General features: G+C 64.8%; 56 protein-coding genes and 4 tRNA genes. 38 read left to right on the top strand and 22 right to left on the bottom strand.

Features of this window, described 5'->3' with window-relative positions:
* The first annotated feature begins 135 nt into the window (after positions 1-135).
* The 8 genes from MEICH_RS0110390 (at position 136) to MEICH_RS28615 (ending at position 8,385) form a co-directional block, all read left to right on the top strand.
* A complete protein-coding gene (locus tag MEICH_RS0110390; RefSeq protein ID WP_027892562.1) occupies positions 136-807 on the top strand; it encodes a CIS tube protein in 672 nt (223 codons plus the stop codon).
* Positions 808-817: 10 nt separating this feature from the next.
* The gene (locus MEICH_RS24570) at positions 818-2,515 is read left to right on the top strand and encodes a VgrG-related protein (protein ID WP_036218494.1); all 1,698 of its coding nucleotides are present in this window, start codon (positions 818-820) and stop codon (positions 2,513-2,515) included.
* 8 nt (positions 2,516-2,523) lie between these two features.
* Positions 2,524-2,799, top strand: a complete 276-nt coding sequence (locus MEICH_RS0110400) for a PAAR domain-containing protein (RefSeq protein WP_027892563.1) — start codon at positions 2,524-2,526, stop codon at positions 2,797-2,799.
* Between the two features lie 27 nt (positions 2,800-2,826).
* Entirely contained in the window at positions 2,827-6,180 is a 3,354-nt protein-coding gene (locus MEICH_RS0110405) for an eCIS core domain-containing protein (protein ID WP_027892564.1), read from the top strand.
* 14 nt (positions 6,181-6,194) lie between these two features.
* The gene (locus MEICH_RS28610; protein WP_157202711.1) at positions 6,195-6,701 is read left to right on the top strand and encodes a hypothetical protein; all 507 of its coding nucleotides are present in this window, start codon (positions 6,195-6,197) and stop codon (positions 6,699-6,701) included.
* 97 nt (positions 6,702-6,798) lie between these two features.
* Positions 6,799-7,128 carry a transposase gene (locus tag MEICH_RS30680; RefSeq protein WP_084542264.1) on the top strand — a complete coding sequence of 110 codons (330 nt, stop codon included), beginning with the start codon at positions 6,799-6,801 and terminating at the stop codon, positions 7,126-7,128.
* The gene (locus tag MEICH_RS30685) at positions 7,125-7,529 is read left to right on the top strand and encodes a transposase (protein ID WP_420804465.1); all 405 of its coding nucleotides are present in this window, start codon (positions 7,125-7,127) and stop codon (positions 7,527-7,529) included. The genes MEICH_RS30680 and MEICH_RS30685 overlap by 4 nt, the downstream gene beginning before the upstream one ends.
* A gap of 346 nt (positions 7,530-7,875) precedes the next feature.
* Positions 7,876-8,385 (top strand): hypothetical protein, encoded by a 510-nt coding sequence (locus tag MEICH_RS28615; RefSeq protein ID WP_157202712.1) that lies wholly within the window; start codon positions 7,876-7,878, stop codon positions 8,383-8,385.
* 83 nt (positions 8,386-8,468) lie between these two features.
* On the opposite strand, the gene MEICH_RS0110415 is transcribed toward MEICH_RS28615, so the two are convergent.
* From MEICH_RS0110415 to MEICH_RS0110435, 5 genes are all read right to left on the bottom strand, one after another.
* The gene (locus MEICH_RS0110415; RefSeq protein ID WP_027892565.1) at positions 8,469-9,632 is read right to left on the bottom strand and encodes an MFS transporter; all 1,164 of its coding nucleotides are present in this window, start codon (positions 9,630-9,632) and stop codon (positions 8,469-8,471) included.
* Between the two features lie 184 nt (positions 9,633-9,816).
* Complete coding sequence (gene kynA / locus MEICH_RS0110420; RefSeq protein WP_027892566.1) at positions 9,817-10,647, bottom strand: tryptophan 2,3-dioxygenase; 831 nt, start codon at positions 10,645-10,647, stop codon at positions 9,817-9,819.
* A complete protein-coding gene (locus MEICH_RS0110425; RefSeq protein ID WP_084542266.1) occupies positions 10,644-11,432 on the bottom strand; it encodes a phosphotransferase family protein in 789 nt (262 codons plus the stop codon). Before MEICH_RS0110425 ends, kynA begins: the two co-directional genes overlap by 4 nt.
* Complete coding sequence (gene kynU, locus MEICH_RS0110430; protein WP_027892568.1) at positions 11,410-12,645, bottom strand: kynureninase; 1,236 nt, start codon at positions 12,643-12,645, stop codon at positions 11,410-11,412. The genes MEICH_RS0110425 and kynU overlap by 23 nt, the downstream gene beginning before the upstream one ends.
* A gap of 10 nt (positions 12,646-12,655) precedes the next feature.
* Positions 12,656-14,950, bottom strand: coding sequence for a xanthine dehydrogenase family protein molybdopterin-binding subunit (locus tag MEICH_RS0110435; protein WP_036218495.1), 2,295 nt, complete (start codon positions 14,948-14,950; stop codon positions 12,656-12,658).
* Between the two features lie 78 nt (positions 14,951-15,028).
* Here MEICH_RS0110435 and MEICH_RS0110440 point away from each other — a divergent pair, with 78 nt between their 5' ends.
* The 6 genes from MEICH_RS0110440 (at position 15,029) to MEICH_RS28620 (ending at position 26,102) form a co-directional block, all read left to right on the top strand.
* The gene (locus tag MEICH_RS0110440) at positions 15,029-15,958 is read left to right on the top strand and encodes an acetamidase/formamidase family protein (protein WP_027892570.1); all 930 of its coding nucleotides are present in this window, start codon (positions 15,029-15,031) and stop codon (positions 15,956-15,958) included.
* A 429-nt stretch (positions 15,959-16,387) separates the two neighbouring features.
* Positions 16,388-16,912 (top strand): 50S ribosomal protein L10, encoded by a 525-nt coding sequence (rplJ, locus tag MEICH_RS0110445; RefSeq protein WP_027892571.1) that lies wholly within the window; start codon positions 16,388-16,390, stop codon positions 16,910-16,912.
* Between the two features lie 35 nt (positions 16,913-16,947).
* Positions 16,948-17,331: a 50S ribosomal protein L7/L12 gene (rplL, locus tag MEICH_RS0110450; RefSeq protein WP_018466622.1), complete on the top strand. Its 384-nt coding sequence runs from the start codon at positions 16,948-16,950 to the stop codon at positions 17,329-17,331.
* Positions 17,332-17,781: 450 nt separating this feature from the next.
* A complete protein-coding gene (gene rpoB, locus MEICH_RS0110455) occupies positions 17,782-21,159 on the top strand; it encodes a DNA-directed RNA polymerase subunit beta (protein ID WP_027892572.1) in 3,378 nt (1,125 codons plus the stop codon).
* 80 nt (positions 21,160-21,239) lie between these two features.
* Positions 21,240-25,814, top strand: coding sequence for a DNA-directed RNA polymerase subunit beta' (locus tag MEICH_RS0110460; protein WP_027892573.1), 4,575 nt, complete (start codon positions 21,240-21,242; stop codon positions 25,812-25,814).
* A gap of 30 nt (positions 25,815-25,844) precedes the next feature.
* Positions 25,845-26,102, top strand: coding sequence for a hypothetical protein (locus MEICH_RS28620; RefSeq protein ID WP_157202713.1), 258 nt, complete (start codon positions 25,845-25,847; stop codon positions 26,100-26,102).
* Positions 26,103-26,514: 412 nt separating this feature from the next.
* Here the strand turns inward: MEICH_RS28620 and MEICH_RS0110465 are convergent, their stop codons facing one another.
* The 13 genes from MEICH_RS0110465 to MEICH_RS28660 form a co-directional block, all read right to left on the bottom strand.
* Positions 26,515-27,087 (bottom strand): imm11 family protein, encoded by a 573-nt coding sequence (locus MEICH_RS0110465; protein ID WP_027892574.1) that lies wholly within the window; start codon positions 27,085-27,087, stop codon positions 26,515-26,517.
* Between the two features lie 15 nt (positions 27,088-27,102).
* The gene (locus MEICH_RS30690) at positions 27,103-27,429 is read right to left on the bottom strand and encodes an AHH domain-containing protein (RefSeq protein WP_084542267.1); all 327 of its coding nucleotides are present in this window, start codon (positions 27,427-27,429) and stop codon (positions 27,103-27,105) included.
* A gap of 292 nt (positions 27,430-27,721) precedes the next feature.
* Positions 27,722-27,928: a DUF4926 domain-containing protein gene (locus MEICH_RS27990; protein ID WP_084542268.1), complete on the bottom strand. Its 207-nt coding sequence runs from the start codon at positions 27,926-27,928 to the stop codon at positions 27,722-27,724.
* On the bottom strand, positions 27,925-28,326 hold the full coding sequence (locus MEICH_RS28625; RefSeq protein ID WP_157202714.1) for a DUF6883 domain-containing protein: 402 nt from the start codon (positions 28,324-28,326) through the stop codon (positions 27,925-27,927). Before MEICH_RS28625 ends, MEICH_RS27990 begins: the two co-directional genes overlap by 4 nt.
* Positions 28,327-28,515: 189 nt before the next feature.
* The gene (locus MEICH_RS28630; protein ID WP_157202715.1) at positions 28,516-28,845 is read right to left on the bottom strand and encodes a hypothetical protein; all 330 of its coding nucleotides are present in this window, start codon (positions 28,843-28,845) and stop codon (positions 28,516-28,518) included.
* On the bottom strand, positions 28,833-29,012 hold the full coding sequence (locus MEICH_RS0110470; RefSeq protein WP_157202716.1) for a hypothetical protein: 180 nt from the start codon (positions 29,010-29,012) through the stop codon (positions 28,833-28,835). Before MEICH_RS0110470 ends, MEICH_RS28630 begins: the two co-directional genes overlap by 13 nt.
* A gap of 43 nt (positions 29,013-29,055) precedes the next feature.
* A complete protein-coding gene (locus tag MEICH_RS28635; RefSeq protein WP_157202717.1) occupies positions 29,056-29,253 on the bottom strand; it encodes a hypothetical protein in 198 nt (65 codons plus the stop codon).
* 549 nt (positions 29,254-29,802) lie between these two features.
* Positions 29,803-30,318: a hypothetical protein gene (locus MEICH_RS28640; protein WP_157202718.1), complete on the bottom strand. Its 516-nt coding sequence runs from the start codon at positions 30,316-30,318 to the stop codon at positions 29,803-29,805.
* Between the two features lie 805 nt (positions 30,319-31,123).
* Positions 31,124-31,738 (bottom strand): hypothetical protein, encoded by a 615-nt coding sequence (locus MEICH_RS28645; RefSeq protein WP_157202719.1) that lies wholly within the window; start codon positions 31,736-31,738, stop codon positions 31,124-31,126.
* Positions 31,739-31,750: 12 nt separating this feature from the next.
* Positions 31,751-32,137, bottom strand: coding sequence for a hypothetical protein (locus MEICH_RS28650; RefSeq protein WP_157202720.1), 387 nt, complete (start codon positions 32,135-32,137; stop codon positions 31,751-31,753).
* Positions 32,138-32,356: 219 nt separating this feature from the next.
* Positions 32,357-32,851, bottom strand: a complete 495-nt coding sequence (locus MEICH_RS28655) for a hypothetical protein (RefSeq protein WP_157202721.1) — start codon at positions 32,849-32,851, stop codon at positions 32,357-32,359.
* Complete coding sequence (locus tag MEICH_RS30695) at positions 32,848-33,249, bottom strand: HNH endonuclease signature motif containing protein (RefSeq protein WP_084542269.1); 402 nt, start codon at positions 33,247-33,249, stop codon at positions 32,848-32,850. Before MEICH_RS30695 ends, MEICH_RS28655 begins: the two co-directional genes overlap by 4 nt.
* 484 nt (positions 33,250-33,733) lie before the next feature.
* Positions 33,734-33,931, bottom strand: coding sequence for a hypothetical protein (locus MEICH_RS28660; protein ID WP_157202722.1), 198 nt, complete (start codon positions 33,929-33,931; stop codon positions 33,734-33,736).
* A gap of 116 nt (positions 33,932-34,047) precedes the next feature.
* On the opposite strand from MEICH_RS28660, the gene MEICH_RS24580 reads away from it, so the two are divergent.
* The gene (locus MEICH_RS24580; RefSeq protein WP_157202566.1) at positions 34,048-34,497 is read left to right on the top strand and encodes a helix-turn-helix domain-containing protein; all 450 of its coding nucleotides are present in this window, start codon (positions 34,048-34,050) and stop codon (positions 34,495-34,497) included.
* Between the two features lie 38 nt (positions 34,498-34,535).
* The gene (locus MEICH_RS30700) at positions 34,536-35,000 is read left to right on the top strand and encodes an IS630 family transposase (protein WP_245587659.1); all 465 of its coding nucleotides are present in this window, start codon (positions 34,536-34,538) and stop codon (positions 34,998-35,000) included.
* Here the strand turns inward: MEICH_RS30700 and MEICH_RS28665 are convergent.
* Positions 34,942-35,619 (bottom strand): hypothetical protein, encoded by a 678-nt coding sequence (locus tag MEICH_RS28665; protein WP_157202723.1) that lies wholly within the window; start codon positions 35,617-35,619, stop codon positions 34,942-34,944. The two genes, MEICH_RS30700 and MEICH_RS28665, sit on opposite strands and share 59 nt — an antisense overlap.
* Here MEICH_RS28665 and MEICH_RS0110485 point away from each other — a divergent pair.
* From MEICH_RS0110485 to MEICH_RS0110545, 13 genes are all read left to right on the top strand, one after another.
* Positions 35,609-36,220 (top strand): pyridoxamine 5'-phosphate oxidase family protein, encoded by a 612-nt coding sequence (locus tag MEICH_RS0110485; protein ID WP_027892577.1) that lies wholly within the window; start codon positions 35,609-35,611, stop codon positions 36,218-36,220. The two genes, MEICH_RS28665 and MEICH_RS0110485, sit on opposite strands and share 11 nt — an antisense overlap.
* Positions 36,220-36,813: a class II aldolase/adducin family protein gene (locus MEICH_RS0110490; protein WP_027892578.1), complete on the top strand. Its 594-nt coding sequence runs from the start codon at positions 36,220-36,222 to the stop codon at positions 36,811-36,813. The genes MEICH_RS0110485 and MEICH_RS0110490 overlap by 1 nt, the downstream gene beginning before the upstream one ends.
* Positions 36,814-36,874: 61 nt before the next feature.
* Positions 36,875-37,105 (top strand): hypothetical protein, encoded by a 231-nt coding sequence (locus MEICH_RS0110495; RefSeq protein WP_027892579.1) that lies wholly within the window; start codon positions 36,875-36,877, stop codon positions 37,103-37,105.
* Positions 37,106-37,121: 16 nt separating this feature from the next.
* The gene (locus MEICH_RS0110500) at positions 37,122-37,991 is read left to right on the top strand and encodes an alpha/beta fold hydrolase (RefSeq protein WP_027892580.1); all 870 of its coding nucleotides are present in this window, start codon (positions 37,122-37,124) and stop codon (positions 37,989-37,991) included.
* A 141-nt stretch (positions 37,992-38,132) separates the two neighbouring features.
* Positions 38,133-38,762: a thiaminase II/PqqC family protein gene (locus MEICH_RS27125; RefSeq protein WP_027892581.1), complete on the top strand. Its 630-nt coding sequence runs from the start codon at positions 38,133-38,135 to the stop codon at positions 38,760-38,762.
* A complete protein-coding gene (locus MEICH_RS27130; RefSeq protein ID WP_051304094.1) occupies positions 38,759-39,361 on the top strand; it encodes a hypothetical protein in 603 nt (200 codons plus the stop codon). The genes MEICH_RS27125 and MEICH_RS27130 overlap by 4 nt, the downstream gene beginning before the upstream one ends.
* A 145-nt stretch (positions 39,362-39,506) precedes the next feature.
* The gene (rpsF, locus tag MEICH_RS0110515) at positions 39,507-39,809 is read left to right on the top strand and encodes a 30S ribosomal protein S6 (RefSeq protein WP_027892582.1); all 303 of its coding nucleotides are present in this window, start codon (positions 39,507-39,509) and stop codon (positions 39,807-39,809) included.
* A gap of 115 nt (positions 39,810-39,924) precedes the next feature.
* Positions 39,925-40,767 (top strand): single-stranded DNA-binding protein, encoded by an 843-nt coding sequence (locus MEICH_RS0110520; protein WP_027892583.1) that lies wholly within the window; start codon positions 39,925-39,927, stop codon positions 40,765-40,767.
* Positions 40,764-41,048 (top strand): 30S ribosomal protein S18, encoded by a 285-nt coding sequence (rpsR, locus tag MEICH_RS0110525; RefSeq protein ID WP_027892584.1) that lies wholly within the window; start codon positions 40,764-40,766, stop codon positions 41,046-41,048. Before MEICH_RS0110520 ends, rpsR begins: the two co-directional genes overlap by 4 nt.
* 10 nt (positions 41,049-41,058) lie before the next feature.
* The gene (gene rplI, locus MEICH_RS0110530; protein ID WP_027892585.1) at positions 41,059-41,508 is read left to right on the top strand and encodes a 50S ribosomal protein L9; all 450 of its coding nucleotides are present in this window, start codon (positions 41,059-41,061) and stop codon (positions 41,506-41,508) included.
* A gap of 146 nt (positions 41,509-41,654) precedes the next feature.
* Complete coding sequence (locus MEICH_RS0110535) at positions 41,655-42,764, top strand: aminotransferase class I/II-fold pyridoxal phosphate-dependent enzyme (RefSeq protein ID WP_027892586.1); 1,110 nt, start codon at positions 41,655-41,657, stop codon at positions 42,762-42,764.
* Positions 42,765-42,785: 21 nt separating this feature from the next.
* On the top strand, positions 42,786-43,931 hold the full coding sequence (locus MEICH_RS0110540) for an alpha/beta hydrolase family protein (protein ID WP_027892587.1): 1,146 nt from the start codon (positions 42,786-42,788) through the stop codon (positions 43,929-43,931).
* Complete coding sequence (locus MEICH_RS0110545; RefSeq protein WP_027892588.1) at positions 43,921-44,592, top strand: Dph6-related ATP pyrophosphatase; 672 nt, start codon at positions 43,921-43,923, stop codon at positions 44,590-44,592. The genes MEICH_RS0110540 and MEICH_RS0110545 overlap by 11 nt, the downstream gene beginning before the upstream one ends.
* Here MEICH_RS0110545 and MEICH_RS0110550 read toward each other — a convergent pair.
* Both MEICH_RS0110550 and MEICH_RS0110555 read right to left on the bottom strand, forming a co-directional pair.
* Positions 44,575-45,225 carry an MOSC domain-containing protein gene (locus MEICH_RS0110550; RefSeq protein ID WP_027892589.1) on the bottom strand — a complete coding sequence of 217 codons (651 nt, stop codon included), beginning with the start codon at positions 45,223-45,225 and terminating at the stop codon, positions 44,575-44,577. The genes MEICH_RS0110545 and MEICH_RS0110550 overlap by 18 nt on opposite strands.
* A gap of 75 nt (positions 45,226-45,300) precedes the next feature.
* On the bottom strand, positions 45,301-45,858 hold the full coding sequence (locus MEICH_RS0110555) for a YIP1 family protein (RefSeq protein ID WP_027892590.1): 558 nt from the start codon (positions 45,856-45,858) through the stop codon (positions 45,301-45,303).
* Between the two features lie 136 nt (positions 45,859-45,994).
* Between MEICH_RS0110555 and lipB the strand changes: the two genes are divergently transcribed.
* From lipB to MEICH_RS24595, 3 genes are all read left to right on the top strand, one after another.
* The gene (lipB, locus tag MEICH_RS0110560; protein ID WP_027892591.1) at positions 45,995-46,696 is read left to right on the top strand and encodes a lipoyl(octanoyl) transferase LipB; all 702 of its coding nucleotides are present in this window, start codon (positions 45,995-45,997) and stop codon (positions 46,694-46,696) included.
* A complete protein-coding gene (gene lipA, locus MEICH_RS0110565) occupies positions 46,693-47,670 on the top strand; it encodes a lipoyl synthase (protein ID WP_027892592.1) in 978 nt (325 codons plus the stop codon). The genes lipB and lipA overlap by 4 nt, the downstream gene beginning before the upstream one ends.
* Before the next feature lie 65 nt (positions 47,671-47,735).
* Complete coding sequence (locus MEICH_RS24595) at positions 47,736-48,164, top strand: DUF3054 domain-containing protein (protein ID WP_051304223.1); 429 nt, start codon at positions 47,736-47,738, stop codon at positions 48,162-48,164.
* Between the two features lie 213 nt (positions 48,165-48,377).
* Here the strand turns inward: MEICH_RS24595 and MEICH_RS0110575 are convergent, their stop codons facing one another.
* On the bottom strand, positions 48,378-49,721 hold the full coding sequence (locus MEICH_RS0110575; RefSeq protein ID WP_027892593.1) for an MBL fold metallo-hydrolase: 1,344 nt from the start codon (positions 49,719-49,721) through the stop codon (positions 48,378-48,380).
* 36 nt (positions 49,722-49,757) lie between these two features.
* Here MEICH_RS0110575 and MEICH_RS0110580 point away from each other — a divergent pair, with 36 nt between their 5' ends.
* The 6 genes from MEICH_RS0110580 to MEICH_RS24600 all read left to right on the top strand — a co-directional run.
* Entirely contained in the window at positions 49,758-50,525 is a 768-nt protein-coding gene (locus MEICH_RS0110580) for a GNAT family N-acetyltransferase (RefSeq protein WP_027892594.1), read from the top strand.
* A 135-nt stretch (positions 50,526-50,660) separates the two neighbouring features.
* A tRNA-Thr gene (locus tag MEICH_RS0110585) sits at positions 50,661-50,736 on the top strand.
* 13 nt (positions 50,737-50,749) lie between these two features.
* Positions 50,750-50,835: transfer RNA gene (locus tag MEICH_RS0110590), tRNA-Tyr, on the top strand.
* Between the two features lie 44 nt (positions 50,836-50,879).
* Positions 50,880-50,955, top strand: a tRNA-Gly gene (locus MEICH_RS0110595).
* 52 nt (positions 50,956-51,007) lie between these two features.
* Positions 51,008-51,083, top strand: a tRNA-Thr gene (locus tag MEICH_RS0110600).
* 97 nt (positions 51,084-51,180) lie between these two features.
* The coding region (locus MEICH_RS24600) for a GTP-binding protein (protein WP_036219160.1) at positions 51,181-51,719 on the top strand (539 nt) is incomplete at its 3' end.

Genomic DNA, 51,719 nt, shown 5'->3' on the forward strand with positions numbered 1-51,719 from the left:
CCCCGCAGCACCAGACCCCCACCCCGGCCCCCCAGCCCGCCCCCGACCTCGACGCCCTGGCCCAGCAGGTCTACCGCATCCTCAAGCGCCGCCTGGCCGCCGAGCGCCGCCGCGAGTCCTGAAGCGAGGTGATCCATGAGCCTGAGCAAAGCCTTCCTCATCCCCCTCGAGGGGGAACACGCCAACCAGCGCATCGAGTGCCTGTTCAACCCCAACGAACTCAGCCTCTCCAAGTCCAACCAGTGGTCGGCCGGCCCCAACGGCGCCAAGGACTCGCCCAACCGCGAGTTCGGCGGAGGCCAGCCCATCAGCCTGCGCGTCCAGCTCTTCTTCGACACCCAGGGCCTGCCGCCCGAGCGGCGCCGCAGCCTCGACGTGCGCGAGTACACCAACCCCATCTGGAAGCTCATGCTCGTCGACAAGACCCTCACCAACGACACCACCAAGAACGGCCGCCCGCCCAAGGTGCGCTTCCAGTGGGGCCTGATGACCTTCTTCGTCGGCGTCATCACCAACATCTCGCAGCAGTTCAGCCTCTTCCTGCCCAACGGCCTGCCGGTGCGGGCCACCCTCGACCTCACCCTCGAGCAGGCCACCAACGAGAACGAGCTGCCCATGCAGAACGCCAGCTCCGGGGGTTTGGGCGGGGAGCAGGTCTGGACGGTCAAGGACGGCGACACCCTGGCCTGGATCGCCCACAAGATCCTGGGGGACGCCGGCAAGTGGCGGCGCATCGCCGAGGCCAACGGGCTCACCAAGGTGCGCGACCTGGTCGCGGGCCAGCCGCTGGTCATCCCGGTGGATTGAGGGAGGCGCCTTGTCCAAGGTTCACGAACACCTCTCCGACCTGGCGGTGCGCCTGGGGGGCCGCGACGCCCCCCCCGAGCTGATGAACGCCCTCTGGGAGGTCACGGTCGAGAACACGGTGCACCTCCCCGACGTGGCGACCCTCGTCGTCCACGACCCCGCCCTCCGCTGGACCGACTCCGAGCTCTTCGAGCCCGGCACCGAGGTCGTGCTCACCTCCCAGACCGGCAACGTCAAGGCCACCATCTTCGAGGGCGAGGTCGTGGAGGTCGAGCCCGAGTACGCCGGGGCCAGCCCCCGCCTGATGGTGCGGGCCTTCGACCGGCTGCACCGCCTGACCCGGGGCCGCCACGTGCGGCGCTTCGCCAACGTCACCGACGGCGACATCGTGCGGCAGGTCGGGCAGCAGGCGGGCTTAGACCAGGTCGAGGTGGGCCCCCAGGCCGACGCCCAGGTGTACGAGTGGGTGTTCCAGGACAACGAGACCAACCTGGCCTTCCTGCAGCGCCGGGCCGCTGCGCTGGGCTACGTGGTCTACGTGCGGGGCAAGACCCTGCACTTCGGCCCGCCCCAGGGCGAGCAGGCTGCCCTCGAGCTCAAGTGGGGGGAGAGCCTGGCCGAATTCCGCCCCCGCCTCACCACCCTCGAGCAGCCCAGCGAGGTGGTCGTGCGGGGTTGGGACTTCGAGAAGAAGGAGGCCGTCATCGGCAAGGCCAAAGCCGGGCAGTTCAAGCCCAGGGTGGGGGAGAGCGGGGAGGGGGGCGAGAAGGCCTCCAAGGCCTTCGGCGAGGCCCCCCAGCTCGTGGAGTGCCGCCCGGTGCGCACCCAGAAGGAGGCCCAGCTCCTGGCCGAGGCCGCCGCCAACAAGCAGTCCGGGCGCTTCATCCAGGCCGAGGGGAGCTGTGGGGGCAACCCCGCCCTCGTGGCCGGGGCCAGGATCCGGGTTTCCAACGTGGGGCGGCGCTTCTCCGGGGAGTACGTCGTCACCACCGCGCAGCACGTCTACGCCCAGCACGGCGGCAAGAGCCGCTACACCACGCACTTCACGGTATCGGCCAACTACCCCCTCACCCTGCTGAGCCTGCTGCGGGGGGCCGAGGAGCCGCCCAGCCGGGTCGGGCTCGCCGTCGGGGTCGTGACCAACAACGACGACCCCAAGGGCTTAGGCAGGGTCAAGGTCAAGTACCCCGCGCTCTCCGACGAGGCCGAGAGCGACTGGGCCCGCGTGGTGAGCGTGGGAGGCGGCAAGGAGCGGGGCGTGGAGTTCCTTCCCGAGGTCAACGACGAGGTGCTGGTGGCCTTCGAGTTCGGCGACGCCAACCACCCCTACGTGCTGGGCGGCCTGTGGAACGGGGTGGACACCCCGCCCAAGAAAAGCTCGGAGGTCATCGCCAGCGGCAAGGTCAAGCAGCGCCTTATCCGCTCGCGCACCGGCCACCTCGTCATCCTCGACGACTCCGACGACGCGCCGGGCGTCACCATCAAGGACCGCAACGGCAACGTCATCCACCTCGACACCAAGAAGGACACCCTCACCGTCGAGGTCAAGGGCGACGTCAACGTGATCGCCAAGGGCAACGCCAGGGTGCAGGCCCAGCAGAACCTCGACATGGAAGGCACCAACGTCAAGGTCACGGCCAAGGCCAACCTCAAGCTCGAGGGCAGCGCCATGGTCGAGGTCAAGGGCGGGGTCATCAAGCTCAACTAGGAGTGCTCATGTCCAAACCCGCCGCCCGCATGACCGACAAGCACGTCTGCCCCCTGCCCTTCCACATGGCCGTGCCCAACCTCATCGTGGGCGGCAACCCCACGGTGCTTATCGGGGGCCAGCCCGCTGCCTGCGCCGGCGACCTCACCACCTGCGGCGCACCGATAGCCATGGGCTCGAGCACCGTGCTCATCGGGGGCAAGCCCGCCGCCCGCCTAGGCGACACCACGGCCCACGGCGGCAGCATCCTCTCGGGCTGCCCCACGGTGCTCATCGGCGGATAGCCCCGGCCCGCGAAGGAGTTGGCAAACATGCCTAAAGCCCGTGCCCCCCGCGAGCCCAAGCCCGAAGCCCAAGCGGAGCGGGCCGCGGTCCGGCCCAGGAAGCAGCCCACCTACGAACCGGAGCCCGACCACGATTACCCGGCCCCCCAACCCGTCCGGGCCGGGCCTCCCGTGCCCCCCCGCCGGGCCCGCCTGCAGCGGGAGTGGCTGCACCTAGAAATCCAGCGCTACCGGCGTCAGCTCGAGGAGGCTGGGGAGGCCCCTCCCGACCTTGGCGAAAGGATCCGGCAGCGGCAGGGCAAGGGCAGCCCCCTCCCCGCCGCCCTGCAGGCCCACCTCGAGCGCCACCTGGGCGCCCCCCTGCCCAAGATCGTGATCCACGCCGACGAGGAGGCCGACGCGCTGGCCGGGGCGCTGGGGGCCGAGGCCTTCACCGCCGGCCAGGACATCTTCTTCCGCCAGGGCGCCTACGACCCGGAAAGCGAGGCGGGGCAGAGGCTCATCGCCCACGAGGCCGCCCACGTGCTGCAGCAGGCCCGGGGGCCGGTGGACGGCACGCCCATCGAGGGCGGGGTTAAGCTCTCGAGCCCTTCCGACCCCTACGAGCAGGAGGCCGAATCCAGGGCCCGGACCCTTCCCAAGCTCGACTGGCGCGCCGCCACGCCTCAGCCCCCCGAGCCCTGGAGCAGGGCCAGGGAGCGCTGGCAGGACACCACCCAGCGCCTCATACGCGAGTACCGAGCCCGCCAGGACGGCCCAGCGATCGCCTCGGAGCTCCGGCGCCTCCACCCCGACGACCGCAGCGCCGTCGAACGCGCCCTGCAAACCTTCCTCAGCCGGGGCGAGTGGCGCAGCCTGCAAAAGGCCCTCGAGGCTCCTACCCCGGCTGCCTCACCCGCGGCTTCGGTCCCATCCGACAAGGACCCCAAAACTGCCCCCGTCGAGCCGCTCGAGCCGCGAGCCGCTACCCCCCGTATCGAGCCGCGAGCCGCTACCCCCCGTATCGAGCCGCGAGTAGCTACCCCCCGTATCGAGCCGCCAAACGCTACCCCTCGGCCCGAGCCCACGGTGGTCCAGCGTTTCGCCAACCGCGAGGTGGCGGTGCAGCATAACTGGCTCACCGATGGCCTGAAGAAGGTGGGCAACGCGGTGGGGAATGCCGCGGGCGCGGGCTTCGACCTCATCAAGGACAAAGTCGCCGACCTCGCCGCCAACCTCCCCGGCTATAAGGAGCTGACCCAGGCCCTGGGCCGCGATCCCATCAGCGGAAAGAACGTGCAGGTTCAGCCCGGCGCCTTCCTCAACAAGCTGCTCGGCCTGCCCGTGGTTCCCCCCTTCGCTCGCAACGTGCTCGAGGGACTGCAAAAGGCCGGTGAGGCGGTGAGCCGCGGATGGAACTGGTTCAAGGGCGAGTTGGGCAAGCTCAACCTGGGCCCGGCTTTCAAGAACATCGTGGATGGCCTGAGATCCCTGGGCCCCAGCGACCTGCTGAGCCCGGTCAAGGCCTTCAACGAGAAGGTCAAGGCCCCGGTCATGGCCCCCATCAACCGCTTCCTCGGGTTGGCCAAGAATAGCGTCTTGAAGCTGGGCGAGTTCGTGCTGGACGCCCTCGCCAAGAACCCTACCGCTAAGCGCGTGGTGGAGGGGGTCAAGGGGGCGGGCGGGGTGCTGCTGGGCATCCTCAAAAACCCCGGCGCCTTCGCCCGCAACATGATTAAGGCCGGCAAGGGCGGCTTCGAGGGGTTCAGCAAAAACGCCCGGACCCACCTCACCACCGGCCTGGGCGAGTGGCTCACCGGGGCCAGCGGCGGCATCGGCTTCCCCCGCCGCCTCGACGACGCCATGGCCTTGCTCCCCGTGGCGCTGGGCATCATGGGCTTTTCCTACCGCAACGTCCGCGCCAAGCTGGTCAAACAGATCGGACCGCAGGGAGAACACATCGTCTCGAGGGCCGAAACCGCCACCGACGGATCCCTCTCGGCCTTCCAGGCCCTCAAGAACAGCGGCCTGCACAAGGCCAAGGACATGGGCGAGGCCGCCAACCTGATCAAGACCGAGGCAATCGGGGGGATCAAAAACTACGTCATCGCCGAGGTCATCAAGAAGGCGGTCATCAAGGTGGCGAGCCTGCTGATCCCCGGCGGGGGCTTCGTGCAGGCCATCCTCTCGGTGTTCGACACCGCCATGTTCTTCGTCGAGCGGGCCAAGCAGATCGCCTCGCTGGGCAGCTCGATCCTCAACTCGGTCTCGGCCATCGCCGCCGGCAACCTGACCGCCGCGACTCAGCGGGTAGAACTCAGCCTCGCCAAAGCCATCCCGGTCACGCTGAGCTTCCTGTCGCGCTTCTTGGGGTTGGGGAAGATCGGGAACAAGTTGCGGGAGATCGTCAACAAGGTCAAGGGCAAGGTCGAGAACGTCCTGGACAAGATCGTCGCCAGGTTCACGCCGGTCATCAAGAAGTGGGCACAGGAGCCAGGGATCGGGAAACATGATGACCCCAAAGCCGCTCAGGGGGGGGATCATCGCACGAGGGCCCAGAAAGAGGCCGATGTCGGAAAAGCCGTAGCCGAAGCAGACAAGCTTCTGCTTGCGGATGAGGCTACTGAGCAAGGCATCAGGGGCGGCTTACCGGCTATAAAGCAACGGTACAAGCTTAGCTCGATCTCCTTAGTCAAAGAGCCGGATGGGGCGTATCACGTCACTGCGGTTATCAATCCGACCGCTCGGACTCCCTCGAGGAAACTCCACACCGATTTTTACCCGGTCAGCATGGACGCAGAGCCCAACGATAAGGGGATTCTGGTTAAGTACACGACCAGGGCGGGTAAAAGCTTCCAGGTTCAGGTCGGGCGAAGCGGGCACGTGACCCAGGCACAGGGGTTTAGCCTTGACCTCACCTCCTTAGGACGTGGCGTCACGCAAGATCCTGCCAACAAGCAAAAAAATGCTGGGCAAAACAGCGCCCACATTATCGCCAACTGGTTTGGCGGTTCAGGCTACAAAAAGTCGCTCAACTTAATAGCCACCAGTGATTACTTTAACAAAGTAGTGATGGGTAGGGTAGAAGACAACATTGCTAGATGGGTAAAGACCACGAGCATCACGGCGTTTGATCTCTCTGTTACGGTCGATTGGGGGACTGTGAGCGAAGAAAGCGTGATCACAGGGATTATGCAGAATCTGCAAACGGCATCTGGCTTATCACCGGACAAGGCGACGAAGGTCAAGCAGCGGAGCTTGGCTCTGTTAGCCCGCTTTAAACCGCTACTTAAGGCAGTAGAGGATGTGACCTATAAAGCGGATGGAACTACAGCCAACGGCCAACAGAAAATCTACGGCCCTGTTTCTACCGGAAGAGATAAATGGCTCAAGACAGTATGATGCAGGCGAACACTATGCACGACGTAGAGCAGTTTGTAAGGGACTTTTTATCGGATGAGTACAAGCTACGCGTGGCTTGTTACAAAGAGCCTGACAACCTCAAGTTTGAACAAATGAGAAGTGAGCACAACGCCAAGTTTTACGCTGAAGACTTGGAAACATTTATTAGAAGACCGGAGAAGCCAGATCCCTCCTGGTATGAGGACGGAGCTAAATATCTTAGCGCTTTGCAGGAACGCATTCTTTTCCAAATCAAGAAGTTATCTGATGAAAAATCCAATGTGATTTATTCTGTTTACCTAAGTAGTGAACACAAGGGGGACCAGTCTTACTTCGAGTTGTACTTCCTAAAGGAAACGTCTCAGGGTTTGCGCATTACCTCCATCTACGTCACAGACAACGAGGGAGGCTTCGAGTACCTAGACGGAGAAGAAGTAGGTGAGCCCTTGAAGCTTATAAAAACGGTCAAATATCAGCCTCCGAGTGATCCTGCTGACCTCGAGGAATATGAATCCAAGTAGTCCAAGAATGGGGAGTAGTTGTAAGTTAGGCGAGTGGACGACACTCGACCGAGCGACGAACAGTGGGCGGTGATCGCACCGCTGTTGCCGCCCCAACCTGGCGCCGCGCCGTGGCGCGGCGTGGGGGCGTAAGCGCAGCCAGGACCGCGAGGTGTTGAGCGGGATCGTGTACCGGCTGAAGACGGGGTGTCGTTGGCGGGACATCCCCAAGGTCGGGGGCTACGCAGCCGGGGGTACTTGCCATTATCGGCACGACCGCTGGGTGAGGGAAGGGTTATGGGACCGCCTGTGGCAGCAGATACTGGGCAAGCTGTGGGCGGCGGGGAAGCTGGACTCGAGCCAGGGGAGCCTGGACGGTAGTCAGGTCCAGGTCAAAAGGGGGGCGACTGCCGAGCTTGGGGGCACAAGGGTAAAGGCTGCACCGTGATGGCCCCCACCGAGGCGCGGGGCATACCTGTGTCTTTAGCGGTGTATCCGGCCAGTACCCATGAAAGCCAAACCGCCCTGGCGGTCTTACAACGAGTGCGTATCCCCCGAGCTAAAGGTAAACCGAGAAAGCGTATCCGGGTGTTGGCGATGGACAAAGCCTTCGACTCTACCCCTCTACGCCGCAGGCTCAGAGCCAAGGGCATTCGCGCCTCCGTCCCTGAGCACCAGTTCCAAAACCGACGACGACGGGGCCCTAAGCCTAAACCCCACCCCGCCAGCCACAGACACTATCAGGTCGAACGCCTCCACGCCTGGCTGGACAACTACCGCGCCCTGGTCGTGCGCTACGGATGGCAAAGCCCACATCTCGCCTCGCCGTGGCGAGGCGACGGGGACTGATGGTCTTCGCCGCCCTGCTCCACTGGTGAGCCCTATTCTTGGACTACTTGATCATTACCTTTAATCTCTGTGTGACCGTAGACTGGGGACAAGTAGCCGAGGAAGCTGTAGTTGCAGGGATGGTAGATCAGTTAAAAGTTTGGCTGGCTCAGGATTGCCAGATCATAAGCAGGTGAAGATTAAGCAGAAGATTCTACGTGATCTCGTAAAATTTAAGCCTTTATTAAAAGCTGTGGAGGACGTTGAATATAGCGGAAATGGCAAATCGGCTAACGGTAAGACTAAAGTCTTTAGTCCTATCAATACAGGGCCAGACAGGTGGCTTAAGCTTAAATAGAGGATGTTTATGGATGAAGTTGAGATGTTCATAGAAGAGTTTGTTCAAGAAGAGTATCTTTTGTGGAAAATGGCCTATGAAGAGCGAGATGATGAGCTTTTTTGGGATGCCAGGAGTGCGTTTAATGAAAAGTATTATGCCAACAAAGATATGGAAACAGATGTTCGTAGGCGGAGAAATCCCGATGATGAGTGGTTCAAAGAAGCTCATACCTTCCTTGAGGGCAAGCAAAAACGTAAGCTTTTTATGATTAAGAAATTTGCCTATGCAAAGCTTGGAGAATTATATGGTGTTTACCTGAACAGTAGCAGTAAAGGATCAAACTCATTTCATGAGCTGATTTACCTAGCGAGAATTAAAGGTAAACCGAAGATTATTTCTTCATACATCACTGATTTGGAGGGGGGCTTCGAGCACTTCTTTGGCGCCAGGTTAGATAAACTTCCTGATCCTATAAAAGTTGTTAAGTACTCACCCCCGAGCGATCTTGCCGACCTCGAGGAATATGAGTCAACCTGATCAGAGGAACTATGGGAGAAGCTGACTGATTCGTCAGAGAGTTTCTCGAGAACGTCTTGGACAGGTTAGCGCTGGAACGGGCCTCAATCTGAAGCCACAGCAGGCTTGGCCATCTTTTCAGGGACGAAGAGGGTTAGCACGAAGATGGCCAGGGGCATCAGGGTGATCAGGGTCATGGTCTGGGCCAGCCCGAAGTGATCGGCGAAAGCCCCCAGCGCGGCTACCCCCAGGCCGGTTGCGCCGTAGGAAGTGCCCAGCGACAGCCCCGAGGCCAGCCCCACGTTGCCGGGCATGGCCTCCTGCATCATCACCACGATCAGGGGCCAGATGGAGGAGAGGCTGGCGCCGGTTATTCCCAGGAAGACCAGGCGCAGCCAGCCTTCGCTGTGGCTGAAGCCCCAAAGGCACAGCAGGGCCAGCAGGATGGTGACGATCATGGTGGGCCTGCGACCCAGACGGTCGGCGAGGAGGCCCCCGGACAGGGTGCCCATCGCGCCGAAGATCAGCAGCACCGTGACCATCAAGGCGGTGGCCTCGTTGCCCAACTGCGGGCCGTAGTAGAGGGGAATGAAGGTTTGCAGGCCCCCGGTGACGACCATGCGCAGGGTGATCAGGCTCATCAGGAAGGTCACCAGGCCGAGAGCCAGGGGAGCTTTGTGCCCCGCCGGGCGTACTTTGCGCGGCAGGTCCCGGGTGATGAAGCGCCACTGGCTCGCCAGCAGGGCCAGGCCGATCGCGGTGGGCACCAGCATCAGGAAGATGCCGGGCTTACCGAGGCGCTCGAGCAGCAGCGTCGCCAGGATCGGCCCCACCGCGAAGCCGATGTTGCCCCCGGAGAAGAAGACCGAGGTGGCGCTGGCCGCCCGGCTGCCGCTCACCGCACGGACCCTCGAGAGCGCTTCGGGGTGGAAGGCCGCCGAGCCCAAGCCGCTCAGGATCACCGCCAGCACCACCAGCCCGTAGCTGGGCAGCCACAGCACCGAAGCCATCGCCACCCCCGTCAGCAGGCACCCGGCCCACACCAGCCACTTGTAGCTCTTGCGGTCGCCCAGCAGTCCGAAGAGCGGCTGGGCCACCGCGATCACGACCTGGTTGGCGGTCATGATGGCCGCTGCCCCCGCGTAGCTCAGCCCGAACCCGCTCAGCAGCAGCGGCAACAAAATAGGCAGGGCCCCGGTCTGCATGTCCACGGTGATGTGGCTGAGGGTGATGGCGGCAAGGCTTTTGCGGTGAATCTCCGAGGCCATGCCCAGCACTTTAGCACTCTCGAGGACGGCGATTAAGCCGTCAGCAGTCAGCGATCAGCGGTCAGCCGTCAGCTCGTGGCCCGTAGTTTGTCTACGGTCGAGGGTCTAGGGCCAGGGCGTCTTGCGTTTGGCGTTTGGCGTACGGCGTAGGACGTACGACGCACGACCCGCATCCGCCACCCCCTCAAAGCTCCGTCCTCACCTGCCACAGCTCGGGGAACAGCACGATCTCGAGCGCCTTCTTCAAGTACCCCACGCCCGAGGTGCCCCCGCTGCCGCGCTTGTAGCCGATCATGCGCTCGACGGTGGTGAGGTGGTTGAAGCGCCAGCGGCGGAAGTTGTCCTCCACGTCGATGAGTTTTTCGGCGAGGTAGTAGAGGTCCCAGTGCTCGAGGGTGTTGCGGTAGACGGTGAGCCAGGCCTCGAGCACCGCCCGGTTGGGCTCGTAGGGCTTGGAGAAGTCGCGCTCCAGAACCTCGGTGGGGATGGGGAAACCCCGCTGGGCCAAAAGGCGCAGGGCGAGGTCGTAGAGGCTGGGGGAGTGGAGGGCGCCGTGCAGCAGGGCGTGGTGCTCGGCGTGGTGCTCGTGGGGGCGCATCATGAAGGGGTTGCGGTTGCCCAGCAGGAACTCGATGAGGCGGTACTGGTGGGACTGGAAGCCCGAGGCCTGGCCGAAGGAGGAGCGGAACTCGAGGTAGTCGGCGGGGGTCATGGTCTTGAGCACTTCCCAGGCGTTGGTCATCTGCTCCTGGGCGCGGCAGACCCGCGTCAGCATCTTGAGCGAGGGGTCGATGACGCCCTGCTCCAAGAGCTTCATCGCGCTCGAGAGCTCGTGGATGATGAGCTTCATCCATAGCTCCGAGACCTGGTGGATGACGATGAACAGCACCTCGTCGTGGGCGGGGGTGAGGGGGCGCTGGAGGGAAAGCAACTCGTCGAGGGCCAGGTAATCCCCGTAGGAGAGGTTGTTCTTGAAGTCGGTGTAGGCGCCTTCAGCCGGGTTGGGTTTGTTCATGATCGAACCTCACGGACCTGCTGCATCATCCGGCGCACCTCGGCGAAGGGCAAGCGGCCGTAGCGGGCCATCAGCAGAAACAGGTCGAGCCTTATCTTCCAGAGTAGCTCGAGGTCGAGCCCCCTCCAGCGCTTTAAGGCCAGCTCGAGCGCTCGTGGCTCGAGGCGGCTGCACTCGTACTCGAGCGACTGCCAGCCCGCGCAGCCCCAGTCGATGAGCCCCACGTACCTGCCCTGCTCGTCCGCGACGATGTTCTCGCCGAAGGCGTCGCCGTGGACGTAGGCGGGCCGGACGGGGTGGGGCGTCTCGAGCGCGGCGCGGAGGAACTCGAGCTCCTCCGCGCTCCACCCGGCTTCGGCCCGGGTGGCCTCGACGTGGGAGCTGTCGCCGCTTTTCCAGAAGCGCGGGGGGATGGGGCCGGGCTCGAGCGGGTCGGCGTGGACCTTCTCGAGGTCGGCGAGCAGCTCGTCCCAGAGCTCAGCGTGAGCCTTCCCGACCTCCTTCAGGCTGCGCCCCGGCAGCCGCTCCCAGATGCTGTAGCCCTGCCCCCAGGCCAGGGGGCGGGCGGTGCGGACGCCGCGCCCCAGGGCCGCCAGGGCCAGCCGGGCCTCGCGGGCGTGGTCGGCGAGGGCGTTTTTGGCGATGCGGACCACGTAACGCTCGCCCAGGAAGACCCGGTTGACCAGCCCGTGCCGGGCCGGGACCAGGACGCAAGGCGAACCTTCGCGGCAGAGGCCGTGCCGGCGCAGCAACTCGGCGGGGTCAGGTGACCTTGGCCCGCTCACGGAAGCGCTCGGCCTTCCAAAGCTCCTGGCTCATCACCCGCTCGAGGCGCTCGACCGCCTCGGCCACGTCCTGGTAGCGCAGGTAGAGCGGGGTGAAGCCGAAGCGCAGGATGTCGGGGGCGCGGAAGTCGCCCACCACGCCGCTGGCGATGAGGGCCTGCACGATGGCGTAGCCCTCGGGGTGGGCGTAGGCCACCTGGCTGCCCCGGCGCTCGGGCTCGAGGGGCGTGACCCGCTCGAAGCCGTAGCGCCGGCACAGGGGCTCCATCCGCTCGATGAACACATCGGTCAGGCGCAGCGACTTGCGCCGCACCTCCTCCATGTCCACGTCGGCGAAGACATCCAGGGCCTTATCCAGCGCCGAGAGGCTGAGCACGGGCGGGGTGCCCACCTTCATGCGGTGGACGCCCTCGGCGGGGTCGTAGAAGGGGTCGAAGTCGAAGGGCGAGCGGTGCCCCATCCAGCCGGTGAGGAAGGGGAGGGCCGCGCCCTGGTGCCGCCGGGCCACGTAGAGGAAGGCCGGGGCGCCGGGCCCGCCGTTGAGGTACTTGTAGCCGCAGCCGACCGCGAAGTCGGCGTTGCAGGCGTTGAGGCGCACCGGGAAGGCCCCCGCGCTGTGGGCCAGGTCCCAGATCACCAGGGCGCCCTTCTGCTGGGCCAGCCGGGTCAGGGCGGCCATGTCGTAGCGCCAGCCGCTGCGGTAGTCCACCTCGGTGAGCATCAGCACCGCCGTGTGCTCGTCGAGGGCGGCCTCGACCTCGTCCTTCTTCACCAGCCGCAGCTCGTAGCTCTCGCCCAGGAGCTGTTTTACCCCCTGCGCGATGTAGAGGTCGGTGGGGAAGTTGTCGATGTCGGAGACGATCACCCGGCGCTCGGGGCGCAGCTTGAGCGCGGCCAGCAGCACCTTGAAGAGGTTGATGCTGGTGGAGTCGGCGGCGACCACCTCGTCGGGCTCGGCCCCGATCAGGCGGGCGATCTTGGCCCCCACCCGGCTGGCGAGGTCGATCCAGCCGTGCTTGTTCCAGCTTGTGATGAGGTCCTGGCCCCACTGCTCCCTCACCACGCCCTCGAGGTGCCCCGCCACCGCCTTGGGCAGCGCCCCCAGCGAGTTGCCGTCGAGGTAGATCAGGCCCTCGGGGAGGGCGAATTCCTCGCGCTTGCGGGCCAGGGGGTCGCTTTGGTCCAGCGCAACCAGGTCGGCTCGGGTTGTCATGGCTGACAGTCTACCCCTGCCCCTGCCGCAGGGCCCGCCAGACCTTCTCGGGGGTGAGCGGCATGTCGAGGTGCTTGATGCCCAGCGCGTCCATCACCGCGTTGACTACCGTGGGGGTGGCCCCGATGGTGCCCGCCTCGCCGATGCCCTTCACGCCCAGGGGGTTGGTGGGGGAGCGGGTGCCGCCGCGGTGAGCCTCCACCCGCACCATCTGGTCGGCGCGGGGGAGGTTGTACTCGAGGAAGCTGGTGCTCTGGTTCTGCCCGACCTCGTCGTAGCTGATGCCCTCGTAAAGCGCCTGCCCGAGCCCCTGCGCCACCCCGCCCTGCTGCTGCCCCTCGACCAGCAGGGGGTTGACCACCACCCCCACGTCGTCGAGGGCCACGTAGCGCAGCACCCGCACCTGCCCGGTCTCGCGGTCGATCTCGACCAGCGCCAGGTGGGCGCCGAAGGGGTAGTTGGCCTCCTTGAGGTTGAAGGTGGCTTGGCCCTCGAGCCCCGGCTCCAGGTCCGGGGGCAGCTTGCGGGGGCTATAGGCGGCCTGCGCGACCTGCTCGAGGCTCACCGCCTTGTCGGTTCCGCGCACCCCCCAGCCCCGCTCGCCCAGCTCGACGTCCTCGGGGGCGGCCTCGAGCAGGTGGGCGGCGATGCGCCGCACCTTCTCGGCCACCTTCTCCGCCGCGTTCAGGATGGCCGAGCCCCCCACCGACAGCGTGCGGCTGCCGGCGGTGCCCATGCCGAAGGGGATGGCCAGGGTGTCGCCCTGCACGATTTGGATGCGCTCGAGGGGGATGCCCAGCCGCTCGGCGACGATCTGGGCGAAGCCGGTGCCGGCGCCCTGCCCGTGGGGCGAGGTGCCGGTGAAGACCACCGCGCTGCCGTCGGGGTTGATCCGCACCGCGCCGGTGTCCCAGCCGTAGCCGGTGATCTCCACATAGCTACAAAGCCCGATCCCCAGCAGGCGGCCCTCCTGCCGCGCCCGGGCCTGCTCGGCCCGCAGCGCCGCGTAGTCGGTGAGCTCGAGCAGCTTCCGCAGGGTCTCGGGGTAGGCCCCGCTGTCGTACTTGGCGCCGGTGAGGGTCTTGTAGGGGAAGGGCCCGCGGATGAGGTTCTTCAGCCGCAGCTCGGCGGGGTCGAGGCCCAGCTCGCGGGCGGCCATGTCCACCAGGCGCTCGAGGTAGTAGGTGGCCTCGGGCCGCCCGGCGCCGCGGTAGGCCCCGGTGGGGGTGGCGTGGGTGTAGACCGAGACGAGCTCGAGGTCGATGGCCGGGATCTCGTAAGGCCCCTGGAGCATCAGGAGGGTGCCGGGGGCGTTGCCCAGCGTGGTGTCGAGGATGTAGGCCCCCAGGTCGGCCACTACCCGGCCCCGCAGGCCCAGGATGTTGCCCTCCGCGTCGAGGGCCATCTCCAGGTCGGCCACCTGGGCCCGCCCGTGTACCGTCGCCACGAAGCTCTCGGCGCGGCTCTCCACCCACTTCACCGGCTTCTCGAGCCTCGAGGCCAGGTAAGCCACCAGGATCTCCTCGGGGTAGACGTTGATCTTGGCCCCGAAGGCCCCGCCCACGTCGGGGGTGATGGCCCGCACCCGGTTCTCGGGCAGGCCCAACGCCTCGGCCACGGTGCCGCGCACCTCGTGGGGCATCTGGGTGCTGCTCCACACCGTCAGGCTGCCCTGCACCTTGTCCCAGGCGGCCAGCACGCCGCGCGGCTCCATCGCGGTGGGGGCCACCCGCTGCTGCACCATCCGCGCCCCCACCACCCGGTGGGCACTGGCGAAGGCCGCCCCGACGTCCCCGGCAGTGGTCCTGCGCTGCAGGGCGTGGTTGGTGCCGAGGCCGGGGTGCACCAGCACCGCGTTCTGCAGGGCCTCGAGGGGGTCCGAGACCGCGTCGAGCGCCTCGTAGTCCACGTAGACCCGCTGCAAGGCGTCCTGGGCGCTTTCCCTCGAGGTCGCGACCACCGCCGCCACGGGCTGGCCCACGTAGCGCACGAAGTCCTGCGCCAGCACGGGGTGCTGCACCACCTTGGCGTCGCGCCCGCCCGAGCCGGGGGCGTAGAGCTCGGGCAGGTCGGCGGCGGTGTAGACCGCCAGCACGCCAGGCACCTCCAGCGCCTCCCGCGCGTCTATGCCGGTGACCCGGGCGTGGGCGTAGAGGCTGCGCACGAGCGCTACGTGCAGGGTGCCCTCGAGCACGAGGTCCTCGATGAAAGAGCCCTTGCCGGTGATGAACTTGCCGTCCTCGAGCCGCTTGACCGCCTTGCCGATCCACTTCGGCGTGGTCTGGGGTTCCACTGCGGAAGACATGCCGCCATGCTACCGAGTCGGGGCCGAGGAGTGAGAGCCTTAGCTCACCAGCCACCCCCAGCCGCTATGCTGGGCCCCATGGCGACCCACCGCTTCCAGCCGGCCCACTACCACACCACCCTCGGCCCCCACGCCCCCGTCCTGAGGGTCGCCCCCGGCGACACCGTGATCACCACCTGCGTGGACGCGCGCGGCTTCGACCACACCGACCAGCGCGTGACCCCGCCCGGCAACCCCATGACCGGCCCCTTCTTCGTCGAGGGCGCCGAGCCCGGCGACACGCTGGTGGTGCGCCTCGAGCGCCTCACCCCCAACCGCCGCCGCGGCTGGTCCGGGGTGCTGATCGCGCCCAATGTGCTCGAGCCCGAGCACGTGCCCGAGCTGGCCCGGTCGGGCGACTTCAGCACCCGCTGGAACTGGGCCGTGGACGCCGAAGCCGGGACCGCCCGGCTCGACCACCCCGGCAGCCCCCTGCACGGCTTCGAACTCGAGCTCGACCCCATGCTCGGCTGCTTCGGCGTGGCCCCCGAGGGCGGCCAGGCCATCTCCACCGCCACCTCCGGCCCCCACGGCGGCAACATGGACTACCGCGGCTTCCGCGAAGGCGTCACCGCCTACTTCCCCGTGTTCGAGGAGGGCGCCCTGTTCTTCCTGGGCGACGGCCACGCCCTGCAGGGCGACGGGGAGATCGCCGGGACCGGCATCGAGATCTCCATGGACGTGCAGTTCTCCCTCGAGCTCCTCAAGGGCCAGCGCATCTCCTGGCCCAGGGGCGAGGACGAGAACTTCATCTTCACCGCCGGCAACGCCCGCCCCCTCGACCAGTGCGTGCAGCACGCCACCAGCGAGATGCTGCGCTGGCTGGAGACGGGCTACGGGCTCGAGCCCGCCCACGCCTCGCTGCTGATGGGCCAGTGCGTGCGCTACGACCTGGGCAACGTCTTCGACCCGGCTTACACCATGGTTTGCAAGATGCCGAAGAGATTGTTGGGGAGGCTGAGTCGATAGTCGATGGTCGATGGTTGATAGCTGATAGCCAAACGCAAAACGCAAAACGCAAGACGCAAAACGCAAGACGCAAAACGCAAGACGCAAAACGCAAGACGCAAAACGCAAGACGCCTTGTTCCTCGACGCCGGCGGGGAAGGACGGGGAGGGGTAATCACTAGCCACTAGCCTTTCGCTGACGGCTGACCGCTGCTGGCTTTCGCCCCCTCTTGCCTTTCCCTCTGCGGCTGGCTATACTGCCACCTTGGCACCCACCGGGTGGCCCAAGACAGCGAGGGGTCGCCGCCTGCTGGCGGAAGAGGACCTTAAATATCTCGCCGAGGCGCTGACGGGGAAAGCGTACATCGCGGTTTATAGGCTGGGAACCCCCCATTCCCGAACAGGAAAGTCTGCCTGTGGCTCCGGAAGGAGCCGTAGTCAGGAGGATACGTGCCGAGCAAGCGCAACGTAGAGTTGCTCGAGAGCCTCAAGAACACCTTGGCTGGGGCTAACGGGTCGTTCTTCCTGGTGGACTATCAGGGCCTGCCTTCCAACGGGGAGCAGAAGCTGCGCCGCACCTTCCGCGAGAAGGGCGCGCAGATGATCGTTGCCAAGAACACGCTCATCGAGCGTGCGCTGGCCGATCTCAACCTGCCCAAGCTGGAGGGTCTCAAGGGGCCCTCGGCGGTGGTGCTGTTCGACGACCCGGTCGCGGCAGCTAAAGCCATCGCGGAGTTCGCCAAGACCAACGACAAGGGGCTGCCCGCCGCCAAGGGGGGCGTGCTCTCGGGCAACGTCATCGCCGCCGATGACGTGAAGGCGCTGGCCTCGCTGCCTAGCCAGACCGAACTGCGCGCCGAGCTCGTCGGCGTGCTCCAGAGCGCGATGAGCGAGCTGGTCGGGGTGCTGGGCGGGAAGGCTCAGGAGTTCGTAGGCATTCTGGACGCTTTCGTCGCCAAGCAGGAGGCGGCATAAGCGGTTGGGCGCAGGCCCATTCGTGGAGGTAGATCATGGCTTTGGACATCGCTGCCATCAAGGAACAGCTCTCCGGTGCTACCGTGCTGGAACTCAAGCAGCTCATCGACGTGCTCAAGGAAGAGTGGGGCGTGACCGCCGCCGCCCCCGTGGCCGTGGCTATGCCCGGCGCCGCTGCGGGCGCTGCTGCCGCCCCCGCCGCTGAGGAGAAGACCGAGTTCGACGTCGTCCTCAAGGACGCCGGCGCCAACAAGCTCAACGTCATCAAGGAGCTGCGCGCCATCACCGGCCTGGGCCTCAAGGAGGCCAAGGACCTCGCCGAGCAGGGCGGTGCCGTGAAGGAAGGCATCTCCAAGGACGAGGCCGAGAAGATCAAGAAGCAGCTCGAGGACGCCGGCGCCAAGGTCGAGCTGAAGTAAAGTACCCCAAAGGCGATAAACCCCGGGCTTTGACCCGGGGTTTTTGCCGTCATAGCTGGAGCGCGTACGGCCTGAGGCGGGCCCGGCGGGTGTCTTGCTCCCACGGCCAAAGCAGGGCGATAAAGGGGGCGAGCCGGTGGCCCGCCCCTGCAAGAGGCGCTTGACGTTCAGCGTCTCACGGCTTGCAGATTCCGCGCCATGTGCTACACTTCTAGGCAATTGAGCGAAACCACGCGGGCGCTCATTGCGCTAAGCTTTGCCCATGTGCTATACTCATGGGCGTGCTGTTTTGGCAGCGCCAAGCGGGCACAACGTAAGAGCCAGCCGCCGCAGGCACCGGTAGGGTGTTCTGCGGAAGAACCCTGTTAGCTTACGCATAACCAGAGCGACCCCGAGCCGGGCACGGTTGGGAGCCAACCCCCACGAGCGGAGGGTTTTAGAGGTGTATGCATGAAGATAGAGCGGTTTGGACGTATTGCTGAGGTGATCCCCCTACCGCCCCTGACCGAGATTCAGGTGGAATCCTTCAAAAAGGCGCTGCAGATGGGCGTTCCCGCGGCCAAGCGGGAGAACGTCGGGCTGCAGGCGGCCTTCAAGGAGACCTTCCCGATCGAGGAAGGGGAGCGCGGGCGGGGCGGGCTGGTTCTGGACTTCCTGGAATACCGTTTGGGAGAGCCGCCTTTTGACCAAGACGAATGCCGTGAAAAAGACCTGACCTACCAGGCCCCCCTCTACGCCAAGCTCCAGCTCATCCACAAGGACACCGGCCTCATCAAGGAGGACGAGGTCTTCCTGGGCGACCTGCCCCTGATGACCGAGGACGGCTCGTTCATCGTCAACGGCGCCGACCGCGTGATCGTCTCGCAGATCCACCGCTCGCCGGGCGTCTACTTCACCCCCGACCAGGCGCGGCCGGGCAAGTACGTCGCCAGCGTGATCCCGCTGCCTAAGCGCGGCCCCTGGATCGACCTCGAGTTCGAGCCCAGCGGCGTGGTGGTGATGAAGGTCAACAAGAAGAAGTTCCCGCTGGCGCTGCTGCTGCGGGTGCTGGGCTACACCGCCGACAAGCTCGCCGCCGAGCTCAAGGGCTTCGAAGACCTGCTGCCGGGGCTGCTCGAGGCGCAGTACCGCGGCACCAAGGCGCTGGAGATGAGCCCCGACGAGGCGCTTTTGAAGCTCTTCACCGAGCTGCGCCCCGGCGACCCGCCCAAGCGCGACAAGGCCATCGCCTACGTGCACTCGCTGCTCTCTGACCCCCGCCGCTACGACCTGGGCGAGGCCGGCAAGTACAAGGCCCAGACCAAGCTGGGCATCGAGCTCTCGGGCCGCATGCTGCTGAAGTTCGTCGACGGCGAGTTCCGCGACGAGGGCCTCCTGCCGGTGCTGAAGTACCTCTTCTCGCTGCAGAGCGGCGTGGAGGGCTTCGAGGCCGACGACATCGACCACCTGGGCAACCGCCGCATCCGCACCATGGGCGAGCTGCTGGCCGACCAGTTCCGCGTGGGCCTCTCCCGCCTGGCCCGCGGCGTGCGTGAGCGCATGCTGCTGGGCACCCCCGAGAGCGCGACCCCGGCCAAGCTGGTCAACAACCGCCCGCTGGTCGCGGCCATCCGCGAGTTCTTCGGGCGCAGCCAGCTCAGCCAGTTCAAGGACCAGACCAACCCGCTCTCCGAGCTGCGCCACAAGCGCCGCATCTCGGCGCTGGGCCCGGGCGGTCTGACCCGTGAGCGCGCCGGCTTCGACGTGCGCGACGTGCACCGCACCCACTACGGGCGCATCTGCCCCATCGAGACCCCCGAAGGCGCCAACATCGGCCTCATCTCCTCGCTCGCCGCCTACGGCCGCATCAACGAGCTCGGCTTCATCCTCACCCCCTACCGCAAGGTGGTGGGCGGCAAGGTCACCGACCAGGTCGACTTCATGGTGGCCTCGGAGGAGGACAAGTACATCATCGCCCAGGCCAACACCCCCGTGCGCGCCGACGGCACCATCGACACCGACCGGGTTGTGGCCCGCAAGAAGGGTGACCCCATCATCGTGCGGCCCGAGGACGTCGAGTACATGGACGTCTCGCCCAAGCAGGTCTTCTCGGTCAACACCAACCTCATCCCCTTCCTCGAGCACGACGACGCCAACCGCGCGCTGATGGGGTCGAACATGCAGGCCCAGGCCGTGCCGCTGATCCGCGCCGAGAGCCCGGTGGTGATGACCGGCGTCGAGGAGCGCGTGGTGCGCGACAGCCTCACCTCGCTCTACAGCGACGTCGACGGGGTGGTGGAGTACGTCGACGGCACCCGCATCGCCGTGCGCGCCACCGACAAGGGCCTGCGCGAGTACTCCCTGCGCCGCTTCGTGCGGAGCAACCAGGGCACCGCGCTCGACCAGAAGCCCCGCGTGGTGGTGGGCCAGGAGATCAGGAAGGGCGACCTGCTCGCCGACGGCCCGGCCTCCGAGGAGGGCCTGCTGGCCCTGGGCCAGAACGTGGTCGTGGCCATCATGCCCTTCGACGGCTACAACTTCGAAGACGCCATCGTGATCTCCGAGGACCTGCTGCGCCGCGACTTCTACACCTCGGTGCACATCGAGCGCTACGAGATCGAGGCCCGCGACACCAAGCTGGGCCCCGAGCGCATCACCCGCGACATCCCCAACCTCTCCGAAGCCGCCCTGCGCGACCTCGACGAGGACGGCGTGGTCCGCATCGGCGCCGAGGTCAAGGCGGGCGACATCCTGGTGGGCCGCACGAGCTTCAAGGGCGAGACCGAGCCCACCCCCGAAGAGCGCCTGCTGCGCAGCATCTTCGGCGAGAAGGCCCGCGACGTGAAGGACACCTCCCTGCGCGTGCCCCCGGGCGAGGGCGGCATCGTGGTGCGCACCCTGCGCCTGCGCCGCGGCGACCCCGGCGTCGAGCTCAAGCCCGGCGTGCGCGAGGTGGTGCGGGTCTACGTGGCCCAGAAGCGCAAGATCCAGGTCGGTGACAAGCTCGCCAACCGCCACGGGAACAAGGGCGTGGTCTCCAAGATCCTGCCCCCCGAGGACATGCCCCACCTGCCCGACGGCACCCCCGTCGACATCGTGCTCAACCCCCTGGGCGTGCCCAGCCGCATGAACCTGGGGCAGATCCTCGAGACCCACCTGGGCATCGCCGGCTTAGACCTGGGCATCAAGTTCGTGACCCCGGTCTTCGACGGCGCCACCGAGGAGCAGATCAAGGAGCTCCTGGGCGAGGCCTTCGACCTCAAGTGGCAGCGCCGCCAGCGCGAGGGCTTCGGCGTGGACAACCGCGAGGTCGAGGTGCTGCGCCGCGCCGCCAAGCTGGGCATCGTCGACGGCGAGAAGGACGTGGTCGAGCAACTGCGCCAGGTGGCCCAGCAGGGCAAGAGCATCGTCTACGACGGACGCACCGGCGAGCCCATCGAGGGCCCCATCGTGGTGGGCGTGATGTACATCATGAAGCTCTACCACATGGTCGAGGACAAGATGCACGCCCGCTCCACCGGCCCCTACTCGCTCATTACCCAGCAGCCCCTGGGCGGTAAGGCCCAATTCGGCGGGCAGCGCTTCGGCGAGATGGAGGTGTGGGCGCTGGAAGCCTACGGCGCCGCCCACACCCTGCAGGAGATCCTCACCATCAAGTCCGACGACATCGAAGGCCGCAACGCCGCTTACGAGGCGGTGGTCAAGGGCGAGGACGTGCCCGAGGCCAGCGTGCCCGAGTCCTTCCGCGTGCTCGTCAAGGAATTGCAGGCCCTGGGCCTCGACGTCGACACCTACGACGAGAACGCGAAGAACCTGGACATTTTCGAGGGGTTGGCCTCCAGGCGCTAATAGCTGATAGCGAATAGCCGATAGCCTCGAGATTTCCGCCCTAAGCCATCCGCTATCGGCTATCAGCGAGGGAACAAATGATGAAACGAGAAGTACGCAAGGTACGCATCGGCCTGGCCTCGCCCGAGAAGATCCGTAGCTGGAGCTACGGGGAGGTCGAGAAGCCCGAGACCATCAACTACCGCACCCTCAAGCCCGAGCGCGACGGGCTTTTCGACGAGCGCATCTTCGGCCCGCAGAAGGACTACGAGTGCGCCTGCGGCAAGTACAAGCGCCAGCGCTTCGAGGGCAAGGTCTGCGAGCGCTGCGGCGTCGAGGTGACCAAGAGCATCGTGCGGCGCTACCGCATGGGCCACGTCGAGCTCGCCACCCCCACCGCCCACATCTGGTACGTCAAGGACGTGCCCTCCAAGATCGGCACCCTCCTCGACCTCTCCGCGCAGGAGCTCGAGCAGGTCCTCTACTTCGCCAAGTACATCACCATCGACCCCCGGGGCGCGATGCTGGGCGGCACCCCGGTGCAGAAGCGCCAGCTCCTCACCGACGAGGAGTACCGCGAGCTGCGCTTCGGCAAGCAGGAGACCTACCCCATCCCCGCCGGCGTCGACGCCCGCGTGAAGGACGGCGACGAGGTCAGGAAGGGCCAGGAGCTCGCCCCCGGCGTGGTGAGCAAGATGGACGGGCTGTGCCTCTTCCGCTTCCCCCGCCGCATCCGCGTGGACTACGTGCAGCGCGAGCGGGCCCACCTGACCCTGCCCCGCGACGGCTGGATCGAGCAGAAGAGCTACCGCCCCGGTGAGCCGCTGGCCGAGGTCGCCGACAAGCACCAGATCCTCAGCGAGGAGGCGGGCGCGGTGCAGCTCATCGAGTGGGAGGAGGGCGCGCTCATCCGCATCCTCGACCCCGACACCAGCACCGTCGCGGCCGTGTACTTCCTCCCCGTGGGCTTCCGGCCCAAGGTGGGCGAGGGCGAGCTGATCGGCAAGGGCGAGGTGCTGGCCGAGGGCAAGGGCCTGGTGCGCATGCCCCGCCACGTCAAGGTCAGCGAGCTCGAGGCCTCCGGCAAGCGCGAGGTCGAGCTGTCGGTGACGCTGGAGTGGACCGAGGCCAAGGACTACCCCCTCCAGCCCCACATGCACGTGCTGGTGGGTGAGGGAACCCGCGTGCGCAAGGGCGAGAAGCTGGTGGGCGCCATCGAGGCCGCCGAGGAGGTCATCGCCGAGGCTGAGGGCGTCGTGCACCTGCACGAGCCCGCCTCCATCGTGGTGATGAAGGCCAAGGTCTATCCCTTCGACGACGACGTCGAGGTCACCAACGGCGACCGCGTGAGCCCCGGCGACAGCCTGGCCGACGGCGGCAAGGTCACGAGCGACATCTACGGCCGCGTCGAGGTGGACCTGGTGCGCATGAACGTGCGCGTCATCGAGTCGTACGACATCGACGCCCGCATGGGGGCCGAGGCCATCCAGGCCCTGCTCAAGGAGCTCGACCTGGGCGTGCTCGAGGCCGAGCTGGTCGAGGAGATGAAGCACCCCAGCCGCGCACGCCGCGCCAAGGCCAGGAAGCGCCTGGAGGTCGTGCGCGCCTTCCGCGACTCGGGCAACAAGCCCGAGTGGATGATCCTCGAGGCCGTGCCGGTGCTGCCCCCGGACCTGCGCCCCATGGTGCAGGTCGACGGCGGCCGCTTCGCCACCAGCGACCTCAACGACCTCTACCGCCGCCTCATCAACCGCAACAACCGCCTGAAGAAGCTTCTCTCGCAGGGTGCGCCGGAGATGATCATCCGCAACGAGAAGCGCATGCTGCAAGAAGCCGTGGACGCCCTCCTCGACAACGGGCGCCGCGGCACCCCCGTCACCAACCCCGGCTCCGACCGGGCGCTGCGCTCTCTAACCGACATCCTCTCCGGCAAGCAGGGCCGCTTCCGCCAGAACCTGCTGGGCAAGCGCGTGGACTACTCCGGCCGCTCGGTGATCGTGGTGGGCCCGCAGCTCAAGCTGCACCAGTGCGGCCTGCCCAAGCGCATGGCCCTGGAGCTCTTCAAGCCCTTCCTCCTGAAGAAGATGGAGGAGAAGGGCATCGCCAACAACGTCAAGAACGCCCGGCGCATGCTCGAGCGCTCCCGCGACATCAAGGACGAGGTCTGGGACGCGCTGGAAGAGGTCATCCACGGCAAGGTGGTGCTGCTCAACCGCGCGCCCACCCTGCACCGCCTGGGCATCCAGGCCTTCCAGCCCGTGCTGGTCGAGGGCCAGAGCATCCAGCTCCACCCGATGGTGTGCGAGGCCTTCAACGCCGACTTCGACGGCGACCAGATGGCCGTGCACGTGCCGCTGTCGAGCTACGCGCAGGCCGAGGCCCGCATCCAGATGCTCTCCTCGCACAACCTGCTCTCCCCGGCCTCGGGTGAGCCCACCGCCAAGCCCTCGCGCGACATCGTGCTGGGCATCTACTACATCACCCAGCTCCGCCGCGAGAAGAAGGGCGCCGGCCGCGAGTTCGGCGATGTCGCCGAGGCCATCGCCGCCTACGAGGCCGGGGAGGTCGCGCTCAACACCCCCATCAAGGTCGCGGGCAAGGACACCAGCGTGGGCCGGGTGAAGTACATCTTCGCCAACCCCGACGAGGCCCTCACCGCCGTGGCCCACGGCGTCATCGACCTGCAGGACGTGGTGAGCGTGCGCATCGGCGAGCGGCTCCTCGAGACCAGCCCCGGCCGCGTGCTCTTCAACCGCATCGTGCTCGAGGCCGTCGGCGAGGACGCCCCCGCCGAGCTCATCAACTACGACCTGGTGATGGAGCGCGACAACCTCAAGGACCTGGTCTACAAGTCCTTCCTGCTCCTGGGCGTGGAGAAGACCGCCAAGCTGCTCGACGCGCTGAAGTACTACGGCTTCATGCTCTCGACCACCTCCGGCATCACCATCGGCATCGACGACGCGGTGATCCCGGCCGAGAAGCGGCGCTACCTCGAGGAGGCCGACGCCAAGCTCGCCCAGATCGAGCAGGCCTACGAGATGGGCTTCATGACCGACCAGGACCGCTACACCCAGATCGTGCAGTTGTGGAGCGAGACCACCGAGAAGGTCACGAAGTCGGTGTTCGACAACTTCGAGCAGAACTTCCCCTTCAACCCCTTCTACATGATGAGCCAGTCGGGGGCGCGCGGTAACAAGCAGCAGATCCGCCAGCTCTCGGGGATGCGCGGGCTGATGGCCAAGCCCTCGGGCGAGACCTTCGAGCGCCCGGTGCTCTCCTCCTTCCGCGAGGGCCTCACGGTGCTGGAGTACTTCATCTCCTCGCACGGCGCGCGCAAGGGCGGCGCCGACACCGCGCTGCGCACCGCCGACTCGGGCTACCTCACCCGCAAGCTGCACGACGTGGCCCACGAGGTCATCGTGCGCGAGTCCGACTGCGGCACCACCGAGTACATCACCATCCCGCTGACCCAGTTCGACGAGGCCTTCCGCGCCAAGCGCCTGCGCAAGAGGAGCGACATCGAGTCGGGCCTCTACGGCCGCACGGTGGCCCGCGAATTCGAGATCAATGGGCGCACCTTCGGCGAAGGCAACCAGCTCTCGCTCGAGGACGTCGCGTTCATCTACAAAGCCGCCGAGGCCAACCTCATCGAGGAGGTCCCGGTGCGCTCGCCCCTGACCTGCCGCACCCGCTACGGGGTCTGCCAGCAGTGCTACGGCTGGGACCTCAGCGCGGCCAAGCTGGTCTCCATCGGGGAGAGCGTGGGCGTGGTGGCCGCCGAGTCCATCGGCGAGCCGGGTACCCAGCTCACCATGCGCACCTTCCACACCGGCGGCGTCGCCACCGGCACCGACATCACCCAGGGTCTGCCCCGCGTCATCGAGCTCTTCGAGGCCCGCCGCCCCAAGGTCAAGGCCATCATCGCCGAGATCGACGGCTCGATCCACATCGAGGAGCACGAGGACAAGACCAGCATCTTCGTGATGTCGGAGGGCTTCAACAAGGAATACAAGGTGCCCAAGGACTTCCGCATCATCGTCAAGGAGGGCGAGCTGGTGGAGGCCGGGCAGCCCCTCACCCGCGGCGCCATCGACCCGCACCAGCTCGTCGACGCCAAGGGCCCCGACGCCGTCCAGCGCTACCTGGTCGACGAGATCCAGCGCGTCTACCGCGCCCAGGGCGTGAAGCTGCACGACAAACACATCGAGGTCATCGTGCGGCAGATGCTCAAGTACGTCGAGATCACCGACCCCGGCGAGAGCCGCTTCCTCGAGGGCCAGGTCATCGAGAAGTGGGACGTGGAGGCCGCCAACGAGAAGCTCAGCGAGGAGGGCAAGCTCCCCGCCGCCTGGAAGCCGGTGCTGATGGGCGTGACCAAGAGCGCGCTCTCCACCCGTAGCTGGCTCTCCGCCGCCTCCTTCCAGCACACCACCCACGTGCTCACCGAGGCCGCCATCGCCGGCAAGATGGACGAGCTCATCGGCCTGAAGGAGAACGTGATCCTGGGCAAGCTGGTCCCCGCGGGCACCGGCTCCGACTTCGTGCGCGACACCCAGGTGGTGGATACCAAGACCCTCAAGCGCCTCGAGGACCTCCGCAAGGAGTCCGACCAGGCCCCCGCCATCTCCGGCCGTCGCCCCGGTGTTCGTCCCGAGCAGCCCGGTCGCGACGCGTAAAGCCTCTGGCACGCTTCCCCTCCCTCAGCCATGAGGGAGGGTTTTTCTCGTTACACCCACCTCTACGACGAGCAGTGGAAACAGGCCGCGTTCGACCTGTTTTCGGCGGCCAACAACCCGAAGCCCGAGGCGGGCAAGAACGGGGCTCGAGGGCAAGAGGGCCACAGCACCGCAACAGCACCGCGCTCGAGGCGGTTTTATGCCCGCATAGATGGGCCGAATCAGCCCTGGCTCGAGCAGCAAGGAGAGGCAACACAAGGGCGCTCGAGGTTACTCGAGCGCCCCTAGGTTTACCGATTTTAGTAGGTTATGCCTTGTAACTCGCTCCCATCCAGGAATGCACGAGGAATCCCCATGCGTGGGCAGTGTATCGCAACATGCCCGTCCTCCCCGATCCAGATGTGAGGGCGCAAATCTTCAATCGTGCCCAAGTGCGAGCTATCCTCTAGATGCACCTCTATATCTAGTTGCCTCTCAGGCTCTAGAGTAACCTCGGTCAGCCAAGGTTCAAAAATCACGGTAACGCTTCTTCCTGACGTGTTGCGTGTGGCGAAAGCCTGTTTTGCTGGGCTTTGGTTATCCATGTATCCTCTTATCCTCTTGAATCGCCGCCCATGAACTCACCTCTTCGCAGAGGCTCAAAGGGGGTAGGGACTGTACTAGTGGTCATAGCCCGAGGCTCCCCGACTGATCAAACCCATCAAGCCCTCTTTTGCTTGCCGTAGCTCTCTATATCGAGATATGAACACCCTGTGATACCACTCTTATCTAAGAGCTGTCTCAAGCTGTCCCTTACCAAGACGATTTGAGGTAAGTTTGCGTCACGGAAGATCGGCAAGTTTGCAACGTCGAAGAGCTTCGAGATTTTTAGGCCCTTAACCTTGCCGGACGGTGTAATGTTGCTCTTGCTCCTGTCAAAAGCGTCGGCCTGCTCAAGGAGATGGAACCAGTAGTACTTGACTCGTAGCACCTCCCCTGTTGCGCGGTTGACGACCTTTACTGGGAAAGCCTCGTGTTTTACTCCCGTCTCCTTCAATAGCTGAATGAGCCGCTCTGAGTAGATGCCATCGCCCGTATCGGTGACATGATTGTCTAGCAGGTGTGTGGTAGGGTTTACAGAAAATGCGAGGGCAGGGAAGTCCGGGCCGATCGGTTCGGCCCTCCAAAGCCGATTCCATACGAATTCATGAAAACTTTCCGGCAGATCCACTGCCTGTGCCACGTCGGCCTCCTCCTGCAGCTCGTCGTACGAACTCTCAAAGATGAAGTACATGCCAACCTCCCAGGGTCAGGGACGATTTATCGGGACACCCCCTCCAAGTCTTACGATGTCGTCAGTAAGCTTGCGTGAAACGTCGTCCAGTGCCTTTGCAGCCTGTTGCGGGGCCCACCCCTCTCTAGCAGCACGGGCGGAGAGGTCGTTCAGCAACCCCCTCACATATTGGTTGTACACAGCGTGTCTTGCACTCCAGCCATTATGGACGGGAAGTTCATCCAAGATGCTCTGGGCGGCAGCCCTAGGGAGGAATATGCCATTGAACCCACCGTCGATGTCCCATCCAGCGCCTTGTGCAAGTCGAACGATCGGGGTGTTCCTAAGGCTCTCAGGGATTATGTGGTGTGGCTAGTATCCAGGACCAGGGTCGAAACCGAATCGCTGCGCCAAAGTCCTCTTGAGAGCAACAGTTATGCACCAGCCACTGCCCCTGGCCCACGTGGAAGGTGTCGGCGGTGGCGATGTCCAGCACAGTGCCAGGTTGCCGATGCCCAGGAGGAAGACGCTGGTCAAAATCCACAGGCCGCTGACCCCCCTGTGAGCAAGGGTGCCGGAGGGGAGTGAGCCGGGGGAGCAGGTCGGGTGAGGCATGATTACGGGTTCCTTGGGGTCAAGATGGTTGCTCCTACGTTCAGGGCTTTACAAGTTCCACATCGCCCTGCTTTACGGCGACGAAAGTAATTGGATTCCCTTCACTATCAGTAAAATCTACTTCATATGCCTCATCTCCGTAAACATCAACTATCACTCCCTCATCACCAATCTTCAGGCCATATTTCCCATAGGCATCGCTAATTAGACGAACCAGTGCAAATGGAGGCAATGGCTGGGTACTCATTTCGGCCACCCTCCCATCGGCGTAATCAATCGAAGAGAGCCATCAGGCTCGATCATCCAACCCGAGATTAGATTGGACGATTTTCCTGTTGCCTCTCCTTTGCCAGGGATAGTGATTTCAATGCTGATCCGTTGACCATACTTGTCCTGTACCCCTAGCGTATAGTCTCCGGCTTTATACTTTTCCAACGCTTGCTCCTCGTAAATACGCATTAGTTTCTCAGCGTCATCTTTACTATACCCAAGACCTTCATAAATCACGTGTTTGCCCTTACTCTTTTCGGAATTGAGCACGTAGTCCGTAAATTTTCTGGGGTCAATGGTAATATTGCAGTTATGCACCAGCCACTGCCCCTGGCCCACGTGGAAGGTGTCGGCGACCGCGACCGTGGGGTTCACCCTACAGGTCTACATCCACCTCTACGACCAGCAGCGGCGGGAGGCCGCCATCAACATTGGAAATCTGAACGACCTACCCCAAAACCAAGAAGAGGAACCAGAAGAGCGGCAGCACCGAGCTGGCACCGCTGCAAAGAAAATAGGGTGGTCAAGTCTGACTTGACCACCCTAAAAACTTGACTTGTCGGCCTATAAGCCAGCCTTGAATTCTCTGTACATCTCAAGGGCAAACTTGGTTGATCCCGTACCTTGACCACCAAGGCTTCTTAGGGCTTCCTTTTCGTCAACGCCGAGTTTTACAGCAAGCCAAGCCTTGAAAAGTTGGTAGCGCTTAACTTCACGGAAATAGAAGTTTCCTTCGAGTTCTGCATGGCCCTTCACGAACCCAGCTTCCCAGCCTTCCAGAAATGCGATGGCCTCTTGGTATGTTCCCTCTAAGGTATACATACCCGGCCTCTCCATCACGGCTTCAAAGAGATCAACTATCCTGATGCTGGTCTCCGGCCTTACTTCTTCCACGGGAAAGCCTCCAAAAGTTGCTCATAGGTGTAAGTCTTGTCGCCGTAGTAGAAAGTGGTTTTCGCTCGGAACTCAGGGGTGAATGATACTACCTGTAACTCCCAGTTGGTCGAACCCCCCACCACACCGAACTGAGGATTGCGAATCAACTCGCCGATATTATTCATGTCAGTAAGGTTAAACTTGATCTGTTTAGCATCGGTCATTGACTTAACCAAAATCGTCCATGAACGTTTCGCTTGTAGGATTCAGCCCTAAATCAGCAAACGTCTTCGCACCTTGTTGATTGGCAAAGTTTTGCAGACCTCTAGCCTGTAGACCAAAAGCCACCGTCTCACAGTTATGCACCAGCCACTGTCCCTCACCCACATAGAAGGTGTCAGCGACCGCGACGTCCAGATTGTACATCTGGCGGGTCTCTAGGGTGTTCCGCACCATCGTTACGGTGCTGGTCGTCCCTCCACCTGGCGCACCTTGCCTCCGGGTTCAGGCTCTCAGCGTCTACCCAGCTCTGCGGAAGGTCGTAGCCCTCGGGCCCAGGGAGCTAGCTGTTGTCTGCGTTCTTCGCCGGTTGATGCATAGATCAGGTCTTGGGGTCATAAGGAGTTGGTTCGTACAGCTCAGGAGGCTGGGAGAAGCCATTTCTAAAGAACCACAGCCGCCCGCAGTTCGGGCACTCGAGCAGTACCTTCATACGCTTCTGTAGCGCAAAACTATCCTGTCCTGAATCGTTCCATTCAAACCAGTCCTTCTGAGAAACAATTTCCCATTCATAAGGGCACGGGACGCTCCCAGAATCGATTAGGTAGTCACACGTACACAGAAGGCCAGCCATTACCTTCCCCCTTTCACAAACACTATTAGGGGGCCACGAACATCCACTCCTCGTCGCTCACGTCGCTGGGATAGCGTTTGCGGCTCATCCCCTAGGCCCGGCCCTAGAGCCCAAAACACGTTCTAGGGTATTAGCCTCGAGATCAACCGCGCAACCTCGGTACCAGAATCACCAAAATCAACCTCGACGCCTTTCGGGTTGAACTCCCTCATGGTAGAGGCATATAAACCGCCTTCAAGCTCCTCAATGTAGGCTTGTGCGTACAAAGAACGTATCTTCACGATGGTTCTGCTATCAAAGTGGCTTTTGCTAATGTAGAGGTTTCGCAACGCTTTGCTTCTAGGGTCTTTGGCCAAATCTGGAGGTGACTCAAGCGGCCACTCCACCGAGATCGCGCCGTATGCAGGTCTCAGCAAATCCACTAAATTAAGGAACCGTCGGTACACCTTACGCCCCGCGCTGTGCGCCTTTTGCCTGTACACTTCAGAGTTGGGAACCGGAATCCGAGAGAGGGAGAAAACGTCACCGGAAGTAAGTATGGTCACAGCGGGAATACTCCGTCCGGTTGCTTCATCCGAAATACTCTCATATGTAACGATAGCGCACTCCTCAGGGTACACATCACTGACATTGTTCATTACTACCTCAAGAAGGCAGAAATCTTCAGAGTTTAGTTGAGAGATAAGGTCGTCAAGGTCTGTGACTTTTACCTCTTGACCTCGGTATATACGCGCCAAGGGAATACAACCACCAGGCTGTTTTGCCGGTTTCTCGTAACCACGTCCTATCCCCTGAAAGGACGCATTGGAACTCAACAAAGCTTGACGAGCGCTAGCAGTGCATTCTCGGCTGAGACGTCTGGAATAAAAAAGCTTATGTGCAACAGCTCACCTGTCGGTTCTGTCATGTTACTTCCCCAGGAGGTGCCGGATCGCCCGTAGCTGGTCCTTATTTGGTGTGAACGCTGTAGCCAATTCCCCGGCCCGATCGCCGCTCTTGTAAAACTGGACCGCGAGGTATTTTCCGTCAATATATGCGAGATGCAGTCTCGTCGCGTCTGATCCTGTACTCCAATCAACTACATCCTTACTGTTGCTTGCACGCTCCAGCAGTTTTTGCCATTGGGGAAGATATTTTTCGGTGAAATTTCCCGCATCAGCGCCTGTTGGTTTCTGCATTCCCCACCATTCGTAAGCATGCCGATAAAACGAGTGTTGAAGGCCAACAGTACCTTCCCTTCTATTTTTCCACCGCAGTTATGCACTAGCCACTGCCCCTGGCCCACGTAGAAGGTGTCGGCGGTGGCGACGTCCAGCCTGGGATTCCGGTGGACCTCGAGCTATCAACATGGTTACTTCCACACTTCTTTTTATGAACTAAACCCAAATGTGTAGATTTCTTCACCGTGCGGAGCAAGGCTTATTAGACTGACATGGCTTCTTTTCAGGATATACCTTCACATAAATTGGCGAATCTTCCAGAAAATCCATTTGGATACTTTCGAAGATTCTTGTATAGGTTTGGCAAAAATTTGTTGTCGCCAATATACTTTGCGAACTCGGCCAGCCATGAAAAACCTCGCTCAATAGATAACCCGCATACACCCTCGACTATTTCTTGCTGACCAAGTATAAGCGTAACATCATCATGAGTAACTAAAATGGCAATTTGCTCGGTATCTGTGACTATAAGACCATTGCATAACGTAAACAGCTCCCGGATCACAGCTTTTTCAGATTCACCCATGCTGTGCAAACCCTCAATCTTAAATTCGAGCATTTGATTGGGTTCATGGAGTTGCGGTTGTAAATTAATGGGTTTATCTGGTAGATCTCGTAACTCACTCAAGCCGTAATCGTGATGCGATTCGAAAAAGATACTTGAGACACCCAGATCAGCACTCCTTCTGATTAGCCGATCAACACATTCAGGCACCAAATCAATCGTCTCTGTTACTACAGCGACCCAATCTGGCCTTACCGGAACAATGCAAACATCCCCCCATAGGAATCCAAGCTTCTTCCGATAAAAGGGAATATCAGTTCTTCTAACGAGCATGGCATCGCCCTCCTACTTGTAACGAACTTTGTATTTTATCTTGCCATCTACATGATGTTCGATGGTAGGAGGCCCCCATTTTGATCCGGATCGGACAATGATAAAGCTTCCATCAGGCGCCTTAAACATATAGCCTTCATACTCGCTATTAGCTAAAGGCCTTATGTCAGACGGATCAACACCCAATCTATCAGCTAGATCCTTGAAATCATCAAGGGCAATACCGTAATCACCAGCTTTGTCACCTTGGCGTACGGCGGATGGTCCGCGTTCCGCAAGGGGCTTTACACCCGGAATCCATCGATCTAGTAGGCTTGTGCATGGCGCACTGTTGTGAACCAGCCACTGCCCCTGGCCCACGTGGAAGGTGTCAGCGACCGCGACGTCGAGGTTGTACATCCGGCGCACCTCCACCGCCGTCCGCCGCAACCCCGCCGTGCGGCAGGCGTACCGACGGCTGCTGGAAGGCGGTAAGCCCAAGAAGTGCGCGCTTGTGGCCTGCGCACGCAAGCTACTGGTGGTTCTGAACAGCCTTCTAGCCACGGACACTCCCTGGGCCCACCGCATTAAGCTTCCTTAGGTAACCGGGCGGCATGGTTGCTTCTATGTCGCAACACCTCAATCCCAAAACTTCACACCCCCGCTACTTATGAACCGAAGCAGGAATTCCTCGAAATCAGTTCCTACAAGCGGCCAGCTAGCTCTACCGTCTAGCGGTAGGCAAACGTAGGCTCTACCGTCAGCAGTGACAACAACCTTTTCCAGATCGCCCAGGAACTCAGCCACTATGAGGTCGCCATCTCTAAATTCTGTCGGGCGGTTCTTCCTTTCGAATTCAGTGACCTCAATGCAAGCATAAGGCGGCAAAGTCACCAACCCCCACTGCCCGTATTCCGTGTCCTCGAACAAGCGGAGGACGCCTACCTGATTCCAGAACTCAATCAGCTCGGGCCTAAAGCCGAAAGACCTGTCTTGCGTACCCGGAGTCCTACTCAGTGGAAAGCGGACACACCTCAAGGGGGTCGGTGACGCCACACCCCTCTGAACTATGCGCCTGGGCTCGCTGCCAAAGTCCCTCAAGAATTCCAAAACCCTTGCGTATGGCGTGCTCATTTGTATCCCTGCCACCAGGGGTTTAAGAGCTGCTGGTGAATGTCGCGTCTCACAGGCACCAGATTCCCGAAGTCGTTGGTTCCCCCGTATTCACGCGGTCTTATGTGATGGATGTCGTACTTATCCCACCCACCTTCTGGTTTGGGAAAACCTCTTCTGTGCCACTCAGCTATCAACTCCGCGCGCTCCATATTTGTCCAAGGCACCCTCTGCTCTTTGGGAACCCAGGTTAAGCTTTCGCCAACAGGCGGAAAAGCAATGGGTCGATTGGTGCGCGGATCGTAAATGACAGGGTAGGGCACCCCGTTGGCATTAAGGACATTGTTGCAGTTGTGAACCAGCCACCGCCCCTCGCCCACGTAATACGTGTGAGCGACATCAACAGTGAGATTGTACATCGGATGCGGGCCGACTGGATGCTGTCCAGCACACGCGGAGGTGTAAAAACGAGGGCAATTTTCGGGTGGCTACAGCACCGCCCTAGCACCGCACTCGAGTGGAAGTTTTAGTCAGCGGGACGTGCCGAATCGGTCTCGAGCTGCACCCATCAGGCACAGCCGTAGCACCGCAGTAGCGATATTTGGCAAAAACAGGGGGTGCTCGAGTCGAACTCGAGCACCCAAACATCCATACAGATAGAGGCTGATAAGCCCAATCCTGCTCATCCACGACGTTGCAGTATTACCTCCTTGAGGTTTCCTGACAATCCCGAGTCTTCGTCTAGGTGAAAGTGGGCTCCAGCACGTCGTTCTCGAAGAATGCTTAGCTGGCGAATCAGGCTCTCGAGCGCTAAGTCATTCAAGCTGACAGTAAGGACGCGGCTCTGATCGTCAAGATGAAACTCTAGGTCAAAGATTTCGGGGTTTTGCATGAATGTCCTCGCTACGGCTTGTTCGAGAAAATGATGTGTTTGTTGTCCATTACCTGCCAGGTCACCTTCCCGTCCGGTCGAACAACTTTTGTGACCAGCTCGAAGTTGGCATGGGGCTGCATTCCGTGCCCTTGGATGTCATCATCAGTAATCCGAACACGCCCATAAACATCCTTACCATTCACCTGACCGATAGGCGCGTCAGACATGTACATTCCACTTCTAAGTACACTCACGATAGACTTTTACAGTGGGAAACTTTCGGTACATTGAGTTGAGCCAAGAAGAGGATGAACAACTGCGGGCTATCGAGCAAAGCCCCCACATGAACAAGAAGGTGAGGCTGCGCAGTCAGATGATTCGGTTGTCGAACCAGCGTTGGGAGATGAGCCGGATTGCCGGGTATGTCGGATGCCACGTGCGGACGGTTGGCGCAGCGCTGAATGCCTGGGTAAGCCGGAAGTTCGAGGGACTGGCGGATCGTCCCCAGAAAGGCAATCGGCGCAAACTCCACGCAGAGGCCTTGCAGTTTATGCGGGATAAGCTGGCGGAAGACCGCTGTTGGAATGCGCGGCAGTTGACGGAAGCCATCGCCCTGGAGTTTGGCATCCAGGTAGACGAGGAGAGCGTGCGACGCAACCTCCGGCAACTGGGTTACGCCTGGAAACGGGATCGCTACGTCGTGGCCGGTCAGCCCGACCCCCAGTTGCTGCGACAGGCTGAAGCGGCGCTCGACACCCTGAAAAGGGGGCGCTCGAAGGTCGGGTCATTCTGAAGTATCTGGACGAGAGTGGGTTTGGCCTGACCTTACCGATAGGCTATAGCTGGACGCTCAAGGGGCAGCCGCACCAGCGCCGGGTTCCCCGATACTTTGGCGGCGCCGGGCGGATCAATCTCATCGGCGCCTGGTCGTACGCTGGGAGGCACGGGCAGTATGCAGTACTGGAAGGTAGATGTACGAAAGAAGCGGTACTGGCTTTTCTTGAGAAGCAGGCCCAACAAGCCAGCCAGCAAAACAAGCTCACGGTCATGGTGCTGGACAATGCCAGCTTCCACAAAGCCAAGCTGATCCAGGCTCGGCTGGCAACCTGGCAAGCGCAAAACCTCTATCTACGCTTCTTGCCTCCCTACAGCCCTCAGCTCAACCTCATCGAGACCTTTTGGAGAAAGCTCAAAGCCTACCTTCTGCCCCGCCGCCATTACGCTAGCCTCTCCCACCTCAAGCAAGCCCTGTTGCAAGCCTTGGACCTACTGGGGGCTGTGGAGGTAAAAATCTAATGGGGAAATACTTACCTGCCGGAATCTGCTTGCCGCCAAGGATTTTCGACCCAAGGAACAAGGTGTTTTCAACACTTAAGCTGTCTCCATCCGTTAGAGCGTTGAAAAGCTTCAGGTCACCGCAGTTGTGAACCAGCCACTGCCCCTCGCCCACATAGAAGGTGTCAGCGACCGCGACGTCCAGATTGTACATCTGGCGGGTCTCTAGGGTGTTCTGCACCCGTGTCACGCTGCCTGTGGTGCCGTCGGCCTGGCGTACCTTGTCCCCCGGCTTCAGCTCCCCCGCCCCCACCCAGGGCATACCCAGGTCCTCGTGGCCCTCCGGCGCGGGGCGGTTGGTGCCGTCCACGTTCTTCACGAGGTAGAAGGGGTGGCCAAAGGTGGTGGTCAGGGTCTCGGTGAGGCCGGTCTCGTCGTCCCTCAGCGTCAGGTAGGTGACCCGCTTCTCGGTCGTGCCTGGGGTGATGGGCTCGAGCACTGGCTGGTATTCGTCGTTGAACGAACCGAAGCTGATATTAGGTGGCTTCCTTCGGGTCCTGGGTCTTCCCGCCCTCGGGTTTCGGCCTCGGTTCTGACGGGTATCTTGGCTTTTGGGTACAGTAGGGTGAATGGCGATCATCGCGACCCCCCAACAGCTCAGGCAGATCTACCCCCAGCCGCGCGAACGCTCGCTCAAAAAACAGCTCGCCCGCCTGGACCCCTACGCCCGGCGCTTCCTCGAGCTATCCCCCTTCTGCGTGCTGTGCACCCAAAGCCTGGATGGCCGCGCCGACGCTTCCCCCAAGGGCGACGCGCCGGGCTTCGTGCGGGTGGAGGACGACACCCACCTGCTGATCCCCGACTGGCCCGGCAACAACCGCCTGGACTCCTTCAGCAACCTGCTCTCCAACCCCGCCGTCGGCCTGTTGTTCCTGGTGCCGGGGATTGACGAGTCGCTGCGGGTCAACGGCAGGGGAGAACTGCGGGACGACCTCGAGCTGCGCCAGCTCTTCGCGCGGGGGGAGCGGCTGCCCCTCACGGTGCTGCGGGTGGAGGTCGAGGAGGTTTTCCTGCACTGCGCCAAGGCCCTGATGCGATCCAAGCTGTGGAGCGGGGAATACCGCGTCGAGCGTAGCCTGTTGCCCTCGATGGGGGAGATGATCAAGGCCCAGACCGGTTCCGCCGATCCCGCCGAAACCCAGGAGCAGATGCTCGAGCGCTACCACAAGACCCTGTACTGATGAGAGCCAAACTCTTCCTCACCTTCCAGCAGGTCGGCGCCGACCTCTTCGCCGCCCGCATGGCCTCGGCCACCTCGGGCAATTTCTCGGCGCGGGACAAGGACGGGCTGTGGATCACCCGCAGCGGCGTCCAGAAGGCCCACCTCACCGCCGACGACCTCATGCTCCTGCCCTTCGAGCCCGACCCCGAAAAGGACCGGGGCTCTTCCATCGAGCGGGTGATCCACCGCGCCATCTACCGCCACACCGACGCCGTGGCCGTGGTCCACGCCCACCCCCGCCACGCCATCGCCCTGTCCTTCCACCTCGACGCCATCGAGCCCATCGACCTCGAGGGCCGCTACTACTTCGGGACCATCCCGGTGCTTTCCCCCGCGACCACCTCCGCCACCGAGGAGGCCGCCGAGGCCGTGGCCGAGGCCCTCAAGACCCACAAGGCCTGCGTGTTGCGGGGCCACGGGGCCTTCGTCAAGGGGGTGGAGGAGAGCGCGGAGAAGTCGCTGCTCAAGGCCTACTCGCTGATGACCAGCCTCGAGGAGGCCTGCGAGGTGGTGTTCTTGGAGCGCCTGTGGCGGTCGTTGCCCCGAGGCTGATTCGCCGCGGCAAGGGCCGCGCCCGCACGGCGCAGGCGCCGGGCGCCATAATGGAGGGCCGATGAGGGTGATCTTCGTCGAAGGCAAAGACGCGGACGGGCTGCGCGAGTTCGCCCGGCGCTTTCCCCACCCCTACCGGCTGCTGTACCGGCCGGAGCAGGGGCTCTACCTGCTCGAGGCCTGGGCCGTCGGCCCCGCGATGGAGGCTGAGGCGGCGCGGCTGGAGGGCTTCCGGGTCTGGGCCTTCGAGCTGATGGAGGCCGGGGGCGCCGACCCCGCGGCCCCCCTTTGAATCGCAGGCGGTGCGTATGCGTGAAGAGATTGACGTGATCGCGGTGAACGACGAGGTCGAGCTCTACGTCGAGGACGTGGGGCCGGAGGACGCGCCGCCCGTGGTGGTGGTGCACGGGGGGCCCGGGGGCTCGGCCTACGTGCTGCGGGAGGGGCTCGAGGAGGAGCTGGCCGGCTTCCGCGTGATCTACTTCGACCAGCGCGGCGGCGGGCGCAGCCCCGAGCTCGAGCCCGAGCCCCGGCTGTTCACCGTGGACGCGCTGGTGGAGGACCTCGAGGCCCTGCGCGAGCACCTGGGCCTGGGGCGCTGGGGGGTGCTCGCCCACGGCTTCGGGGCGGTGCCGGCGCTCGAGTACGCCCGCCGCTTCGCGCCCCGGGTCGCCGCGCTGGGGCTGGTCGGCCCCTGGGTGAGCTTCCCGGCCCTGGCCCGCCGCGTCTTCCGCGCCTCGCTGGCCCTGCGCGACCTGCCCGAGGCCGCGGCCCCCGAAGACCCCCGCCTGGCGCTGCAGGAGGCCTTCGGGGCGCTCGAGCCCAAGGCCGTCTTCGACGCGCTGATGTTCCCCAGCGAGCACGGGCGCATGGAGTTCGAGTGGCTGAGCGAGGGCGCGGGCATCCTGGGCAACGACGCCCCGGGCCAGATGTTCGTCTACAACGGGCTGTGGGAGCTCGACTACAGCTCGAGGCTGCTCGAGCTGCCGCTGGAGCCGCTGGTGGTGGTGGGCTCGCTGGACGGCACCAGCTACCCCGAACAGGCCGAGACCGTGGTGGACCTGGCAGGGGGCCGCCTGGAGGTCGTCGAGGGGGCCGGGCACTACCCCTGGATCGACCAGCCTGCCGCCTTCAGCGAGGCCGTGCAGGGCTTCCTCGAGGCGCTTGAGGCCGGGTAAAACGCCGTCCGGAAGCAGGCTGAGCCCGCCCCTGTGATCTTTGGGCCGGGCCGGGTAAGGGCTTTTAGGTAAAATTACCTAACCGGGTCCTTGCGAGAATTTCCAGCCTATACCGCGTTTTTTGGGCCTATCATAGCCATGATGTACCCGACCGGCCATGTGCAAAGCCTACGCAAGCGCCACGCGGTGCGGTGGCAGTCCTTCGCCGCCCACCCCTTCCTGCAGCGCCTGCGCCGGGGCGACGTGCCGTCGGCGGCCCTCGACCGCTGGCTGACGCAGCTGTACTACTTCGACGAGCTCATGATGCGCTTCCAGCTCGGCCTGCTGCGCCAGGCCCCCCGCGAGCACCGGGCGCTGCTGGCGCAGATCGTGCTCAACATGGTCGAGGAGATGGACTGGCTGCTGGAGGAGGGGGCCGACCTCACCGAGGCGCCCGACGTCCCCCGCCAGGCCTACCAGCGTTTCTTCCGCGACCTCGAGTCCCTGCCCTACCCCCACCTCACGGTGCTCCACTGGGCCACGCACCACGTCTTCATCGACGCCCTCAAGACCGTCAACACCCCCGACGAGCGGCTGCGCGCCATCCTCGAGCGCTGGGCCGACGACGGCTTCGGGGCCATCCTGCACGACCTCACCGCGCTGGCCGACGAAGCGCTGGAGTGCGTCGAGCTTCCCGAGCTCGACGCGCCGCTCAACCGGCTCTTCGACCTCGAACAAAGCTCTTGGGACACGGCTCTACGCATGGCAGAGGAGGCTGAGCGAAGCTCATGATCGACCCTTTTCTTTCCACCCCCCTTCCCCAGCTCGAGGGCGTGACCGCGCACCCCTTCGTGCAGCGGCTCGCCTCGGGCCGCCTGCCCTCGCGGGCCTTCACGGCCTGGATGGTCCAGGGCCTCTACATCAACGACGCCATGATCCGCTACCAGGCCCATCTGCTGCGCGAGGCGCCCGCCAGCCACCGCAAGGTCCTGGCGGTGCTGCTGGTGACGCTGTGCGAGGACGCCGACTGGCTCGAGGAGCACTTCAGCCCGCTGCAGCACCCCCTCTACGCCGACACCGAGCGCTACTGCCGGCTCTTCACCGAGCTCGAGCGCCTGCCCTACCCCCTGGCCCTGGCGCTGGACTGGTGCCTGCACCGCAGCTACCAGCAGCTTTGGCGCGAGGCCGTCCCCACCAGCGAACTGATGGAGTTCATGTGGGACCGCTGGGCCTCCGAGGAGATCCAGTCCCTCATGGCCCAGCTCGAGGGCCTGGTGCGCCCCATCTGGAGCGAAGTGGACCCCAACGCCTTCGTGCCGCTGCTGCGGCAGTTGCTGCGCTTCGAGATGGGCATCTGGGCCCAGGCCCTGGGCGACGGCGCGCCGCACTGACGCCGCCTCCCGAGGGGCGCTCTAGCCACCCCGGCTTGGGCCTGATATACTTGGCACTTGCGTGGTCCGATAGGACCACAAATTTGGTATGCCCGAGCCCCGCCGCTTTCCGCGGGCCGGGTGCTCGAGAAGAAAGGAGGTGAATATGCCGCAATACGACCTCAACCTGGTGCTCAACCCCAACCTCGACGGGGCGCAGGTGGCCCTGGAGAAGGATCTCATCCAGCAGGCCATCACCCGCCACGGGGCCACCGTCAAGGCCGCCGACGAGTGGGGCCAGCGCCGCATGGCCTACCCCATCCAGAAGGACCCCGAGGGCTACGTGCTCTTCTACACCCTCGAGATGGAAGGCGCCAGCGCCCAGCCCCTGGAGAAGGAGCTGCGCCTGCGGGACAACGTGCGCCGGGTGCTGATCATCCGCGACCGCCCCGAGTGGCGCAAGAAGTAAGGGTTGGTTTTCCCAAGCTTTTCCAAGCCCCCTAGCCGACCCCGAGCAGGCCCAAGCCCCCAGGTAGAGCAGTTAGAATGACACGAACGTAAACCGACCGAAAAGGACGACCGATATGGCACGAGGACTCAACCGCGTAACGCTCGTTGGAACCCTGACCCAAGACCCGGAGATGCGCTACACCCCCGGGGGGCTGGCTGTTTTGGAACTCAACCTCGGCGGCAACGACATCATCACCGACGAATCGGGCAGCACCCGTGAGCTGGCCTGGTACCACCGCGTGAAGCTCCTGGGCAAGAGCGCCGAGTTCTGGGGCGACAGCCTCAAGGCCGGCACCGCCCTCTTCGTCGAGGGCAAGCTCGAGTACCGCTCCTGGGAGCAGGACGGCCAGAAGAAGAGCTCGCTCGACATCAAGGCCGACCGCCTGGAGGTGGTGAACCTCGAGGGCAAGCGCGGCGAGCTCACCGTCACCGACGCGCGCGGGCAGCACCGCCTGCGCGAGGGCCTCAACCACGTGATGCTGGTGGGCAACCTCACCCGCGACCCCGAACTGCGCTACACCCCCCAGGGCACCGCCGTCACCCGCTTCTCGCTAGCGGTCAACGAGCGGCTCATGACCCGCCAGGGGGAGCAGGAGAAGGTGCACTACGTCGAAGGCCAGGCCTGGCGCGACTTAGCGGAGTGGGCCGCCGAGTTCAAGAAGGGCGACGGGGCTTTCGTAATCGGACGCTTGGTGAACGACTCCTGGACCAGCTCGACCGGCGAGCGGCGCTACACCACCCGTGTGGAAGCCAGCCGCCTCGAGCGCCTTGCCCGTGGAACCGGTAATGGTGGAGCCGGTTCCCTCGGTGGCGCGGAGCGCGAGAAAGCCGCGGCTCCGGCCAGAGGCCGTACGAGCAAGGTGGACATTGACGAAGGCTTAGAAGATTTCCCACCGGAGGAGGATCTACCCTTTTGAGCACCAAGAAAGTAGCACCTAAGGGCGCCAAGGGCGACCGCCCGGACCGTGGCGCCCGCCGCAGCCGCAAGCCCAAGGTGGCGGCTGCCGTTGGGGCTTTCGACCTCAACGACTACAAGAACGTCGACATCCTCAAGCGCTTCCTGTCGGAGACCGGCAAGATCCTGCCGCGCCGCCGCACCGGCCTCAACGCCCAGGACCAGCGCAAGCTGGCCCGCACCATCAAGCGCGCCCGCCACATGGGCCTGCTGCCCTACGTCGAGAAGCTGGTGCGCAAGTAAGAGGTGAGCCATGAAGGTGATTCTGCTTGAACCCATGGAAAACCTCGGCGACGTGGGCGCTGTGGTCAACGTGAAGCCGGGCTACGCCCGCAACTACCTCCTTCCCCGCGGCATCGCCACGCTGGCGACCGAGTCCAACCTCAAGACCCTCGAGGCCAAGATCCGCGCCCAGGCCAAGAAGGCCGCCGAGCGCAAGGCCGAGGCTGAGCGCCTGAAGGAGATCCTCGAGCCCCTGACCCTCGAGCTCAAGGTCAAGGCCGGCGAGACCAAGATCTACGGCTCGGTCACCAGCCGCGAGATCGCCGCCGCGCTGGAGGCCCAGCACCAGATCAGCATCGACCCCAAGCGCCTGGTGCTCGAGCGCCCCATCAAGGACCTGGGCGAGTACACCCTGGTCTACAAGCCCCACCCCGAGGTCCCCATGAACCTCAAGGTGGTGGTGGTGGCCGACAAGGCCTGACCGGCCGTCGGCGTTCTCGGGAGGGCGGCCCTGGCGGCCGCCCTCCTCGCTTTGTCGCTCGAGCGGAGGGCAGGCGTGACCCCTGCGCAGCACCGGGCCGGGTTCGCCCTAGACGGCGGGGCCCCCAATCCCCCAGACTCGAGGGCATGAAGCTCAAGCCCTTCCGCATCGAGCAGTACTACGCCAAGTACGAGTTCACCGCCCAGTACATGCTCTCCAGCTCCGACGCCGAGTCGCGCAGCGTGGAGGAGTTGCTGGCGCTCGAGCCCGACGCCCGCGAGCGCCTCGACCGGCTGTGGCTCGGCTACACCGAGTCGCCGGGCGCGCCCTACCTGCGCGAGGCCATCGCCGCCATCTACGAGCGCCTCGCCCCCGACGACGTGCTGGTGGCCGCCGCCGCCGAGGAGGGGATCTTCCTGGTCTACCACGCGCTGGTGGGCTCCGGCGACCACGTGATCGTGGAGACGCCCTGCTACGAGTCGGCGTTCGAACTCGCCCGCAGCACCGGCGCCGAGGTCTCGGCCTGGGAGCGCCGCTACGAGGACGGCTGGGCCAACGACTTCGCGGCCCTCGAGCGCCTCCTGCGGCCCAACACCCGCCTCCTCTACGTCAACACCCCCAACAACCCCACCGGCACCCTGATGGAGCGCGGGGTGTTCGAGCAGGTGATGGGGCTCGCCCGCGAGCGTGGCCTGTACGTCTTCTGCGACGAGGTCTACCGCGAGCTCGAGCACGACCCCGCCGACCGCCTGCCCGCCGCCTGCGACGTGTACGAGAAGGCGATCAGCCTGGGCTCGATGTCCAAGACCTACGGCCTGCCGGGGCTGCGGCTGGGTTGGCTGGCGAGCCGCGACCCCGAGGTGATCGGGCGCTGCCTCGAGCTCAAACACTACACCAGCATCTGCAACAGCGCCCCCAGCGAGTTTTTGAGCGCCCTGGCCCTGCGCCACCGGGAGGTGCTGGTGGAGCGCAACCTGGGGATCGTGCGGGCCAACCTGCCGCTGCTCGAGGGCTTCTTCGCCCGCCACGCGCACCTCTTCGAGTGGGTCCGGCCCGACGCCAGCCCCATCGGCTTCCCCCGCTTCAAGTCGCCGCAGGACGTGGCGGAGTTCTGCGAGGAGGTGGTGCGCGAGACCGGCGTGCTGCTGCTGCCGGGGACGGTCTACGACCAGCCCGGGCACCTGCGGGTGGGCTACGGGCGCAGGAACATGCCCGAGGCGCTGGAGCGGCTCGAGCGCTTCCTTTCGCGGGGGTGAGCCCAGCGGGTATTCTGGGCCATGTGGAAAATCGCCGCCCTCGCCCTGACGTTGTGCGCCTTCGCCCTGTCGCAGAGGACCCCCGTGCAGCGGCCTGACGCCCCGCCCCTGGCCGTGCCCGGGACCCACGCCGTGGGGGTCCGCACCCTGCAACTCACCGACCCCGCCCGCGGCCGCGGCCTCACCGTAGAGGTGTGGTACCCCGCCCGCCGCGCCGCCGGGGCGGCCCAGCCCGCCGTCTACAAGGGCGTCGTGGGCTCGGTGGAGTTCAACCTGCCGGGTCAGGCCCTGCGCGACGCGGCGCCCGAGACGGGGAAGTTCCCGCTGCTCGTCTACTCGCACGGGCAGCCCGGCAGCCGCTACCAGTCGGCCTACCTGATGGAGCACCTGGCCTCGAGGGGCTTCGTGGTGGCGGCCATCGACCACACCGGCAGCCTCTACCGCGACCTCACCCAGCCCGCCTACGTCACCTCGCTCGTCGACCGCCCGCTCGACGTCCTCTTCGTGCTGGGCCAGGTGCCCAAGAGCGTGCCCAGCGCCGACGGCGACACGGCGGGCCTGATCGGCTACAGCTACGGCGGTTACTCGGTGCTCAACGCGGCCGGGGCGGGCATCGAGCGGGCCGGGCTCGAGCAGTACTGCCAGAAGGCGGGCAACGAGGGCCCCTGCTTCCTGCTGCCCTTCCTGGCGCAGGTCGAGCCCCAGCGGGGGGCCCGGGCGGTCCGGCCCGACCCGCGCGTGAAGGCGGTGTTCGTCATCGCCCCCTACGGCGCCCCCTGGTACTACGGCTCGCTGCCCAGGCTCGAGGTGCCGCTCTTCGTGGCGGTGGGCGAGGAGGACGACGTGGCGACCTACGCCCGCGACGGCCTCGAGGTCTACCGCCGCGCCGGGTCGAAGGCCAAGTACCTCCTGACCCTGGAGGGCGCCCGCCACAACCCCTTCGTGGTCTGCCCGCCCGAGGCCCGCGCCAACCCCGAGGACTTCGAGCGCTGCTGGGAGCCCGTGTGGGACAAGGAGCGCCTCTTCGACCTCGCCCGCCACTTCACCGCCGCCTTCTTCCAGCATCACCTCAAGGGCGACGCCCAGGCCGGGCAGTACCTCGAGCCCGGCCTCCCCGGCTTCCGGCCCCGCGCCAGGGTGGGCATCCGCCTCGAGCATGGACGCTAGGCGCTTCGTCGCCTCCTGGAGCGGGGGCAAGGACAGTTGCTACGCCGTGCTGCAGGCCCGGCGGCGCGGCCTGGAGCCCGCCGTCCTGCTCAACGTGCTCAACGAGGAGGGCCGGATCTCCCGCTCCCACGGCATCCCCCGCCCCGTCCTCGAGCAGCAGGCCCGGGCCATGGGGGTGCCCCTGGTGGCCTTCCCCAGCAGTTGGTCGGAGTACGAGAGCCGCTTCGTGGGGGCGCTCGAGCAGGTTCGGCTCGAGCACGGCGTGACCCACGCGGTCTTCGGCGACATCGACTTCGAGCCCCACCGCGAGTGGGAGGAGAAGGTGTGCGCGCGGGTGGGCCTCGAGCCGGTGCTGCCGCTGTGGAAGGAGGACCGCGCCGCCCTGGTGCGCCGCATGGTGGCCGAGGGGCTCGAGGCGGTCATCGTCTCCTGCAACCCCCACCTGGGCCCCGGCTTCCTAGGCCGTACCCTCACCGCCGAAACCGTGGCCGACCTCGAGGCGGCCGGGGCCGATCCCTGCGGCGAGAACGGCGAGTACCACACCCTGGTGGTGAATTGCCCGCTCTTCGCGCAGCGGCTCGAGGTGGGCTTCGGCGCCAGGCGCCTCCACGGCGACTACTGGTTCCTCGAGCTCTTGCCCCCCTCAGGCGCTACGGGCTGAGTGCTCCTCGAGCCAGCGCTCCCAGGCCCGCCGGGTCCGCTCGGCGACGGGGGCCTCGAGCAGCCACCGCACCCGGGCGGGGTCGGGCTTCTTGGCGTAGTGCAGCTCGAAGAGGTCGGCGAGGGTGGGGTAGTCCTCGGGGGTGGGGTGGCGCTCGACGGGGTCGCCCGCCGCCACCGCCCCGGTCCTGAGCACCCGGGCGTAGAAGCCGGGCCGCCGGGCCTGGCGGAACTTCTTGACCCACTCGAGGTCGTTCATGCGGGTGGCGAAGACCCCGCAGGGGATGCGCGGCGCGGTGACCTCGAGCAGCACCTCGCCCACCTGGAAGCGGTCGCCCACCTTCACCGGCTGGGTCCCGAAGGAAGAGAGGGTGAGGTTCTCGCCGAAGGTGCCGGGCTCGAGCGCCTCGCCGAGCTGCTCGGCCCACCAGTCGTAGTCCTCGGCACTGTAGACGTAGACCGCCTGGTCGCGCCCGCCGTGGTGCTTGGTGTCGGTGACCACGTCGGCCTCGAGGCCGTAGGCGTCTATGCGCACCTTGCCCGTCACCGGCGTCTTGTAGATCCCGGTGCGCACGGTGCGCTCCCCCACCTGCACTTCCCGCTCCTTCCCCAGGTTGACCGCGATCAGGCGCATAGGGCCCATGCTAGCAGAGGAGCCCGCCAATGATTCGGGGCGGCCTGGCGGGCCGCCCTTGCGAAAACCAACGGCTCAGCCCAGGATCGCGCCGATCACTATGCTGACCAGGAAGCTGCCCGCCGCAGCCCCGATCAGGGTGATCCAGATCTTGCCGCTCTCGGTGAGGTTCATGCTCGACTGCACGGCGAGGTATCCGAAGTAGATGTTGACGGCCAGGAAGGCCAGAAACAGCAGCGGCAGCAACAGGATGCCGATGAGGGTGATGATCAGGATCAGCGTGGCGATGCCCAGCAGCACTGACAACGGCCCCCAGAACAGGGCGAAGGTGTAGGCCACGTGGTCGAGGCTGCCGGTGCCGCCCTGGCTCTTGCCGATGGTGTGGACCAGGTAGACGAAGACCAGGAAGCCGGCCACCGTGCCGATGATGCTGTTGAGAAAAGCCGTGACCCCGCCGCCCAGGCTCCCCAGCGCCCCGATGACGGCGAAGAGCAGCACGTAGATCAGGGCCTCGCGCAGGCTCCCCTTGGCCTCGTACTGTTCGAAGGTGGCCACGCTGGGCTTGGTGAGCACCTGCAGGCTCTGGCTGAACATGGTGCTGATGGTCTCGGTGATGGAGGGGCTGGGGTTCATAGGGGTTCCTCCCGGCTTGGCTTTGCGGTAGTGCTTCCACCTGATTGTAACCCCGATCGCCGGTCGTGGCCCAATGATGGTGTCTTTGGGCTCCAAAGAGCCCTGCCGCGGGCGTATGCTGGAGGACGTGAGCGGAATGCCCTTCCGGGTGGAGCGCCTGGGCCGCGTGCCCTATGCCCAGGCTTGGGAGTACCAGAAACAGGTCCACGCCGAGGTGGTCGCCGGGGAGCGGCCCCCCACGCTGCTGCTGCTCGAGCACCCCCGCACCATCACCTTAGGCCGAGGGGCCACCGGCGAGAACCTGCTGCTGAGCGAGGAGCAGTACCGGGCCCAGGGGATCGAGCTGTTCTGGATCGAGCGCGGCGGCGACGTGACCTACCACGGCCCAGGGCAACTCGTGGGCTACCCCATCTTCCCGGTGGGGCGGCGGGTGCGCGACTACCTGCGCCAGCTCGAGGCCGTCATCATGCGCGTCGCGGCCGGCTACGGCGTGGAGGCCTACCCCAGCCCCGGCTACGCGGGCGTGTGGGTGAAGCGGCCCGCGCCGGTGCCGTCGTGGCCCGACCTCGAGGAGAAGCTGTGCGCCTTCGGGGTGGCCGTCAAGCAGGACGTCTCCTTCCACGGCTTCGCCCTCAACGTCAACACCGACCTCGAGGACTTCAACCTCATCGTGCCCTGCGGCATCCGCGACAAGGGCGTCACCAGCCTGCAGAAGCTGCTGGGCCGGGAAGTCAGCATGGACGAGGTGGCCGAGCGGGTGGTCGAGGCCTTCGAGCAGGAATTCCCCGCGTTCGACGTACGGCGTGCGGCGTACGACGCTCCGAAGGAGCTTACATGAGCGACAACATCAAAACCGTCCAACTCGAAGACTTCAGCACCGGCGGGGTGATCGAGCTCAAGGTCATCCACAACGGCGTGGCCCAGGAGCGCCCCGAGCCCGTTGACCGCCACAAGCCCTCCTGGCTACGCGCCACCCTACCCACCGGGCCCAACTATCAGCGCCTCAAGGCCATGACCCAGCGGCTCAAGCTGCACACCGTCTGCCAGGAGGCCATGTGCCCCAACATCGGGGAGTGCTGGGGCCACGGCACCATGACCATCATGGTGCTGGGCGGCATCTGCACCCGCGCCTGCAAGTTCTGCGCCGTGGACACCGGCAACCCCAAGGGCTGGGTAGACCCCCTCGAGCCCGTCCACGTGGCCGAGGCCGTGGCCGAGATGAAGCTCAGGTACGTGGTGCTCACCTCGGTGGACCGCGACGACCTCCCCGACGGCGGGGCCTCCCACTTCGCCGAGGTGGTGCGCCAGATCAAGCAGCGCGACCCCGAGGTCAAGGTCGAGACCCTCACCCCCGACTTCCGCGGCAACCTCCGCGACGTGGAGACGGTTCTGGAGGGCGGCCAGGAGGTCTTCGCCAACAACCTTGAGACCGTGCGCCGCCTCACGCCCAGGGTGCGCGACCCCCGCGCGGGCTACGACCAGACCCTCAGGGTGCTCGAGCACGCCAAGAAGGTGCGCCCCGCCGTGCTCACCAAGAGCAGCCTGATGCTGGGCCTGGGCGAGACCGAAGAGGAGATCCGCCAGGCCATGCGCGACCTGCGCGCGGTGGGTGTGGACATCCTCACCCTGGGCCAGTACCTCCGCCCCACCAAGCACCACCTCCCCGTCGAGCGCTACGTCACCCCCCAGGAGTTCGCCACCTACGCCGAGTGGGGCTACGAGGAAGGCTTCATGGAGGTCTTCAGCGGGCCGCTCGTGCGCAGCTCCTACCGCGCCGAGAAGGTCTTCTTCGAGGCGACGCAGAACGTCTAGAGTCCGAAGGCCGGGGGTCTGGGGTCAACTTCGGCTCTCGACCCTCGACATTCCCAATGCTCGCCATGACCGAACCCGTACCCCAAACCAAGACCGCGCGCTCCACGGGACGGGCGCTAGCCCGGGGCGACGCCTTGTGCCTCGTGCTCTTCGCACTCATCGGGCAGGCGATGCACGGCACGCTCAGTGGCTTCGCGGCCGCCTGGAGGGGGTTCCTCGAGAACTCCCTCCCCATCCTGGTGGTCTGGTTCATGATCGCCCCCTTCCTGCGCACCTACACCCGCCCCACCTGGCGAAACCTGCTCCTCACCTGGGCCCTGGCCGTCTCGGCCGGCGTGATGTTCCGCTTCCTGGCCCTGGGCCGGGACTTCAACCTGGGCTTTTTCATCTTCTGGGGCGTAGCCCTGGGCTCCACCCTGGCCCTGCTCCTGGCCTGGCGAGGTCTGGCACGGCTGGCCGCGGGGCGGCGTTCAGCCGTGACCGGTAAGTTTTGAGCCGTCAGCTATCAGCCGTCAGCGGTCGGCGGAAGGCTCGTACTGAAAGGAACCCCGCCCCGTCCCTCCCCGCAGGCGGGGAGGGTTTATCCCCCCCCTGCCCCCCTTGCTAGGGGGGGTGAAGAAGGGGCGTCTTGCGTCTTGCGTACGACGTACGACCCGCGTTCCGCGTTGGGCTATCAGCTATAGGCTATCGACAATCACCACCCCACGTCAGACCTCGACCGGCTTCCCCCACTCCGCCAGGAAGGCCCCCGTGCTCTGCTGCTCGAGCTTCTGCCGCAGGACCTCGAGCTTGTCGGCTTCCCCGTGCACCAGGGCCACCCGCCGTTCGCCCTTGAGCCAGTGCAGCAGCTCGTCCTGCCCGGCGTGGCCGGAGAAGCCGCCGATGGTGTAGGTGCGGGCCCGCACCGGTATGTCCCGGCTGAACATCCGTACGCTGGGCGCTCCCTCGATCAGCAGCCGTCCCAGCCCGCCCCGCGGCTGGTAGCCGGTGATCACCAAAGCGTTGTCCGGGCCCGGCAGCCCGTGGCGCAGGTGGTGCAGGATGCGGCCCCCGGCCAGCATCCCGCTGCCCGCGATGATCACCAGCGGGCCCTCGAGCTCGTTGAGCGCCTTCGACTCCTCCACGCTCTGGGTGTACTTGAGGCCCCGGGGACGGAAGGGGTCGCGGCCCTGGCGGTAGAGCGCCTGCACTTCCTCGCTGAAGTACTCCCGCACCGAGGGGTAGATCTCGCTGATCTTGGAGGCCATGGGCGAGTCCACGAAGACCGGGATGCTGGGGATGTGGCGGCCTTCCTCGAGGTCGCGCAAGTAGAACAAGATCTCCTGGGTGCGCTCGAGGGCGAAGCTGGGGATGAAGACCTTGCCCCCCCTGCCCAGCGTCTCGGAGAGGATGCCGGCGAACTCGGCGATGGTCTCGGGGAAGGAGCGGTGCGCGCGGTCGCCGTAGGTGCCCTCGCACAGCACCAGGTCGGCGGGGGCCGCGTCTTCGGGGTTGGGCAGCACCTCCTTGTTGGCGTGGCCCAGGTCGCCGCTGAAGACCAGCCGCTTGCCCTGCGCCATCGCCTCCACGAACGCGCTCCCCGGCAGGTGCCCGGCGGTGCCCAGCCGCAGCCGCAGGGGGCCGAACTCGAGCTCCTGCTCCAGGGGGACGTCCTCGAGGCGGCCGTAGAGCTCGCGCAGGTCGGCCTCGTCCCAGTCGAGCGGCGGGGCCTCCTTGCCCTTGCGCACGAGCCGGTCGCGCTCCTCGGTCATCAGGTGCAGGGCGTCCTCGAGGATCACCGGCAGGAAGAGCCGGGTGGGCTTGGTCAGGTAGACCCTGCCCCGGTAGCCGCGCCGGATCAGCAGCGGCAGCCGCCCGATGTGGTCGTGATGGGCGTGGGAGATCACGACCGCGTCGAGGCTGGAGGGCTCGAAGCCGAAGGGCTCGTTGTTGCGGTCGTCCTCCGAACCCTGGTAGGCCCCGCAGTCCAGCAGCAGGCGGTATCCCTGGTGTTCGAGCAGGTGACAGCTCCCCGTGACGGTTTTGGCAGCTCCGTAGGGCGTCAGGCGCATGGCGCCAATCTACCACCGGGCCGGTAATCTACCCGTGTGGATGTCACCGACTGGCACGTCGAGGCCCACCACTTCGAAGCCTTCTCGAGCCTGGGCCGTGCCGAGGGCCGCCAGCTCCACCTTTCCCCCGAGCTCCGCTGGGTCTACACCGGAACCGCCGAGCTCAACCACGTCTTCGCCGCCCGCCTGAGCCCCGAACGCCTCGACCCGGTCGTCCTGGAGACGGTGCAGCGCTTCGCCTTCTGGCACGCCCCTCTCACCTGGGTGGTGGGCCCTAGCACCCAGCCCCCCGACCTGGGGCAGCACCTCGAGCGCTTCGGCTTCAGGCTGCGCGAGAGCCGGGTCGGGATGACCCTGGAGCCGGGCGCCCTGCGGCCCGCCCCCTGGGTGGAGGGGCTGGCGCTCGAGCCGGTCACCCCCGCCGGCCTCAAGGCCTGGGCGAAGGTGGTCGCCCTCGCCAACGCCATCCCCCGCACCCGCCGGGCCCTGCTCGAGGAAGTGGTGGCGCTGACCCTGGAACAGCCCGCCTGGCGGCACCTCCTGGCCCGGTTGGACGGGGAACCCGTGGCCGCGCTGGGCCTGCTCGAGGCCGCCGGGGTGGTGGGGCTCCACTGGCTCGCCACGGTGCCAAAAGCCCGGCGCAGGGGCATCGCCAGCGCGCTGGCGGGGAGGGCGCTCGAGGCCCACGCCCCGCCCACGCTTCCCGCGGTGCTGCTGGCAACCCCCCAGGCCACAGGGATAGCCCGGCGGCTGGGTTTTTCCGCTGCCGGACGCTACGACTTCTACACGCTGCATCCCAAGTGAGCCCGCCGTGCGGGGAACTGCCTCCGGTAGGGCCTTCTCTCGCCTTGACAGCGGTCAATCCCTGGTGTAACCTATTCGCTCGGACGAGGTTCTAGCCCTCTGTCCACGCCAACCATCGGGATACCAACAAGGCGGGCCACCCTAGCTCAACTGGTAGAGCACCCGACTTGTAATCGGAAGGTTGTCGGTTCGATTCCGATGGGTGGCTCCAAAATCCACAGTGGGGGCAGGTGCCCGAGCGGCCAAAGGGGACGGTCTGTAAAACCGTTGGCGCAAGCCTTCGATGGTTCGAATCCATCCCTGCCCACCAACGAACTCTGTTCGCTGGGGTATGATAGGTTCGCGGTCGGACGTGCGGGAATAGCTCAGTCGGTAGAGCATCTGCTTCCCAAGCAGAGGGTCGTGGGTTCGAGTCCCATTTCCCGCTCCACTTTATCTCTAGGCCGCTTCGCCGCACCTTGGAGATAAACCAGCGCCGGAGTGCTCGGGTAGCTCAGCTGGTAGAGCACACCCTTGGTAAGGGTGAGGTCGTCGGTTCAAGCCCGATCCCGAGCTCCATAGCAGTACAAGCGCCGCCCGGTCACCGCTACGGGCGGCGTGCAAGTGAAAAGGTACGGCAGAGCCGTACCGGCAGCGGAAGCCAAAGGAGGAAACCATGGCGAAAGGGGTATTCGAGCGGACGAAGCCGCACGTGAACGTGGGGACGATCGGGCACGTGGACCACGGGAAGACGACGCTGACGGCGGCGATCACGTTCGTGGCGGCGGCGGCGAACCCGAGCATCGAGGTGCAGGCGTACGACCAGATCGACAAGGCGCCGGAGGAGAAGGCGCGGGGGATCACGATCAACACGGCGCACGTGGAGTACGAGACGGAGAAGCGGCACTACAGCCACGTGGACTGCCCGGGGCACGCCGACTACGTGAAGAACATGATCACGGGGGCGGCGCAGATGGACGGGGCGATCCTGGTGGTGTCGGGGACCGACGGGCCGATGCCGCAGACGCGGGAGCACATCCTGCTGTCGCGGCAGGTGGGGGTGCCGTACATCGTGGTGTTCCTGAACAAGGTGGACATGGTCGACGACCCGGAGCTGCTGGACCTGGTGGAGATGGAGGTGCGGGACCTGCTGTCGCAGTACGAGTTCCCCGGGGACGACACGCCGGTGGTGCGGGGGTCGGGGCTGAAGGCGCT

It is taken from the genome of Calidithermus chliarophilus DSM 9957 (genome assembly GCF_000430045.1).
Lineage (GTDB): Bacteria > Deinococcota > Deinococci > Deinococcales > Thermaceae > Calidithermus > Calidithermus chliarophilus.

Excerpts from the sequence above, each read along its gene's own strand:
- MEICH_RS0110390 (WP_027892562.1), top strand. The coding sequence starts at position 136 with ATGAGCCTGAGCAAAGCCTTCCTCATCCCCCTCGAGGGGGAACACGCC.
- MEICH_RS0110400 (WP_027892563.1), top strand. The coding sequence starts at position 2,524 with ATGTCCAAACCCGCCGCCCGCATGACCGACAAGCACGTCTGCCCCCTG.
- MEICH_RS0110405 (WP_027892564.1), top strand. The coding sequence starts at position 2,827 with ATGCCTAAAGCCCGTGCCCCCCGCGAGCCCAAGCCCGAAGCCCAAGCG.
- MEICH_RS28610 (WP_157202711.1), top strand. The coding sequence starts at position 6,195 with ATGCACGACGTAGAGCAGTTTGTAAGGGACTTTTTATCGGATGAGTAC.
- MEICH_RS28615 (WP_157202712.1), top strand. The coding sequence starts at position 7,876 with ATGGATGAAGTTGAGATGTTCATAGAAGAGTTTGTTCAAGAAGAGTAT.
- MEICH_RS0110415 (WP_027892565.1), bottom strand. The coding sequence starts at position 9,632 with ATGGCCTCGGAGATTCACCGCAAAAGCCTTGCCGCCATCACCCTCAGC.
- kynA (WP_027892566.1), bottom strand. The coding sequence starts at position 10,647 with ATGAACAAACCCAACCCGGCTGAAGGCGCCTACACCGACTTCAAGAAC.
- kynU (WP_027892568.1), bottom strand. The coding sequence starts at position 12,645 with ATGACAACCCGAGCCGACCTGGTTGCGCTGGACCAAAGCGACCCCCTG.
- MEICH_RS0110435 (WP_036218495.1), bottom strand. The coding sequence starts at position 14,950 with ATGTCTTCCGCAGTGGAACCCCAGACCACGCCGAAGTGGATCGGCAAG.
- MEICH_RS0110440 (WP_027892570.1), top strand. The coding sequence starts at position 15,029 with ATGGCGACCCACCGCTTCCAGCCGGCCCACTACCACACCACCCTCGGC.
- rplL (WP_018466622.1), top strand. The coding sequence starts at position 16,948 with ATGGCTTTGGACATCGCTGCCATCAAGGAACAGCTCTCCGGTGCTACC.
- rpoB (WP_027892572.1), top strand. The coding sequence starts at position 17,782 with ATGAAGATAGAGCGGTTTGGACGTATTGCTGAGGTGATCCCCCTACCG.
- MEICH_RS0110460 (WP_027892573.1), top strand. The coding sequence starts at position 21,240 with ATGAAACGAGAAGTACGCAAGGTACGCATCGGCCTGGCCTCGCCCGAG.
- MEICH_RS28620 (WP_157202713.1), top strand. The coding sequence starts at position 25,845 with ATGAGGGAGGGTTTTTCTCGTTACACCCACCTCTACGACGAGCAGTGG.
- MEICH_RS0110465 (WP_027892574.1), bottom strand. The coding sequence starts at position 27,087 with ATGTACTTCATCTTTGAGAGTTCGTACGACGAGCTGCAGGAGGAGGCC.
- MEICH_RS27990 (WP_084542268.1), bottom strand. The coding sequence starts at position 27,928 with ATGAGTACCCAGCCATTGCCTCCATTTGCACTGGTTCGTCTAATTAGC.
- MEICH_RS0110470 (WP_157202716.1), bottom strand. The coding sequence starts at position 29,012 with ATGAATAATATCGGCGAGTTGATTCGCAATCCTCAGTTCGGTGTGGTG.
- MEICH_RS28635 (WP_157202717.1), bottom strand. The coding sequence starts at position 29,253 with ATGTACAATCTGGACGTCGCGGTCGCTGACACCTTCTATGTGGGTGAG.
- MEICH_RS28640 (WP_157202718.1), bottom strand. The coding sequence starts at position 30,318 with ATGAACAATGTCAGTGATGTGTACCCTGAGGAGTGCGCTATCGTTACA.
- MEICH_RS28645 (WP_157202719.1), bottom strand. The coding sequence starts at position 31,738 with ATGCTCGTTAGAAGAACTGATATTCCCTTTTATCGGAAGAAGCTTGGA.
- MEICH_RS28650 (WP_157202720.1), bottom strand. The coding sequence starts at position 32,137 with ATGTACAACCTCGACGTCGCGGTCGCTGACACCTTCCACGTGGGCCAG.
- MEICH_RS28655 (WP_157202721.1), bottom strand. The coding sequence starts at position 32,851 with ATGAGCACGCCATACGCAAGGGTTTTGGAATTCTTGAGGGACTTTGGC.
- MEICH_RS30695 (WP_084542269.1), bottom strand. The coding sequence starts at position 33,249 with ATGTACAATCTCACTGTTGATGTCGCTCACACGTATTACGTGGGCGAG.
- MEICH_RS28660 (WP_157202722.1), bottom strand. The coding sequence starts at position 33,931 with ATGTCTGACGCGCCTATCGGTCAGGTGAATGGTAAGGATGTTTATGGG.
- MEICH_RS24580 (WP_157202566.1), top strand. The coding sequence starts at position 34,048 with ATGAACAAGAAGGTGAGGCTGCGCAGTCAGATGATTCGGTTGTCGAAC.
- MEICH_RS0110485 (WP_027892577.1), top strand. The coding sequence starts at position 35,609 with ATGGCGATCATCGCGACCCCCCAACAGCTCAGGCAGATCTACCCCCAG.
- MEICH_RS28665 (WP_157202723.1), bottom strand. The coding sequence starts at position 35,619 with ATGATCGCCATTCACCCTACTGTACCCAAAAGCCAAGATACCCGTCAG.
- MEICH_RS0110490 (WP_027892578.1), top strand. The coding sequence starts at position 36,220 with ATGAGAGCCAAACTCTTCCTCACCTTCCAGCAGGTCGGCGCCGACCTC.
- MEICH_RS0110495 (WP_027892579.1), top strand. The coding sequence starts at position 36,875 with ATGAGGGTGATCTTCGTCGAAGGCAAAGACGCGGACGGGCTGCGCGAG.
- MEICH_RS0110500 (WP_027892580.1), top strand. The coding sequence starts at position 37,122 with ATGCGTGAAGAGATTGACGTGATCGCGGTGAACGACGAGGTCGAGCTC.
- MEICH_RS27125 (WP_027892581.1), top strand. The coding sequence starts at position 38,133 with ATGTACCCGACCGGCCATGTGCAAAGCCTACGCAAGCGCCACGCGGTG.
- MEICH_RS27130 (WP_051304094.1), top strand. The coding sequence starts at position 38,759 with ATGATCGACCCTTTTCTTTCCACCCCCCTTCCCCAGCTCGAGGGCGTG.
- rpsF (WP_027892582.1), top strand. The coding sequence starts at position 39,507 with ATGCCGCAATACGACCTCAACCTGGTGCTCAACCCCAACCTCGACGGG.
- MEICH_RS0110520 (WP_027892583.1), top strand. The coding sequence starts at position 39,925 with ATGGCACGAGGACTCAACCGCGTAACGCTCGTTGGAACCCTGACCCAA.
- rplI (WP_027892585.1), top strand. The coding sequence starts at position 41,059 with ATGAAGGTGATTCTGCTTGAACCCATGGAAAACCTCGGCGACGTGGGC.
- MEICH_RS0110535 (WP_027892586.1), top strand. The coding sequence starts at position 41,655 with ATGAAGCTCAAGCCCTTCCGCATCGAGCAGTACTACGCCAAGTACGAG.
- MEICH_RS0110540 (WP_027892587.1), top strand. The coding sequence starts at position 42,786 with ATGTGGAAAATCGCCGCCCTCGCCCTGACGTTGTGCGCCTTCGCCCTG.
- MEICH_RS0110545 (WP_027892588.1), top strand. The coding sequence starts at position 43,921 with ATGGACGCTAGGCGCTTCGTCGCCTCCTGGAGCGGGGGCAAGGACAGT.
- MEICH_RS0110550 (WP_027892589.1), bottom strand. The coding sequence starts at position 45,225 with ATGCGCCTGATCGCGGTCAACCTGGGGAAGGAGCGGGAAGTGCAGGTG.
- MEICH_RS0110555 (WP_027892590.1), bottom strand. The coding sequence starts at position 45,858 with ATGAACCCCAGCCCCTCCATCACCGAGACCATCAGCACCATGTTCAGC.
- lipB (WP_027892591.1), top strand. The coding sequence starts at position 45,995 with ATGCCCTTCCGGGTGGAGCGCCTGGGCCGCGTGCCCTATGCCCAGGCT.
- lipA (WP_027892592.1), top strand. The coding sequence starts at position 46,693 with ATGAGCGACAACATCAAAACCGTCCAACTCGAAGACTTCAGCACCGGC.
- MEICH_RS24595 (WP_051304223.1), top strand. The coding sequence starts at position 47,736 with ATGACCGAACCCGTACCCCAAACCAAGACCGCGCGCTCCACGGGACGG.
- MEICH_RS0110575 (WP_027892593.1), bottom strand. The coding sequence starts at position 49,721 with ATGCGCCTGACGCCCTACGGAGCTGCCAAAACCGTCACGGGGAGCTGT.